Below are 55890 nucleotides of genomic sequence, written 5' to 3'. Positions count from 1 at the left end.
AAACACGCGGCTGAGTAACGCCAAAGAGCTTCGCCGCCTCTGTCTGCGTGATTCCGGAGCGCTGGAGGTGGTTTTTGAGCGCCGTCAACAGCGTCGAACGCAGCTTCATGTTTTCAGCTTCTTCCGCGGTGTTTTCGATAGCGTCCCATACGCTGTCGAATCTGTGCCGGGACCTGTCAGTTGCTTCGGCGCTGGCATTTGTCAGTCCGACCTCTCGGCCAAGTGCAAACAAGGCGTCGCCCATGCGCAGGCGGCCTTCCGGCTTTACAGCCTTCGCAAGGATATCGCAAACCTCGGCTTCCGTGCGGCGGTTATTCCTGGCGGCCATGACGCGCAAGGCGCGATAAACGTCATCGTCCAGATTGCGCACTGTGAGTGTTGCCATGCTGTCGCCACCCCGCTAAAAGAAATACGGCTTACAGAGGAAAGCCGTGATGCCGACCATCCGGCAGCTCGATCTCGAGCCTCGCCTTACAGCCGGCCGCTTCCACATAACGCTTGAGCGTTATCAGCTTCAGGTTCTGTCCAGCCTTTTCCATACCGGCTATGCTCGGCTGCTTCACGCCCAGCGCCTGTGCAAGATCAGCCTGCGTCTTATTCACAAGCGATCGGAGCTCGGCAAGATGGATGCCCATTACAATCGCATGAGCTTTCGCTCGAGCGCTCTCTACAATGCTGCCGTCTTCTGCCGCCAGCATTTGATCAAGTGTTCGGGTCATCCTGTCTGCCTGCCAAAGAATCCTTTAGCGTATATAGGCTTCAGCCTATAGTCAACCCGCTCGCTGCACCTGACGATCAGGTACCGTCCTTGTTGTTTTTCTTGTCCTCAAAGTCGCTGGCGGTCTTCCTGTGTCCGCTCGCCGCTGAGCGGAGTTTGGCGTTTGCTGGAATAGGATTGTAGAGCGCTGCCATGATGCGGTCAGCACCCTGCATTGAGACCCTGATGGGCTCCATTGGTCCTTGCTCGAACAGGGCGTGTTCTTCGTCAGTCAGGGGGCCGGCCTCACGGGCGATTGAGGCCAGAAGGGTGCCAAGTTTTTGGCGATTTTCACGCATGACCGCCATTTCGAGTATGGCGTGAATTTCGGCCTCTGTGCTTCGGCCGTGCTGGCTAGCCTGAAGTTGAATGGCTCGATACACCTCGTCGGGCAGGTTCCTTATGTGGACATTTGCCATCTGCGCAGTTCCTCCAAGCGGTATCAATGCGCCCATTGTAAACCAATGATCTCAGAGCCGCTGCGCTGGTTGAATGTGATACCCGTAGCCATCGGCTCACTGCGTCAATGTACAACACCTGTGAGAGATACCATCAATCACGGTGTCCAGGTGTTGTTCTAGACACTAACATGAAGTGTAAAAAGTGATAAAGTGAGTGAGTAAGCGGTTTCCAGGCTGATGGATCTTTGTATCGCCACTAGTTCTGTAGACACTCCGCAGCGAATATTTCGCGTAATTTGCTCGCTTAACAGGATGTCCACCAGTAGGGGGCAGGATCACTCAAGCTCGGATAGCCGGACCATCAGGGGAGGAGTGACGCAGCAGAGCAGTTAAGACCAGCTGCTATTTCATACAGTTTCTCAATCGTGATGTTTACTTCGCCCCTTTCGATTCGCCCCAGGTAGCTTCTATCAAGACCGCATTCAAGCGCCAAGGCGTCCTGAGAGACGCCCGCTTCTTTTCTTCTTGCTCTGATATTCGCCCCCAAGGATTTTGCCAAGTCTTTCATTACTACTCCTATAAAGAGCAGTAATATTTAATTTTGCGGCTTTTAAAGCCACGGACTATAATCCTCATTTTTAGGGGGCGAAGAATGGAATCCTCATCTGTAATCCCCTTTCCGGTTCTTCATCTCATTCTCACCGAAGAGGAAGTTGGCTGCTGCAACATTGAGAGTTGCTCCACAACCGGAAAGCGTCTGAGCCTAACGAGGGCGATGGCCGGGCCCTTTTCCACTTATTGCAATCAATGGGTTGCAAATAGAAGGTGATTACAATGAAAAAAAATGAATTAATTCATAGGTTTAAGGCAGAGGTATTAGATATCGGTCCAGAAAGCTCGCTTCCCAGCAATTTGAGTGATGAATGGCTGGAAGTTCTGTTAACACAGTCAGAGGCATATGCAGAGATGGATGAAGACGTGCGACCAACCGTACTGGTTGCAGCAGTCTTACACATTCTCTTCGCGAAAAATGGGATTAACGAAGTCTCAATTGAGGGATCGGAGATTATTTATCGTATGCAGGAATACAGTGTAGAGCTAGCTATTGAAGAGATTGGTAGGAAGACCGAATTTAAGGGTAATCCCGCGACATTAGAAACCATATTTACCAGTCGTATCGTCGAGTTTAGCCAGTAAGCTATCAAGGTTAAGCAGAGGAATGGTGATTTTTCCCCTGATTTTATGCCGCACTATCTTGCCATAGGACGCGATCGCGAGAGCTCAAGTTTCACGACAGATGCCGTTTTGTGAGCAAAAGCTTACATCTTCTTCCGCAATTGCTCACATATTAGTCTGATCAAATTGTGCACAATGCGTTCGTGCGAAAGACATTGATGTCAACCGCACGGTTACACGCATCGGATGCATAGTAGCTGCGACACCTGCCAAGTGGTGTGACCGACGAGAGAGATCGTTACCCCACCATTCCATTTACTTCGTATTAGTCACTATTCATTACAGTTCCTCTTCGACTCAAGGAACTGCTCGTCTTCAAATACGCCAAACCATTCGGAGGAGTGGCCTACTGCCGAAACTGAGACGACGTGATCGCTCCCGTATCCTGTGCGGAAAGAAAAACCCTTAGCCAGCACAAATCGTGCGTAATCAGCCGACTTGTCTTTCACGTGGCCAACCGCCGTAATCTGAGAAGCAACAACGGTCATTGACGTAAGAGTCTCAGATTGTGCGCCAATACCCACTGAAACAAGCACCTCTCCAAAATCGAGAAGTCCCGCCTCACTATCACCAGCTCGATACTCACACCTGATTTACCTCGTCTTTATTCCAGCGCAGATCGCCAGATTCGTTGTCATTACACAATGGAAAAAGAAACGCCGCCACCACGAAACTTGACCAGGAAGATGGACTTCGCAGCAGGCTGGGCGCTGAAAAGTGCGGTTGACCAGCTGTTGTCAAACTGCAGGGTGATGACAACAAAGGACCAGCATTAACGCCTTGGTTGGCTGAGTGGTCGCCTCCCCAAGCCCATGGCACAGCGTGCTCGGAAAGCGCTACCAGGCTGACGTGTACCTTTTTTAATAAAAAGAGAACTAGTTGATGCTCAGAATTGATACAGGATGTTACACTCGCGGCCTTCGACTCTCGCCTTCCATTCATGCAGTAAGGGCTCACCATGACTTCATTCTCTTTCACTAAAACGCTCGCCGTGTCAGCACTGGTTGCCGTCGCTTCGTTCAATGCCTCAGCAGGGTTGATCGGCGCAGACGTCACGCTGCAGGCGTTTGATCAGCCTCGCGCTGGCGATCCCTTGCGAGTCACCTCGTTCGACAGCCGAACGACTGTGAGTGATGCCGTAGAATACGCTACCGTTGCCGACATTACAGACGCACCGTATTCGGGTATTTTCCTGCCAGAAGTGAATATTGGCGACTCGTTCATCGACTTCACTTTTGTCGATGCAGGTGCTCGCCGATTCGCCTCGCTGTTCAGAGCCGGCTACGTCTTTGAGTTCTTCGGCCTGAACGATTCAGGGCTTGTCAGTGCATCGGTTGATCGGGCTAACAGCAACATCGCCCTGCAGGACTTTGCGCCGAGAATTGACGGCAACAACCTGTATGTAAATTTCGCTGGCCTCAGTGTGAACACTGGCTCATTTGCCCGCATTAACCTGACTGGTGATGCTGTGGCCGAAACTGTTGACCCCACCGATCCTGTTGACGGCGGTAGTGCTGCCGTTCCAGTGCCCGCCTCAGCCCTGCTGTTGCTGACAGGCCTGTGCGGCATTGGCATCGCCCGTCGCGCCAAGCGTTCAGCTTAAGCGCCTTCAGAACGTGCAGCCTGGTGGCTGCACGTTTTAGTAATACTATCCAGTTAGCTCCGTTACTCGCACTCGCTTTGGGGTGCATTTCAAATCTTTTTTGAGACGTTTGGTTAAGTGAGATTTAATTGAATGGAATATTTAACGAAGCAACAGAAGATAGGTTTTTATCAGTTTTATTTGAAACCATATGGGTTGTGGATCCTAGGTATGGCTGTGGCAGGTGTTGCTGTAAGTCGTCACTTCCAACTCCCGCCCTGGATGGGTTGGTCAGTATTTATTTTTGGCTCAGTTGTTCCATACTTTTTCATGATAGATTTTTTAATGAAACAAGCTGAGAAAAGACTAAAATCAAATAAGTCTAAGCTATTTAGTAAGATAAATAATGTCGATTATTACTATCTATCACACTATGGCGGTATCGCTATCAGTGTATCTGACAATATGCTGGCCTCTCTGTATGAGGAAGGCAGTAAGAAATCCGTAGTAAAAGTGTTTTCAGCAAGCAAGATACGCGGATACTTTACTCATATGAAGGATCTGGTAGAGCTTGTCGATGAAAAGGGCAGAGTCAGCCAGAACAGTAACACTGTGATGCAGAATATTCGTGCGCGTAAAGGATCAGGTTTGTATATAGAGCTGGATGATGTTGTGCTTCCGGAAGTCTTTGTGCAAATGACTGATAATGCAGCTCGGAAGTGGGGGCTCATAATCGAAAAATTGAAAGATGAAACCCTGGAAGGACGATCCGTTCCAATGGCCTACCCACCGGTAGAGTAAGATTTAACGTTCAGCCCAAGCGCGTTTAAAATGCGTGGCTTTCGCTCGTTTAGACAGGTCTTCTACAGTCGCACTGGCTCGCTATTTCTCACTTCTTAATTTGGAAAACACCTATGGTACCGTCCATCAAACCTACTCCTGCGAGCACTAAGCTGCTAGGAGCCTTTTTTATTCTGGTGATATCGTTGCTGAACGCAGGATGTGGCTCGTCCAATCCGGAGACGCCTGAAGACATCTCTGCAGCCTTTATTGAGGCGATTTTCCAGAATGACGGTGCCTTTGTGGATCGCTATAGCACGCCAGGCATGAAAAGGGGTACAAATGATAAACTTAAATGGCTGTTCACCGTTGCCCCTCATCGCGTGCCAAAATCTTATGACATTACTGTCGATAATTTTGTTGAAAGCCAGCCCGATATGGGCAGGGTGCATTATCAAATAGATTTAATTACGCAAAATGGCGCGCCAAAATCTTTCAAAGGTAGCCTTGCTCTTCAAAAGCATGAAGGCCAATGGCTAGTCCATGGTCCCGGTAATGTAATTAGCAGTCTTTAGTAGTAGGAGCCCGTTGCGCATCGTCAGCTTGCAAAATAGAAGGGACATGTTCACCATGCCGACGGGATGTGAGATTGGCTCTAGTCAATATGCTTCCATCTAAACTTCTAGTGGTAGATACATAATAATAAAGTCCACAGCATAATCTGTTTAGTAATCGGTAAATAAGGGCTAGGCATGAACATTGAAGAGTTGTACTCCGTCAAAATATACGACGTGTTGTCCGACGATACACAAAGATATGCTACGACGAGCATTCAAGGCTCGGGTGATCGCTACCGTTCAGAAGTCTCCTCCACGACAGAGCATCATACGCTTCAGGCCGTATGGGTGAAGGACTCGGACACTGGAAAGGAACAAAAACTGAACTTCGATAATTATGAGATTGACGTGCGCCCAGGTCATCGTATCCTGATTGCGACTAATAAATCCGAGAAAAGAATTGAAAGAGTTATAAATTTATCAACCGATGATGTCAGATACTATCGCGGAGTTTACAACCGGCCGAGCCTAGCCGAATATGATAGTTTACCGTTCAAAGTATTGGTGGGTATCGCTGTGGCGGCCGGATTTTTCCCGATATTTGGTGCCTTTGGCGCTATTGTAGTGTGGCTGTTTCATGTATCTCTTCCAATTAAGGGGCTAAAGAAGTATATACTAGTGCTGCCAATACTATATATATTTAGCTCTTATCTTGTTATAACGCTAACTAAAACTAAAGGATTTGACTGGGATAATATTTACGTGACGTATGTATTTTTTGCTTGGCTTGCATCTATGGCATATTTAAATTGGATTAAAAACCGCATTATTAAAGTTGTCACACACCATAGCAACTTGCTAGATGCTTATCTCTCAAAATACCTCTCTACCAAACTTAAAAACCCTGCCTAGGATAACGTTCGGTTTGTGCCGCCAGCTCTTTCGTTTCCTTTATGCAGCTGACACGTTCAGTTGGAAGTGCGTGATAGCTGATTGACGTACTACCGAAGCTTTGCTCACGAAGCGTCAGAGACTAGACGCTGAGCGAGCCAGCGAATTGCTGCACTGCTCCAGCAATGCTTCGTCGCCAAGGTTGTATTCCCCCCAGTCTAATTCCTCGACATTCGCTATCCCTACTATTCAATATCTCTACCGAAATAAAACCACCGTTTTCTTTACGGTAACCATCGGGACCGATTTTACCTGGTAAAGGATTGAATCGGTGTAAATAAACCCGTAAATTTATCTACGTAAACAAAAGGTGCGTTTTCTTTATGAAATTTGGCTACGCCAGAGTCTCCACCGGAAATCAGGATACTGCCCTGCAAATGGATGCGCTTGAGGCGGCCGGCTGCGAGCGGATCTATCAGGAAACCTATTCAGGCAAGTCTCGTCAACGTGTCGAACTGACTCGTGTGCTGGATATCTTGCGAGCAGGTGACACGCTCATTGTGTGGCGGCTGGATCGGCTTGGACGAAGCCTCAAGGATCTCGTTGGAATCATCACAGAGCTCGAACAGCGTCAGGTAGGATTCAAGTCCCTGACCGAATCTGTCGATACCACGACAGCAGGCGGCAAGTTGGTTTTCCATCTATTTGGTGCCCTGGCTGAGTTTGAACGCAGCCTGATCCAGGAGCGAACAAAAGCTGGTCTTGAAGCGGCCAGGGCTCGAGGGCGCAAAGGTGGGCGGCCGCGCAAGCTGACTACTGCCCAGATCCGGATGGCTCGAGCCATGCTCATGGATGACGAAATGACAAAGGCCCAGGTCGCCAGCCATTTCGGTGTCAGCAGACCCACCCTGAATAAAGCGCTAGCTGCCTAACAGCCAGCGTTCTCTCCCGGCAAGATTAGTCCTGCAGCCATAGATAGCTGCACAGCTTGGCGCTTCTTGCACCTTTTAAAGGTAAGACGCCAAGCGTCCGGGTCGTTTTTGCCATCTCTTCTTTTTCAGTACCTACCCTCGGAACTCCTCTCTGTTCAGTCGCCGTGAAGCCGACACGCCTGTATCCAGCCATGCGCCGCTATCGTTGTGCGGTAATCAAGGCGTCTTCGTTTCAGTACGGTACTTAACGCGTTTGCTCTAACTGATATAGAGTGATCTAATATTGATACGGGCCCCTGAGCTCGATGGGTATTACCCTCGGCATTAAGCACTTTATCCGCGATCGTTATCTCTGTGTGTGTCGCCAGACCCTGACATCGCATCAGCCAGTTGCATAAGCAACGGGTGAGGTGCGTATGCTTAGAAAAAGCGAGACTCCTTCAAAAGATTTTATCTTATCACTCATTGTCATGCTGGGCTTGATGGCTGCGTCTTTTCTATACGTGATTTATAGTGAGGAAAAGACTGTAGCGACTGCTGAGGTATGGGAGCACTTTAAAGCGTTATCGATCTTTGTCGCTGGCTATATTTTTGAAAAAGTGAAGGTTTAACTTCCTGGAAGTAGGGCTCCGCGTTGCTGGTTTTGCCGCGCGGAGCGCCAACGCTGGCTATCTGAGAAAATAGAGGAGCTTGTTTTGCTCTCCGTAAGAAACTGATTGGTTGCTATAGGGCCATTTGTCGAACTTTACCCCTGACATCTGATACAGAGCAGCTCCCGCTATGTGATGGCTCCTATATTTGTTTCCTGCCAGTTGAATGAGCGAATAGTCCTGTCCGCCGTCACATCTTTATGTTTCTGCATGCATCAAATGCTGAGAGCCCGCGGTCTTGTCATGGTTCATCTCTAGCGACGCCACTTGAGAAAGATTTTTACAGCTGGCTTTCTGGAGTTTGGCTTTGCCGATCATAGAGACGTTATTGTGCTCGTCAACGAACATCATCCCGTCTTTCAAATTTTGCACCAGTGCTTGCCATTGTGCATCTGGCATGATGCCAAATTCATTGGCATCTGGAAGAATAAGCAGCTTTCTCACCGGGTTTATATTATCCCGGTGATGAGCGAAAAGGGTCCAGCCGCCACCTTCGCGGCTCATATCACAGTACACCTGGAACGGTGCCACCCCATAGTCCTTGCCATCAGGATCAATAGTGTAAATGCCGTTGCCGCGAGTTTTATCAAGTTGATTGCAACTGCGGGCGGTTGACGGGGGTGGTGGATCAATAACTGCAGGTAATATGATGGGATCCAAATCGCGTCCGCCGACAGAAGCAGTAGCTGTTATCACGACCTTCTTGTATCTGTCATCTCGTGTGCAAAGCGTGCGAAAGCTTGACGCACCTATCGTCGTTGGTACTTCGTCGTTGCATTTGCCAGAGTCGATATTCCAAGAGATGATGTCAGTCGTCGGGTCACCGTCACCCGAGCTGTAGTAGTCCATTACATAGAGAAATCTCGTGTCATCCACTACTTCAAAATAATGGCTGAGGCCAACCTTGTTGCGATCAATGCACTGGCCCCAGGCCTTTACAATACCGCTATTTATTGCTTTTACGAGGCTTCTAACTTGTTGGTTATGAAAGCTTGCTTGGAAAGTTTCATCACAGAGTTGATTGACTGTGGATTCTCTCGTCGAGGCAGCGCCTTGGTAGTCTCCATAAAGAAAGCTTGCTTGTGAGGCGTCGTTTTTAGCCTCTGATTCACAGTAAGTTCTTTGGGCAACGCTATGTTGGAGAGAGGAGTATTCGTGGGATTCGAAATCGCGTATGCCTTGTGACAGAATCGCGTCGCAAACGCTTTCTGCTGAAACCACTTCCGCTACCAGCCCTATGCCAGCAACAACCGCGGACCGCCAGACTTTACGAAGATTATTGTTGTGCATTTTCATTGCCCTCTTAGTTATACCGCTTATGCCGTAAACAACTTTGGCAACTCATGACACTGCTGTTTATCATTAAAATTTGTCAATGTCTATGGGGCCAGGAACTGGAGAGGCTGGTATGGCTATCCACTGGGAATATCCCGTACGACTTTCTATTATTCTGCTGGTTGAAGTAACTGAATCGACCTGATGAGCAGTCTAGTTCCGCCCTAGCGAGGGCAGGAAACGATTAACTAGGGCTCGGTCATACTTGCGTTCGGCGAAGGCCTGGTTGGTGGTATCAATACGGTCCCATTCAGCCTTGTTAGAGACTGGACGATAACTTGAACAGGTTGTGGCATCGTTCGAAGCGACATCCTGCTTCTTGAGTTTGCAGAACACTGCACTGTCGATGCCGCCGGCGCCATGATATCGGCACAGGTAGCAGTTTTTCAGTCTGATGCCCTTGAAATAGGCGTCGTGGACTTTTTCTTTATAGGTCGAGATCTGGCTGGATTGTGATCGAACCCAACCAGTCACTTCTTGATGGAGCACAGACTCTCGCGCAATGATGCGCTGGTACTCCTGAATTGAAGCCTCGAGCAGAATACTCTTGCCAGATCGGTAAACGACGAAGACATTGAGACGCCGATCGCAGGGCGCCTGGCATATATCCCCGTGCCGTGTTGCCTTCTCGAAATTATGACAGCGTACTCGATTCTCACGGAGATGAGCGGCCGCAATAGGTTCAATGTGATCCTCATGCTTAATGGTTAGCTCGATAATTTTCTCGCCAAGAGCGATCTTGTTCGGCTCACAAGTATGCGTCACCGCGATCTCAACGAATAAGACCCTGCCTGAATTCGAGGTCAGTAGAATATCAGGCACGAAGCCCTTGTATCCCTTCTCAACCTCAATTTTCTTGAAATATTGAGTCAGATCGACGTCGACGGTTTCCTCCCCGACGCAAGGCTCGCCGGTCAGTGCTTCATGACGAGTGCAGCTCCACGGCCTGGTTATGGTGAACATGAACGGCGTTTTTTCCGCCAGGCAGCGCTCATAAGTGAGCATGAAGGTCTGCTGTGCGAGCTTGTGCAAATAGGTTATCGGGGAGCAGTTCTCTACCGACCTATGGGCGAAATGCTTGGCGTTTCGCTCACCAATGCGCGCAACCATTTCCTGATCGCAACCGATGCAGTGATATTTGTTCGCGACAATACGCGAACTGCCGTCGATCGTGTTGATATCAGCGAGGATGCCACTCAGGGACCTGGCGAATCGATACTTAATCACCCGGCGAGCAATCCTAGGCCGGTCCTGAGAAAAAAACTGCTGTGAATATCCATATCAATATCGCCCCGTGAAAGCGTGATGAACTCCTGTGCGAATAAATAAAGCACAAGAATTTCTGGCCAACCCGAAAACGGAGTTGATCCAATCTATACTGTCTCTACTGAGACTTGGCTATAGATAAAGTTAAGTTGAGAATTGACTTCATTGCGACTCAGGTGGCACATAAATTAGAGGGCACTCATGCCGTTGTCATGGAACGAGATTAAAGATCGATCAGTTACATTTGTGCGAGAGTGGGAAGGCGAGTCATCGGAACATGCTGAAGCCAAGAGTTTCTGGGATGACTTCTTTAAGGTTTTTGGCGTCTCGCGACGCCGGATCGCTTCTTTCGAGAAGCACGTCAAAAAGGCAAATGGAAAAGATGGTTTCATAGATCTGTTTTGGCCTGGCGTGCTCTTGGCTGAGCACAAGTCCCTCGGGAAGAACCTTGATTCAGCCTATGACCAAGCTACAGATTACTTTCCTGGGCTAAGCGATAAGGAACTTCCTCGGTACATCATTGTCTCCGACTTTGCCAGGTTCAGGATCCGAAACCTCGATACGGACGAGGCCGTCGAATTTCCACTCACAGAGCTTTCAAAAAATCTGTCTCTCTTTGGCTTCATCGCGGGATATGAAACGCGGGAGTATAAAGAGCAAGATCCCGTCAATATTAAGGCTGCGCAGAAGTTAGCCGAGCTGCACGACGCGCTGAAAGATGTTGGCTACGAGGGGCACGAACTAGAGGTTTACCTTGTTCGTATCCTGTTCTGTCTATTTGCTGACGACACTGGAATATTCATGCCTCGAAGCGCATTCGAGGACTTCATTCGAGTGCGCACATCAGAAGATGGTTCTGACTTGGCTCCTCACCTCAACCAGATTTTTCAGACACTCAATACTAAGCCCGAAAAGCGCTTTCGGAATCTGGATGAGCAAATCGAAGCGTTTCCTTACGTTAACGGAAGGCTGTTTGAGGAATATTTGCCACAAGCTAGCTTTGACCGAAGTATGCGCGAGACGTTGTTAGCTTGCTGTGAACTAGACTGGGGTGGTATCAGCCCTGCCATCTTCGGATCGCTGTTCCAGGGAATCATGGACGCTAAGGTGCGGCGCAACCTAGGGGCTCACTATACCAGTGAAAAAAATATCCTGAAGGTCATCGGTCCACTTTTTATGGATGGTCTATGGAGCGAATTCGACCGCATTAAATCTCAACGCACCAAGCTGGCGGCATTCCATGCAAAACTTGGTCGACTTAATTTTTTCGATCCGGCCTGTGGGTGCGGAAACTTTCTGGTTATCAGCTATCGGGAGCTTCGGTTACTGGAGCTGGAGGTTATAAAGCGGCTACACGCTAGGGATCAACAACAACTTTCGATGGATGCGGTTGATCAATATGTGTTGGTAGATGTAGATCAGTTTCACGGGATAGAAATCGAGGAGTGGCCCGTCCAGATCGCTCGAGTAGCCATGTGGCTAATCGATCATCAGATGAACCTGTTGGTTGGGAAAGCTTTCGGTCAGACGCTCGTTCGCATCCCTCTTAAAAAGTCTGCAAATGTTGTCCACGGGAATGCTCTGCACTTAGATTGGAATTCTGTCCTCGCTGCGGATAAATGCAACTATGTCTTCGGCAATCCTCCTTTCATCGGCGCAAAGTTGATGACACGTGGTCAGCGCGAGGATATGGCAGTCGCGTGTAGCGACATCCCAGGGGCCGGCCTTTTAGACTTCGTTGCTGCTTGGTATGCAAAGGCGATCAGATACGCCACAACAGCAACGCGTTGCGCCTTCGTATCTACGAACTCTGTATGCCAAGGAGAGCAGGCACCTTTACTGTGGGGGTGGATGCTTTCTCAGAATGCGAACATCGACTTCGCTCACCGTACGTTCAAATGGCGTAATGAAGCTAAAGGTGTGGCAGCGGTACATTGCGTAATCGTTGGATTCAGTCAAACGTCTACACAACAAAAAACGATATTCGACTATCAAGATATTGATGGCGAACCGGTCTTAATATCTGCAAAAAACATCAACCCTTACCTTGTAGATGCTCCTAATATCTTGCTTACAAATCGAACGAGACCGATTTGTGATGTTCCGAAAGTTGGCATAGGCAATAAACCTATAGATGGTGGTTATTATTTGCTCACTCCCGAGGAGCGGAAAACGCTGATTAGAGCCGAGCCCAAGGCTAAAAAACTCATTAAGCGGTGGTATGGAGCGACAGAGTTTTTGAACAGTGTCGAGCGATACTGTTTGTGGCTGGCAGATGTTGAACCCAGTGAGCTTCGAGCTATGCCGGCAGTTACCGACATTGTTCAGAAGGTCCGGCGGTTCCGCCTAGGAGAAATCGATGCCAAGAGTGGCAGAAAATCAAAAGGTGGCCAAAGCTCTAAAGCCTTAGCAGCCACCCCGACCAAATTTCACGTCAATAACCTGCCGAGTTCAGACTATTTATTAATTCCACGGCATTCATCAGAATCTCGGGCTCTCATTCCAATGGGATTTATGAGTGTTGACGATCTTTCCGGCGATGCAAATCTCATCAGTGCGTCGGCAAGTAAATTTCATTTTGGCGTATTGCAGTCCGCAATGCATATGGCATGGGTACGAACGACGTGTGGCAGGTTGGAAAGCCGATACCGCTATTCTGCTGGTATCGTATACAACAACTTTCCTTGGCCGCTCCAGGCTAGGGACCAGCAGAAAGAAGCTATTTCCACAGCCGCACAACATGTCTTAGATGCGCGCTCACAATTTCCAGGCTCGACGTTAGCCGATCTATACGATCCCTTAAGTATGCCTCCGGCACTTGTGAGGGCACATCGGGCATTAGATCGAGCCGTGGATGCAGCCTATGTTAAAGATGGGGGAAAGCGCTCTTGGGCGACCGAAGCAGATCGAGTGGCATTCTTGTTTGATCAGCATCAAAAAATCTTATCTCTGATACCCGTAAAGGTTGCCGCTAGTAAGAGAGCGCAAACAAATTGAAGGTGACAGAATTAAATCTACTCGACTGAGGTCTCACATTGAAGAGGCGTGGTGTTGCAGCCTGCTGTGTCCGCTAATCACAATTAGATCCTCGAGCGTGCGCTGAGGAAAGATTCCATAAATGCATTTTGGAGATTAGCTATGTCAGCAAGTTACTGAAACACCTCGAGCGTCGAGAGCGGTTTCTCAAGAGTCGCCATCGGAGGTCTTTGAGCGTGTGAAATTGGCTACGCTCGAACTTTCTCCGGAGAAAGATTTTACAGTACTACGTATTCTCGACGATTTTCTGCGCCTAGCCTAGGAACGATCGTGATGAAACCACGTGAGTGAGCAGAAAGACCTTATCTTGCCCGCAACCTTCTTACTCATAAGGGCAATCAGGACTGCCCCACTCGTTGCCGACAGGACCGCCCACAGCGCCTTGCAGCCTTCGCTTCTTAATCCAGGCAATGGCGATTTGATCCATGACATCGGCCGGAATAGCCACCGTGGCACTGAGCTGCTGACTGGAGATGTCCTTTTCGAATGTTGAGCAGACTTGATCGTCTAGCTGCAGAAACACTTCGGTAAGCTGGTCACTGAAAGAAACTTCTTCATAGAAATGAAAGCGGTCATCCGAAGCAATAGTCGCTTTGGTACTCATACGCTTACTCCAAGATAATACACAGCCGGCGCGCCATCTGGTTCGGCTACGCAAGCAGTTGGCAGCACTGAAAAAGATTGCGGTCTCATCGTCAAATCACCAAGTGTCCTGAGGTGTCGGCGACGCTGATTTCTAAGGTCATTCCAGCGTTGAACTCCAGAAAATCCTCTTCGATACCGTCTGAAAATACTACACCATGCATAGGCATGTGCGACTCAAGCAGAAAGCGCTCAGCGGCCGTGATAGCACCGAAGACCAGCTGAGTGCCGGTTGTGCGACTGGGGAAAGGCTCGCGCACGGTGAACTGCAGACGCTGCTCGTCCCAGCCAAAGCCTTTGCGCAGTGCATGCTGCTGTTCCCCGGTTACACCCATTGCCCCTGAGAGAATGGATTGAAACCAGCCCGATGACCCAAGGCCCGTTGAAATAATGATGCCAGATGACGATTGCACCTCTGAGCGAGCGCCCCATCTCAATTCATAGCGCGCAGAAGTATGGGACTTCGGACCAATAAATAGGTCGTTGACCGCAAGCATCTGCTGGCCGTCGTTTGTTGTCGCTTGCGCAAAGGTGATGGACCTGGTCGAGCGTCGCTGCAGCAGCGTCTCCTTAAAGACTGCCGGTAGGTCTTCGGTTTCGAAGGGCAGCAACTTTCCGTCCCAGCGGGCGGGGTCGGGATTGATGCCGATGACTGGCTGCCCGGACAGGTATTTCAGGGTATTGGCGACTAAGCCATCCTGACCGATAACAACAACGATCTCGTCAGAACTGAACTGATAACTCGGCAGGTAACTGCGTTCGATCTTCTGAAGACGCCCAGCTGCACGGAGGCATTGTTCTGCCTCCAGTACTCTGGCCTTGTAGGTATCATGTTCCTGAAGATAGTCGCTCACGCTGATGCCATTATGCTCAAGATAGAATTTGGCTTGCGGCCACGTATTGAAACGTTCAATCAGTTCTTCCAGTCTCGTTTTGCGAGTGACCAGCACTGAGCGATATTCTGTTTTGTCAGACATGGCGTCTACCCCGCAACCTTTCGAGCAAGCTGTGAAAACATGTCAGGTCCAATATTCAGCTCATTTATCTTGCCAGCATTCTGGGCCAGTGTTTCAAGCGCTACCGCCATCAGTTGCTCAGGTGTCATCTGCGCAAGTGCCATGGCCTTCAGATTCTCGACTGGCAGTTCTGCAAACGCGTTCATTTTTGCCGATATTCCATAGGCTTCGGCATCCATTTCAGCTTTGTCGTTCTCTGCTGTGACAGTTACCAGCTTGGCCCGCTCCGTCTCGGCCTGAATACTGTTCTGCAGGCGTTCGCGCTCAGTTTCGGCCCGGTCTCGCTGCAAGGTCCGTTGGTTTTGCAGACGCGACATCTCGATTTCCTGCTCCTTCTCCTGAACAGAGAGATCAGTCTGCAGTTCAGCTTCCTTAATCATGCGTTCCTGTTCTACCGCTGACTTTCTTCGCAAGTACACAGCATCGTCGGCTTCCTTGAGGATACTTTCCCGGGCTTCGGCTTCGAGTGCCTTTGCAGTTTCTGGAGTTGGGACAATTCCACTGATCGAGACATCGAGGATCACCAGACCGAGTGCGCTCAACGCAGGGTCCTGTGGTAAATCGGCGCGCAACGCTACCACCAATGGTTTCGTCATTTTCAGTGCGTCACGCAGCGTCGAAGCTTCGATATTTTCCTGGAGCAGCGACTGTATTGAACGGACCACGCGATCATTCAATTTCAGTGGATCTTCCGAAACGTAGCCAGTACCGTCAGCCTTGAGGTTAAAGTTCAGCATTGTGGCAGCGCGCAGCGCGTCGGCTATTTGGTAGGTAACCTGTCCCTGCACCCGGATAGACTGATGATCTACTGTACGCAACGTGAAGATATAGGACGCTTCCTGAATGCTCTGGGGAACAGAGGATATGGAGGTGGTGGCTGAATTGTAGAAAAAGCTCAGGCCACGGCCCTGGGCTTTCACCTGCCCGTTGGCGGTTTTCACAATATACGATGATGAGTCTGCTTTGAAATAGCGGATGCCGAACATGGGTCATACCTCTTAGGTAGCCTTTAGACACTAACAAGTCAATAGTGGCTAACAGACACTAATAAGTCAACGCGGCTTTGCTTCTGAAGAGGGCATCACTTAGAATAAGTGGCAATAAGACACTATTGGTGATGTTCCATGGACGAATCCGCATATCTTGCTTCGTATGACCGCTCGCGGTATGTCGCCCCTCTACTTTCTGTCGATGCAGTGCTATTTACCTATCATGACGAACAGGTGAAAGTGTTGGTGGTCAGGCGGTCGCGGCATCCCGAGCAGGGAAAATGGGCTCTACCCGGCGGCTTCGTCGACGAAGATGCGGACGATAGCCTTGACGACACTGTTCATCGGAAAATCGTCGAGAAGACAGGGGTAAAAGCGCCGTATCTCGAACAACTCAGGACGTTTGGAAATTCGAGCCGAGATAAGCGTGGCTGGTCGGTCACCGTGGTGTATACCGCACTGATTGCTCATCAAAGCTGCGCTCCACTTATAGAGACCGTCAGTGATGCAAAGTGGATGGCAGTATCAGAGCTTGCCGACCATGAGCTGGCGTTTGATCATGGGATGATTCTTCAGGCCGCGATCGCGCGGCTGAGGCAGAAAGCGCTCTACTCGATTGTGCCCGCCTTCACGCTCCCGGACGAGTTCACACTGCCAGAGCTGCAACGGGTACATGAAGCGTTACTAGGAAAGCCGCTTGAGAAAAAGTCCTTTCGAAGAAGGATAGAGCAGGCCGATTTGTTAATTGAGACTGGCTTTAAGCAATCGGTGAGCGGTCGTCCGGCTACCCTGTATCGACTTAAGCCTGGCGCAGGTGAATACACGTTCCTTCGGAATCTCGAGCAATGAACAGCCTTGATCAACCCAAGATCGTCTACCTCGATATGGATCATGTGTTGTGCGACTACGACGCGGCGTATGCCCTGAGCCGAGAGTGTTACCCCGAGCTTCAATATCCGCAAAGTCGACGGGGGTATTTCAGTGAGCTTCAACCGATGCCAGGGGCTGTGCAGGCTTACCACAGGCTCAGGCAAACCGATGGATTGTCGGTCTTCATATTGACCGCTCCCTCCGTCCGTAATCCCCACTGCTACTCAGAGAAGCGGCTGTGGATAGAGAACCATCTTGGCCTCGAGGCTGCGTACCGCTTAATCATCAGTCCCGACAAGAGCCTGCTAAAAGGCGACTATCTGGTGGATGACAAGGTCAGGGGGCGGGGGCAAGAACACTTTGGCGGGTGCTTGCTGCAGTTCGGGTCACCACAGTTCCCTACCTGGAGCGCGATACTCGCCTTTTTCGAACAAGACCTGTTCCCTGAAATCAAATAGAAAGTCGACCTTATCCAAGCAGATCAAGAACTGCGCTGAGATTAGCGACCAAATCTGGAGGTTAGAATGGTGGTAGACTGCGACGCGTTCGTCCAAGTGAGAAGTATGGTGATGCCAGTGATCCTGACAACCAGTTCCAGTGATTGTGACCCCGCCACGCTGAAGGTTCTGATCCACCCATTCCAGTGATTGTGATCCACTGCACCGACGATTCTGACCCACCCTTAAAGCAGCCAGGCTGACTGCTGACTCTACAGACGCAGTGTCTATTTGGTGGTCACGATGGCCGCCGCGAAGTCGCATGTACTTGATCAGTGCACGCCCTGATTACCGCAGTCCGCAGAGAATGACCAAAAGCAGCCTTACTTGTGGGCCTGAAGTGCTGACGTACGCCGCGTCCCAAAGAGAGCACTGAACCCATATAATGACTGCTCTGCGCACCAAATCTACTTGGCAATTGAAGCCATTACAGTTCAAGCAATTTAAGAGGGAAAGATGCAGCAGACTGAGCATGAGCCAGCACTCTTGAATAACCTCCAAGAGCTAGGGCTTAAGAATTATGAAAAGCAAAAAATCCTATCTAGGCTTGCTCGCTATATTGCGTTTGATAAAGGCGAGGCAATTGTTAAAGCCGGGGATTTTCCCAAAGATTTTTTCGTCATTCTTTCGGGGCTTGCGCGCTACTACTATCTGTCGCCACAAGGAAAGGAATGGAACAAGGCTTTTTTTCGAGAAGGTCAACTAATAGGATCGCTTAGCTCTTTCCTTAGACGTCAGCCTTGTACATATACAATTTCAGCCATTGAGCCATGTACACTGGCCGCTATCCCGCTTAGCATTTTCAACAACGAACAGGATTCTCAGTTACAGACTCTCCTGAATAGGTATGTTCGAGAAATTATGCTCCGCAACGAGGAGCGAGAGGCTTTACTTCTGACTTGCAACAATGAAGAACGCTATCGCTGGCTTCTGCAACATCAAGTCTGGCTAGTCAGCCGCGTTCCACAGTACCAACTAGCCAGTTATCTAGGGATGGAGCCGGTGTCTCTTTCCCGCATCAAGAACAAATGACTTGATTACTTAACTTGCACATCTCCTAACTGAAGATTTAGTCGCTTAAGCAGATCGCGGCACCATCCAGCTTCGCTGGCCGGAACGTTCCAGAGTCTGATTTCCAGCTGACCTGTCTTCGTGTGATGACTTTTGACTCCCACTGTGCCCATTCGTTGAGCAAAAATCTCATCGAGCAAAGCATCGGTGATGTCCTCCCGTAGCTTCGGTTTGAATACCTTGCCAACGGCGGTAACGGGCAAGGCATCCAGAATGATGACTTTCTTTGGGCAGGCTGGCCGTTCCGCAATGTGGCTCATCGCGAACTCATGGAGCTCCTCGCTCGTCACTGTCGCCTCTGCCCGAAGCTGAACGTAGACGACTGGTAACTCTCCAGCATACTCGTCAGGCATACCCACAGCGGCGGCCATGCTTACATCCGGATGCTGCTCCAGGCAGCCTTCGATCAGTGCCGGGTCGATATTGTGCCCACTGCGAATAATGAGATCTTTCGCGCGACCGGTAATGAACAGGTTTCCCTCTTCATCCAGCCGCCCAAGGTCGCCAGTTCTGAGCCAGCCATCCTCTGTAACGGGCGAGGGGGCGGCAAGATACCCCGGAAACACCATGGGGCTTCGTACACAGATCTCACCTGCATCAATACGTATATCCACCGGCTGACCGATATGGCCGACGCTTCCCAATACAGCAGACTTGGCCAGATTTGGTAGTGCAATGACTCCGCTGCACTCTGTCATGCCGTAGGCCTGGTACAGCTGCCGCCCAACTCTCTCCAGGGCAAGCTCATGAAGCCTGATAGGCACTGGCGCCCCTCCCGAGAGGAGGAACCGAAGCGTACTGATGTTTTCATCCTGCAGCGGGACGTCAAGCATGGAGGCCATAGAGGTGGGTATTCCGCTGCTGATCGTCACGCCAAAATCTTGAATCAACCGCCAGTGCTGCCTGATCACCTCGGGGTTCCTGAAACCCGCCACAGTAGGAAGTATGAGCTGTCCGCCCGCACCGAGGGTCGCCAGGCTGTTAACGATGGCTCCAGCAACATGGAAGATCGGGAGACCGTTGATGACAATATCGCGCTCCGAGAGCTCCAGGCACCGGATGACGGCAAGAGCTGCAGCGGTCTGGTTCGCGTGCGTATGGCAAGCCAGTTTTGGCATCCCGGTTGTTCCACCAGTGTGGTAGTAGGCAGCTATATCCCCACGAGCTGGCGTGCGCTCCGGTGGCAGGGGGCTGTCGTCATAACGGTTGACCTCGGAGTCGTAGTGCATCTCTCCTGCGGAGCTGAGGACAGAGATACAGAGAGGCTTGTTGGGGAGCCGGCTCGCCACCCTGATGGCTTTGTCCCACAGCTCCTTGTTGTGCAGTGGCCCCAAGGCAAAGATGAGATCTGTTTGAGCCATCAGCATCAGTTGAAATAAGGCGTCCTCACTTAGTAAGGGGTTTAGCGGATTCGCGATACCTGCTGTTTCGGCGGCCCACAGTAGTGTCTGTGCCTGGGGAATATTTGGCAGCAGGAGCGAGACCACTGGACGGGATAGGCCCGATAGCGCCCTCATCATATCGACGGACTGATGCAGCTTGCTCCGCATCTGTTCATACGTCTGCAAACTGGAACGGTTTGCGTCCCCCAGCTCATTGATGAAATGCAGGGCAACAGATTGGGGGGCCTGGACGCAGGCGGACATGAGGAGGTCGTATACGGTTTGCGGAGCAGCATCTTTCATTGTTATGGCCTCAGTCGTGGGGGCAGCGGTTGATGATGCTCTGCCACATGAGCTGGGCTCATTAACAATTGTTAGCCTGCGCCGTGATCGCATGCCCCAGCGACACCCGTGCCGCCCTGCTCCAGCCGAGCTACTTGCCTGAGCTCAGCCTAGAGTCAGGCTTTATCTGCCTCGCAAGCCTTGCGTCACCACCCTCCCACACACGCCCCCAGGTCGTTCTCAAGCTCTCAACTATCATTTGACGAAACCAATATGACCGGTCATCTTATTTTCCGTTGAGGCGTGTAGCACCTGAGGAACTCAGAGCCTACAAGCCTCATTTCTCTGGCTCCGCTGTCACGTTTGAGCGCGACAGCCCTTATAAAGAGGCTCCTACCCATGACCTCATCTACGCTTTTCTCGCCCTTGAGCTTGGGACCCTACACATTGTCCCATCGCGTGGTTATGGCGCCTTTGACACGGATGCGCGCCGCCGCCGGTAATGTGCCTAACGACCTAGCTCCGGAGTACTACAGCCAGCGCGCGACCCCTGGAGGATTGATCATTGCTGAAGCAACCCAGGTCACCCCCTATGGTCAAGGTTACCCTTCTACGCCGGGCATTCACTCTGATGAGCAGGTCGCTGGCTGGAAGAAAGTCACCGAAGCGGTACACGCAAGAGGCGGCTTCATCTTCCTTCAGCTTTGGCATGTTGGGCGCGCCTCCCACACCAGTTTCCAGCCAAACGGCGTACTACCAGTTGCACCATCAGCGATAGCCATTACCGGGCAGCAATCTCTGACTCCTGGCTGGAAACCTGTTCCCTATGAAACTCCGCGTGCTCTGGGTTTGAATGAGATCCCTGACATCATCGAGGCCTATCGTCATGGGGCGCGCCTAGCCTTGGCGGCAGGCTTTGACGGTGTCGAAGTACATGGCGCTAACGGTTATCTGCTGGAGCAATTTCTGCATAGCCGCTCGAACCAACGCACTGACATCTACGGCGGGTCAGTTGAGAACCGTGCTCGTCTACTCCTGGAAGTGACAGAGGCCGTGAGTGAGGTCTGGGGGGCAAATCGCGTCGGTGTCCGACTATCACCATTTGGCACCTACAACGATGTCGGTGACGAGGATCCGATAGGCCTTTACAGCTACGTTCTATCCCGCCTGGACAGGCTCAATATCGCCTACATCAGCTTGATCGAAGCTCGCATCGGAAACTCAATGGAGATTAGTGCTCCGAGTGCTGTTGATGAGCTTCGGCCGCTTTGGCCCCGCCCCTTGATCCTTGCCGGTGGCTTCACTGGTGAGTTGGCGGAGGAAGCCATTCTTTCCCGTAGGGCCGACGCCATAGCATTCGGACGGCAGTTCATTGCCAATCCCGATCTTCCCGCCCGCATCAAGCTCGGCGCCCCACTAACCCCCTATGATCGCTCGACATTCTATGGCGGCGGTGCAGCCGGCTATGTCGATTATCCGAAGCTGCCAAGCGGGAAGCCATGACAGCTGGCTGTCGCAACGCTGCGGAGCAGGTTCCAACTTCACCTTCCCAGGAGACATCATGAAAATCGCGCTATTGGCTGCAACAGGCCGTGCCGGCCAAACCATTCTCAATGAACTCATCAGCCGCGGGCATCAGGTCACGGCCGTTGCACGCGACCTCGCTAAATTGCCTAAAGAGCGGCCCGAAACAGTGGTCCCCGTTCAGGACGATCTAAGCGATGCTAACCGCATCGCAGAAATCATCCACGGCAGCGATGCGGTAGTCAGCGCAGTTGGGGCGCCACGCAACGACCCGGACGCTGACACTGATGTGTTGCTGTGGATCTCGGAGCGGATAGTGACGGCTGTTCGCCAGTCCGGCACGCCTCGCCTGATCGTAGTAGGTGGGTGCGGATCGCTCTGGCTCTCACCCGGAATAAAGGTAATCGACTCCGAATACTGGCCGAAAAGCCTGGTGCCAATTGCCCGTTCGCACATGAAGGTTCTTGAGGCCCTGAAAACATCAGAGATCAATTGGACCTATGTGAGCCCGCCGATGCTGATCGACCTCGGCGAGCGTACTGGCCGGTATCGCCTCGGCGGTGACGAGCTCATCATTGACGATCAGGGGAAAAGCTGGATTTCCTTCGAGGACTACGCCATCGCGCTAGTTGACGAGCTGGAAAAACCAGCCCATGAGCGAGCTCGTTTTTCGGTCGGGCACTAAAGTTACTGGCAGTCCGTACGGAGCATGGACTGCCAGCCAAAGGCTGCAGCAGAAGAATGAGGCAGAGGAGAGCAGCTCGGAATGGAAAAAACTCCCAATGCCTCGGCATTGGGTCATGCCCATTTTTCAATGAGCGATGGCTCCCCGAAGACAGCAACATTCTGCCGGGCAGAAAGTGCTGGGCGCCCGTCCGGAGCCCATATCGTAATGTTCTGGGTGGAGAAGCCGTTGCACGCACTTTCCGCCGCAGACTTGACTAGCCACCAACCCTCCGCATTTACGGGAGCCTCATCGATGAAGTCGACAGACCAGGTGACGGTGCTGATTGGAACAGGCTCCTGAAACAGGACAAATACGGCCGGAGGCAATGCATCTGCAAGCGCCAGCAATGCCACAAGCCCACCGTCGACATTTTGATCACGATGACGCAACCAGACAGTCATTTCAGGTTGTGCCGCCGCTGTATTAGGGCGTGCGCCTGCCACAAGTTTCCCTTCGAAATGGCGCATGAAATTAGGCCTATTATCCCAGATAAAATATTCGGGGTAATTTTCAGGCTCTAACGCAGCAGGCATGGGCACACTGAGATAGCTGTACTCTGCTGCTCGCGACATGCCAAAGCAAAAGCTGGCGTGGGCGGCAACACCCATTTCGCCCACGATCTCTGCACGGGTGAAAACAGTTGATTTTCCCTGTCGCACTATATCGGCCTTGACGCGCAAAACGCCTACGGCAGGCCCCACGAACGAGAAGTGTGCCGATCTGAGAGGGGGCAGGCTCTGAAAAGATCGAGTGGTCGCCTCTAAACAAAGCGCAGCAGAAAGCCCACCATATGCAGTACGCCCTTGCAACCAATCGAGAGGTAGCTCAATCGTGAAGCTATCCCCATCATTTCTGAGCCCTTCAAGCAGTTGCCCAAACTCTGTCATTATTGAATCGTTGACCTCGGACATTATCTGACCCTTTGCACACACCTTGAAGAATCAAGAAATCCACCACCATAGACAAACGAAGTACCAAAGATTTATCTAGCACTATCGACTATTCGCTCGACCTGGCTGGACTCATGCTCACGTTTTGTTATTCGAAGTCCAGCTGCACCAGTCCTATGCTCAACGAACACAATGCAGCTGGAACCACTTTCAGATACCGCGCATGATTTCGCCAAAGCGAGTGCAGCTTTTCTGAATAAGATCCTGCGCAGCGGGCGACCAGCGCCCCATGTCGAAGAATCCATGAATCATTCCGGCGCCTCTAACTACCTCAGTGCTAACCCCAGCCGCCAAGAGCTTTTGGCCGTATACCTCCGCCTCATCACGCAGAGGGTCGAACTCGGCACTAATAATCAGGGCGGGAGGCAAGCCCTCTAAGCTGTGCGCATTGATAGGTGTCAGTTGAGGGGTCTTGTGATCCTTCAGATCTCCGGTGTATTGCGCGATGAACCAGGCGAGAGTTTCCTTCTCAAGAAAGAATCCATTGGCATTCTCTTCCCGGGAGGGATGGCTAGCATCGGATGTGTCTAGAGCCGGATAGATCAGGAATTGGGCTGCCAACGCGACACCCTGCTCCGAAAAGTGCTGAGCAACTACAGTTGCTAAGTTTCCTCCAGCACTATCACCAGCGACTGCAACGACGTCGCTACCGCCTAACTTGCTCGCGTGCTCTATCACCCAGGTGGTCGCTGCAATTGCATCTTTTACAGCTGCTGGAAACGGATGCTCAGGGGCGAGGCGATAATCTACCGACACCACCACACTGTTACTAGAACGGCAGATATCACGGCACATGTTGTCGTGGCTATCCAAATTCCCGATTACAAAACCACCTCCGTGGAAAAAGACCACGGTTGGACTCGGGCCGATGTCACTTGGGCGATAGATCCGAGCCCTCAATTGGCCGGAACCACCGGGAACCTCAGTGTCTTCTACGCTCCCGACAGGAACTACCTGCTGAGGTGTGCGGGAACCGTAGGTCAGTGCGAGATATTCTCCTCTGGCCTCCTCAATCGTACATTCATGAGTCGGTTTGCGGCCTGCGGCGGCCAGCGACTTAAGAACACCAGCGAGATGCGGATCGAGTGACATATAGATCTCCATTTATTTCTAGGCAGTTAGCCCAATGCAAATGCAGGGCATGGACATTGCTTGAGCCGGCCAGTAGCTGTGCTGGCTCAATTCGAAGAACTCAATCAATTCTTGCGTGAGAGAATCACCCCAATGTGACCGGTCATCTTGAGTGGGGTTAAATAATTCCTTCGCGCTCAGGGTCAGTTGAAAAGGCTGGCGAAGACAACCTGCTCAAAATGATCCAGCGGATCTCGCCGCTGCTCCACTTTTGCTCGGAGAACAGAGCCCTCCCAGGCATTCAGCAAGAAACTCGCAATAGACCCGGCCGCTAGGCCCGGCCGGACGCGCCCCTTGTCCGCAGCTTCTTGGATGCAGGATTCGACTGCACGACTCCAGGATGCGTAGATCGAGGCTAGGCGTTGGCGAATCTCATCGTTCTGAGCCATCTCTGAGCTGAAGTTGCCAATCAGACAGCCCTTTCGGAAATTCTGAATGGTCACAGCATCGGAAAGGGCTCTGAAATGACGCTGGAGGCGCTCTACAGGGTCAAACGAAACATCACTGAGCAGTGCTCGGCGCTCAGCACCGCTTTCCCAGAAACGCTCCAAGGCCTGTAACGCCAAGGCCTCTTTGCTTTCGAAATGGTTGTAGAACGACCCTTTGGGTACGCCGGCTGCCTGCGTTATGTCCTGAACGGCGCAGCCGTTGAAGCCATTCAACTGCAAGGTTTGAAGGCCGGCATCAATCAACTGCTCTCGTACGCTATGTCTTGCCATGGTCTGCTCCTAATACAGAATCGATAATATAACCAGTCATCTTAAAGTCAAGAGGCTTTCGCTAGACTGCACGCAGGGCGTGCACACCAAGTATCCGTCGCTGCGACGCTTCGCCCAAGGCAGCCGGAGAAGACCTCTATGGCAGCTCAACGACGAGCTGCAGGGGACGCCCTGCACGCGGGCGTTTTCCGCCCCATCCTCCCCCAACCTCAACACGGCAACGATGCCAGCCCTCGGCCCGTATGAGCATTGGCCAAATTAGCTCCGGATGCTTTTGCAGGTGGAGATTGATCAGTCGATAAGTTTGATAGGCCTTGGACGACAGGCCATCAGGGCTGTGCAGTAGATCAAGCAGCATGTTTACAGCATTAGCATCATTAAGATCCTGCTGCCGCTCATCAAGCAATTGCCACAACAGCGGGCGACGCTCAGTCAGCCAGGCCGCAATGCCCTGTTCGGGGAACAGCACCACGGGAGTGAAGAGCCCTTCATGGAACTCCGTCACTTCCTTGGTCAGGATGCGATTTACCGCCTTATCGAACCGCTCTCTTTGGCGAACGCCTGACTTGTAGCGTGCCGCCGCAGCTTGCGTTCCGACCTCATCCTGAAGCGGAACATTGGGAGAGTGGTGTGCACAGAGTTTTCTTCCTGGTAATGGCTGCCGCCAACACAACGTGCAAAAGCTAAACGGATCAACTCGCTGGCCATTTTCCAAGCGCAAATGACTCTGCACGGCGATCTTCAGTTGAGTACACATGCTGAGGAAGTAGGTGACCTCAATGACAGTCGGGAACGTGTACTCCCTTGGCGGCCAAGTTGTGTAGTGATGGATAAGCTCCACTGCCTTCATTACTTCAAACAGCTGGGGGTTATTGCTCTTACCAACACAGCACCCCAGATCGGCATAAATTCCCCAGATGCCATTCCAGGTCGCTATGCGCTGCCCATAAAGCACATGGCAATGCTCAGGCGGGATCAGGGGCTGTAGATACTGCCGGATCAGTCGCAGCGCGATTGCGGGCGTAACAGCTATGTCAGCAGCGTGCAGCCTGATTGCCCAGAGGGCAACCGCCACATCCTCGTATACGAAAGAGTCGAGAAATTCATCGTCTAGGTAGAGCGGCAAAATCAAGTGTCCAGTCTGGCTAGTAGTTGGGCATCCACCAACTGCCTAGCATGCGCTATCGGGATATTGCAGTGCAGGCAAGGGGATGACGGTGGAGACGATGACACTCATGGAGGTGAGCCAGATTCTCAGGATTTCTGAGCATACGGCGCGCAACCGATTGAGCATGGGCTTGCCGATGCCGCCCTCGTTTCGCGTCGGCCGCCGCCGATTGTTCCTCAAGCAGGAGGTCGAACGGTGGCTGGCCGCGCAGGCTGGTATATCCGGCAGCGACGACCACTAAGGCCCAGAACAACTACAGGACATCACGCTATCGATTAGGTCATGCGGGCAACAAAAACTGTGGACGCAAAAAAGGCCCGGAGCAGCAACTCCGAGCCTTTTTCTAGATGACATAAGCACCTTCAACGCTTGTGAATTCTCAGCGTCCTTCTATCGGCTGTCAAGGCCGAGGGGCAGGTACTGCCTGCCGTTCAGCGCCCCACCCACGGGGCACGAAGGAGTATGGATGAGAGTCAGGATTGAACCGCGCCTGCTGCGCGAGGCCGTGCGCCTGCACTATGGCACACGTCTATCGACACGCGAAATTGCTCATAGCACTGGGCTTTCGCGCAACAGTCTCAAGCGTTTGTGCCGCCACTTGGAAAGCATCGATCTCGATGTGGATCAATTAGCCGGGTGGAGCGACGAGCAACTTTATGAGCGCTTAGGTATCAAGCCGTTCAACGGATTCCGCTTGAAAGCCTGCCCCGACTGGAACTGGGTGCATGCGGAAATGCGTAACCCCAGCGTCACCCTGGAACTGCTCTGGCGTGAATGGCGGGCCACCGAGCCAGACGGCATCGCCTATTCGCAGTTTACGGCCAGCTATCGCAGCTTTGTGCAGCAGCAACCATTGGCCATGCGTCAGCTTCATCTGCCTGGCGACAAGCTGTTTTTGGACTTCTCCGGCAAGACCATGCCGATCTATCTGGACGGCCAATCGGAGCCGCGCTTGGCACAAATCTTTGTCGGCGTGCTGGGCTACTCCAGCTACACCTTCGCCTGCGCCGTGTGGAGTCAGCGGATTGAAGACTGGATGCACTGCCACGTGCAGGCCTTCAACTTCTTCGCAGGTGTGCCCCGCCTACTGGTTCCCGACAACCTCAAGGCGGCGGTGATCAAGCATGGCAAGGATGAAGTCCAACTCAACCTGATCTACCAGCAACTGGCTCACCATTACCAAGCCATCATCCTGCCGGCCCGCCCGCGCAAACCCAAAGACAAAGGCAAAGTGGAAGCCGGGGTGAAGCTGGTTCAACGCTGGCTGCTGGCAGCCCTGCGCCACCGCCGTTTCTTCAGCTTGGCAGAACTCAATCAGGCCATCCTCGAATTGCTGCCGGCATTCAATCAACGCCCGTTCAAACGCCAGCCTGGCAGCAGTCGGCACAGCCTATTCGTCGAGGTGGAGCAGTCTGCTCTCCAGCCGCTGCCTATCCACGCCTACGAGCATGCCGATTGGCGCTTCAAGGTACGAGTGCGCAGCGACTACCTGGTGGAGTACGACAATCATCACTATTCCGTGCCGAGCCGATTGGTACAGCAGCAAGTGGATGTGCGTGCTACGGGCGAGGTCGTGGAGGTCTTCCACAATCATCTACGCGTCAGCAGCCATGCCCGGCAGTATGTTTCCGGCATCAGCGTGCAGCCGGAGCACAGGCCGCCGAACCACCAGTATTACGCCGACAGTGAGCCCGCTGCATTGCTCGCCTGGGGTGAGCGGGTCGGGCCTGCACTACTGCGCCATCTGCATTATCACCTGACCGAGCGAACCGATGTGGCCAATGGACACAAGGCTGCCAGCGCCTTGCGCAAGGAAGCCCGTCTACATGGCGATGCCCGTTTGGAGGAGGCCTGCGCCTATGCGCTGACCATTAAGACCTTCGCCCTGAAAAGCCTGCAATCCATCTTGCGCGAGCAGCCCGACAAACGCCCTGGCCTGAAATCCCTACCCAGCTCGACACCCGCTCACGAAAACCTGCGTGGTGCTCATTACTTTGCCGATGAAAAGGAACGCTCGACATGTTGAACCAGCAGACCCAAAGCAAGCTCCAGCAACTACAACTGTCCGGTATGGCCAAGGCCTACCGCGACCAACTTGAGCAACCGCGCATGCAGGAACTGCCCTTTGATGACCGCTTGGGCCTGATGGTGGATCGTGAACTCAGCGAACGCGAGAACCGCAAGCTGTCTCGCCTACTGAAGCAGGCGAAGCTGCGCTATGCCGCGCACCTGGAAGATGTGGATTACCGCAGCAGTCGCGGCCTGGATAAACAAGTGATCGCCGGTCTGGCGGGATGCTCCTGGATTGGTCAGCAACAGAACCTGCTGCTGACTGGAGCCACCGGCACAGGCAAAAGTTGGCTCGCCTGCGCATTTGGCAGCCAGGCGTGCCGACAGGGCTACTCGGTGATCTATAAAAGCGCCTCGAAACTCTATGAAGAGCTGCAAATCGCCATTGGCGACGGCTCCCTGCCCAAGTACCGAACGGCCTTGAGCAAAGTCCACCTGCTGATCCTAGATGACTTCGGGCTGGCACCGGTAGAACCCACGGTGGGGTATACCTTGCTGGATATTGTCGATCAGCGCATGCAGACCGGCTCGCTGATCATCACCAGTCAGTTCCCTACTGAACACTGGCATAGCATGTTCAGCGACGCCACGTTAGCCGAGGCCATACTGGATCGCATCGTTCACCGCTCACACCGTATCGGGCTCAAGGGCGAGTCTCTGCGCAAACAGGCTGCCAAGGCATAACCGATAGACTACGAAGGGGCATTGCCCCTTCGTCATTTTCGCGCCCGCGAAAATTACCGAGTCAGTGACGCTGTATCTCCAGGTGATGTAAGCAAGCATGTAGTACGGTTTCGTCGGCATCTCGAAAATGCCCCTTTAGCCAGGACTCCAAACAGAATGCCTCGATGCCCATCAATGCCGACGCTTGGGCAAGCGCTAGTCCCTTGGCAGAAATAACATCAGTGATACGCACGATGAGCATGGCTTTGCGCTGCATTGCGTCGGCATCGACGCAAGCGAGATCGGCGTAGAAATTTTGGCTGCCTTCTTCAATCAATTGCGGCGACCTGCAAGGAAGGGATAGAGCGGGTAGTTTAACGCTTTAAGGGTGGGTCAGAATCATCGGCGCAGTGGATCACAATCACTGGAATGGGTGGCTCAGAACCTCCAGCGCGAGTGGGTCAGAACCACTGGAATAAAGTGTCAGAACCACCAGCGCCCACAAAGTAGCTGCTTCAGCAGTAATTGACGTGGGAAACGCGTCCTGATAGCCATGTGAAACTTAGATTTGCTACCGTCCATTTACCGCCTCATGATAGGACCAATTTGGTATAGTTTAGGCCATTCGATTAACAATTTTTTACTGTAAACTTTACTAATCATTTTTTTGAAGTGTACAATTCATAGTTAAGATGCTGAGTAATATAGAAAAAATATCTAGCGCGTAGATTTTCTGGAGTGTTCAGGTAAACATAACCGTTCTAGTCATCTGAATCAGTGATCTTCAAACCGAAAAGATGACCAGAAATGGTCATCTTTTTTTTGCCTGGCGAAAGTGCGGGAATCATGCGTTCCGAGTCCGATGCACGCGGCCGACAGGGCGCGCCTGGCGATAGCGCTTCTGTCCGATTGTTGCCAGTGGCCAGCTGTATTACAGTGCTCGTTCACAAGCTCTGGACCAACTCGTCTTATGAAAAAACTTGCTCAGGCGCTTCCTGCGGTCAGCTCTGCTGCCCGCCAATTTATTCGAAAGATGAAAAAGTCGAACAGAGGGTTTACTGGCTCCGGGGATTACTGGAAATCCCGGTATAGCACTGGTGGCAACTCAGGTGACGGCTCGTACAACGAACTGGCGCGGTTCAAGGCTGAACAGCTCAATGATTTCGTGCAGTCCAAAGGCATTCGCTCTGTCATCGAATATGGTTGCGGCGATGGCAATCAACTCAAGCTTGCTGGATATCCCGCTTACATCGGTTTCGATGTCAGTGAAACGGCAGTCGGCATCTGTCGGTCAGCATTTGCGGACGATCGCAGCAAATCCTTCAAAACTGTTGACCATTATGATGGAGAGACGGCAGAACTCACGCTTTCCCTCGACGTTGTATATCACTTGGTCGAAGACAGCGTTTTTGAAGGCTATATGCACCGGCTATTCGACTCTTCTACCGGATACGTAATTGTGTATTCTTCGAATACCGATGAAAATCCCGCGAAACGGCCAGATCACGTCCGGCACAGGCGGTTCACAGACTGGGTGCAGCGAGAGAAGCCTAACTGGGCGCTGCGCTCACATGTGCCCAATAAGTATCCGTACCGGGATGATACGAAAACCGGATCATCGGCTGACTTTTACTTTTTCGAAAAGTCCTGAAGAAGACTGGCTTTCAAAGGCGACGCAGTAGAGCGCCGCCTGGGCCTTTAGCTACAGCTTACTCTGCCCTTGTCCATTTGATCTGAAATTCAATTTCTTCTTCATCGTCGCTTCGCTCATGTTCAATGTTGAATTCGGCTCTGACGGGCACGTAAATCCGCTCACCGGCTATCTGGATTTCGATACGGTCACCGCTCTCGATGGCATCGGCGAGTCGTCTGAGCTTTGCCACGAAATCCGCCTTTGGATAGGCTTTTTCGACATCTCTTTCTGCTTTGGACATTGCACACTCCTTGTCATGGGGGACCCGATATGTTCACTCAGGGTTGATCGGATCTTTGGGTTGGCTCATTGCCGGCTTTGAGGGCATCTCGTATTTCTTCGAGCAAGCGCTCCTGATTGCTTTTTTCTACGGGCTTTTTCTCTGTCTCAACTTCCTTCTTTTTCATATTATTGAGTGCTTTTACCAGCATGAAAACCGCGAAAGCCACTATTAGAAAATTGATGATGGTCTGAACGAAAAGCCCGTAGCGTATTACGACGGCATCAGCGCCTTCCGAGGCCGCCAGAAGGGTAAATGCAAGATCACTGAAGTCTACGCCGCCGACAAGGATGCCAATAGGCGGCATGATGATGTCGGCCACAAACGAAGCGACAATTTTTCCAAAAGCTGCCCCGATTATGATACCTATAGCCAGGTCGACGACATTGCCACGCATGGCAAAGGCCTTGAATTCTTTCATCATGCTCATAAACGTTGTCCATGGTGGAATGCTTCGAAGAACGGCTTGGCTTTGCCGGCCGACTCTTGCGCCCGGACGCAAGAGTCATCGTCATTGAGCATCAAAAAATCTGCAAGATCAAGGCGCAATTCCTGATGCGTCTGCACGAAGGAGATCGCCTTGAGCGAGTTGCGTAACCACATCCGACAGGGCTTTGTCCTCTTGCTTCCGGTCGCTGTCATGGTGCTGCCATTCGGGCTCGCCTTCAGCATTGCTGCGCAACAGGCTGGACTCGAAGACCTGGCCATTGTGGCCATGAGCATGCTGGTATTCGCTGGCGCTTCTCAATTTGCGGCGCTTGAGCTTTGGCACTCTCCGGTGCCATGGATTCCGCTGGCGCTGGTAGTCTTCGCGGTGAATGCCCGCCACATTCTCATGGGCGCCTCACTCTATCCTGCTTTGAGGCAGCAGCCCATGGCAAAGCGGCTGCTCGCAATCTTTCTCATCAGCGACGCCAACTGGGCTTTTGCCATGCTGCAACGACACCCTGTGCAGCAGGTGGGTATCGTCATTGGTGGCGGCGCCGCGCTATGGGTCGCCTGGCAATTCGGGACTGTTGCCGGCCTCTGGATCAAGACTTCTCAGGACACCGCATACCGCTTCGGCCTGGACGCCGTCATGCCACTATTTTTTCTTATTCTGTTGTTCAAGCAGTGGGCTGGCCGCTCCGATATTTTGCCCTGGGTGGTTGCTGCAGCCGTGGCCGTGACCTGGCAACAGCTGATTGGTGGACACTGGTATGTGCTAGCCGGGGCACTGGCCGGTGGTGTGATTGCGCTTTTTGTTCCGGATCACAGCGAACAGCGGCTGTTGAGCACTGAAGCAGCTGGCACCGATACCACGCCGGAGAAGAATATTCATGACTCAGCTTGAGCTCGTCGGGTTTCTCGCCGTTATGACGCTCGCCACACTCAGCACGCGGGGCGGCGGTGTCATTCTAATGTCTGTCGTGCCCATGGGCCCGCGGGTGCAACGTTTCCTGAGGGCTTTGTCTGGCAGCGTCCTGGTAGCACTCGTGGCGCCAGCGATGCTGTCGGGTGACTGGGCCATCCGAGCGGGCGCAGCAGTGTGCCTGCTGGCCATGTTACTGCAGCGGGGGCAACTCGTTGCGCTGACCACTGGCGTCCTGACGGTGGGGCTGGTGCGGGCGTTCCTGTAACCACTCCAGAATCTCTGGCTGCTCACCGCGGAATAGCAGATTCCGATTCGAGCGGCTGGCCTGATGCTCATACATGGGGTCGTAGTAATCGAGCAGTAGTGGTTCGATCCAGCTGAAGTGCTCAGTGACATCGCTGTTGGATCGATAGCGTACGAAAGCTTCGGAAAGTCTTTGTGTCAGTAGGGCGTGACGCTCCCCCCCAAGTCTTCGCCTGATACTGCCAAGCTGTTCGAGCAGACGATCTTCGACCAACGCCAACACGTCTGTAGAGGCGTCGAACAGTTCCAACAGTTCCTGCTGTCTGCGTAAGACATAATCTTCAGCGATTGCCTGAGCCCGTTCCTCGAACGGCCTCACGAGCTCGACCATGTCTGAGTTCCTGATGACCGTTTGAACAGGCATCGGCACAAAAGCCCGGCCTATCAGGCGACCCTCATCTTCAATCAGGACCTGACTTGCAGATCCCTGGCCGAGACGCAGCAGTTCAATCGCCAATGCATTTTCAAAGTTGATCTGGCTCGGCTGCGGTGTGACTTCGCTACCAAAGGCCGATCCTCGATGGTTAGCCAGGTGCTCAAGGTCGACCACAGCAATGTCAGAAGCTGTCTCCACGGCAGCCTTCAGAAGCTCGGTTTTACCTGAGCCTGTCTTGCCAGCTACTACGAGCCACGGGTGCTGCCCTGCCGCCTCGATCGTCTCGATGAGAAAATGTCGCATGGCCTTGTAGCCACCTTCGACATAAGGGACCACCAGGCCGGCTTCTGCGAGCCATTCCAGGCTGATCTTCGTTCTGAGCCCGCCGCGAAAACAGTAGAGTACGGTCTCTGGATGCCGATGAAGCTGCTTGATCCACCGGTCTATACGGCTCTGCTTGACAGCGCCGTACACAAGGCCGTGCCCAAGATCGATTGCCGCGGCCTGACCCTTCTCCTTGTAGCAGGTCCCTACGAGCGCCCGCTCCTCGTTATTCATCAGGGGCAGGCTCAGAGCAGAGGGAAAAGCGCCCTTCTCGAACTCGCCGGGTGAGCGGGTGTCGATGAAAGGCACTTCCCGAAGAAACAGAGCCGCATCGACGGGAACTTTAGGTCCCCTATAGCCATTGTCAGTGATTGCGAAGCGCCTCTATCAGTTCGGATTTGGTCATGTCGGAGCGGCCGTCGATATCCACTTCCTGCGCCTTGTCGTAGAGCTCATCGTAAGTCCACTCCTCATACGGCGCATGGTTACCGCCTTTCTGGCTCGTTTTCTTCGTCGGAGAGTTCGAGATACGGGCCGCTTTTTCCTTGCTCATGCCATCGTCGCGCAGTGCTTCGTACTGCTCCGGATTCTTGATTGATGAGCCGGGATCACCCGATTTATTGCCTTGTGTAGCCATGATGTCACCTCAATATGATTTTTGGACATTGATTGGTTACTACGGTCAGTCCGGCGTGGCGAGCTTCTGCTTCGGCCGCGGCATTCTGAACGCCAAGTTGCCCCCACAGGATGCGTGCGCCGACGGCAATGGCCTCTTTGGCAATCTCGCCCAAGTGAGCTGGATCCCGGAACACCTCGACCATATCGACGGGCTTGTTCAGCGTTTTTTCAATATGATCCGCCGCTTCAGTAATGCTGGCGAATACTGGCTGGCCCAGCAAGTCACTACCAGCGAGACGCGGATTCACCGGAAAAACGGAATAGCCCCGCTCGAGTAGAAAAGCCATGATTCTATAACTGTCGCGGTGCTGCTTTTCACTGGCACCAACGAGAATAATGGTCTCGACACTGTCGAGCAGTCTTTTCAAGGAAGTATCACTCATAGCGTTTCTCCTGACCCCTGAAGCAGACAATGTCGCCCCTTCTGGATGTACTCCCAATCTACAGCGTTCGATGGCCTCGGATCAGCAAATCTTTCAAAAAAGTAATGCTTGGAAATATTGAATCTGATGCGGCTGCCACCATTTTTTTAAGTGTGAGGGACGAGTCTGATCAAGATCGCCCGCTCACGGGCAAAGTGGTTGCAGAAGGGCAGTCGCCCGCTTGGACCACGACTGAATCGTATTGCTTCAATGGAGAATATGCTATGAACACTATCGACTTTTCACCACTGTATCGCAGTAGTATTGGTTTCGACCGAATGGCTTCCATACTCGATGCGACTTTGCGGGGTGATCAAACCAGTGCGGGGTATCCACCTTATAATATCGAAGTGACCGATGAGAATCGTTACTCGATCACGCTGGCTATCGCGGGCTTTAGCGACGACGAGCTGGATATCCAGGTTGAAAAAGGTGTATTGACTGTCAAGGGTCGTAAGTCCGGAGATGAGGGATCGCGTAAATACCTCCATCAGGGCATCGCCAATCGTGCGTTCGAGCGCAAGTTCAATCTTGCCGATCATATCGAAGTGCGGGGGGCTGACCTGAAAAACGGCTTGCTGACTATCAGTCTTGTGAAGGAGGTGCCAGAGGCGGCCAAGCCGAGGACCATCCAGATCAATGGCGCAGCCAAACGATCCGACAAGGTGCTTGAACACGAGGCCTCAGCCAATGAGGACGACGCGGAAACCAGTGCCGCATAAACGAGCGATGAGCTCCTGCCAGATAAGCAGCGTCTTTGGCGCTGCTTTTCCTATTTAACTCCGGGATTTCCCGATGTCGCCAATGGCCGTGTTCAGAACGGCGCCTAGTAAAATGATGAAGTTGGTCAGGTACAGCCATATCATCAGGACGGCAATGGCTGATAGTGAGCCAAAGACCACATCGTACTGCCCAAATCGACTGACGTAGAACGAAAACAGACCGCTGCCTATGAGCCAGATCAGTGCAGCCGACACTGCACCTGGGCTGAGCCAGTGACTGAAGAGCGATGGCTTTTCGGAAATCGTTGTGCGGCTATACCGATATAACACGCCGAGTGCGACGCAGATCACTATGAACAGACCTGGCCAGACGATCAGCCGTACCTGGTTGATATCCTCCACCAATGCTGGCAAGAACTGGACGATGGCTGGAACGATAATGAGAATGCTCAGACATAGCACTATAAAGAGGACCGCGAAAATCGAGGCGACGATAGTGCGGCCGATACCGGCCTGTACTGCGCCGTCGAGATGCTGCGCATGAATCGCAGACAGTGTCGACAGCAATGTGGAGGTGCCACGAAAAATGACCGCGCAGGCGAAGAATATGCTCACGGCCAGGCCCCAGCCTAGATTTCCCCGGGGAGTAGATGCCAGAGAAGTGAGCCTGTCTTCAGCCAGATTGGATACTGTGGCGGGCAAAAATTTGCTGATTGCGGTAACTTGCTGCTCTACCGTGGATGAATCCGTAAACAGACCATAGAACGTCAATATGGCGAGCGTCGCAGGAAACAGGGCCAGGAAAGCATTGAAAGCGGCGCTGTAGGCGAAGTCGCTTATCCTGCATTGCCTGCACAGCTTGAGCGAACTACGGCCAACGGAGGCCCAGTCGCTTAGCGAAAAATGCAGATAGTGTCCTGATGAAGTCATAATACCGAGTACATACCTTGATGATGAAGAGTTCCGAGATTGTGCTGCGCGACATCGTGCTTGTCGGCGGCGGGCATAGCCATGCGGTGGTACTGAAGATGCTGGGAATGAAGCCCATTCCTGGCGTCAGGATCACCTTGATCTGCAGAGACACGCACACGCCGTATTCGGGCATGCTACCTGGCTATATCGCGGGGCACTACAGTTACGACGACACGCATATCGACCTTCGTCGCCTGGCCGAATTTGCTGGCGCCAGATTCTATCGAGATGAAGTCATTGGTATCGACAGATCACGTCAGACGGTTCAGTGTCGGCATCGACCTGAACTTGCCTATGATGTCCTGTCGATCAACACCGGCTCAAGTCCCAATGTCAGTGCAGTAGTTGGCGCGGCTCAACATGCCGTGCCGGTCAAACCGATAAATGGCTTCAACGATCGCTGGGCGCAATTGCTCGCGTCCATCACGGCCGGTCATTCCAGTTCCTCACCTTATCAGATTGCGGTGGTTGGAGCAGGGGCCGGTGGTGTCGAACTTGCGCTGGCCCTGCAGCATCGGCTGGGGTCGATGCGAGACTCGTCGGCGCAGCCTGTAGCTATCACCGTCTTTGGCAAGGAAAAGTCGCTATTACCACAGGCACCTTCCGCGCTCGGAAAACAGTTTGCCGAGGTGCTCGATACTCGCGGCATCAGGTATGTTCTCGGCACGGCAGTGAGCCAGGTGAGCGAGAGAACCCTCAGTACTGCCGGCGATGGTGCTACTTACGCTGCCGATACCACCTTGTGGGTGACGGAGGCTGGTGGGCCCGCCTGGCTGGGGGGTACAGGCCTCGATCTGGATGACAAAGGCTTCATAAGGGTCACCGAAACCCTGCAGTCGGTGAATGATCCACGTATTTTCGCCACCGGCGATGTCGCCACGATGATTGATCACCCGAGGCCAAAGGCGGGTGTGTTTGCAGTGCGACAGGGCAAGCCACTGGCCATCAATCTCAGGCGTTATGTCGAGAATCGTAGCCTGTTCAGATATCGGCCGCAGCGGAATTGGCTGGCACTCATCAGTACCGGGGACAAGTATGCCTTCGCCAGCAAAGGTCGATTCCTGGCTCGTGGTGCCTGGGTCTGGCGTTGGAAGGACTGGATCGATCGTCGCTTCATAGCCCGCTTCAGTGAGTTGCCGACCATGGATGAGCAGCCGGCCGCCGCCCAGCACAACATAGCATTGAGCAGCGAGGAAAATAGCCAGGCCATATCAGCGGTGGCCATGCGCTGTGGTGGCTGTGGCGCAAAGGTCGGCGCCAGTGTGCTCAGTCGCGCGATCAGTTCGTTGAAGCCGGTTGAACGTGAGGATGTTCTGGTGGGTCTGCACGCACCGGATGATGCGGCCGTCCTGTCCATTCCGCCGGGAATGGCCCTCGTCCATAGCATCGACTTTTTCCGGTCCTTTATCGACGATCCTTACATTTTTGGCAAGGTGGCCGCGAACCATAGTCTGGGCGACATCTTCGCCATGGGGGCAGAAGCGCAGAGTGCCACTGCAGTGGCGACCATTCCACAAGGCCTTGAAAGCAAGGTTGAAGCATTGCTATTTCAACTCATGTCGGGGGCAGTGGAGGTGCTGAATGCTGCGGGCTGTGCACTGGTAGGTGGCCATACCGGAGAGGGCCAGGAATTGGCGCTCGGCTTTGCCATCAATGGTCTGATCGACCCTGCAACAGTGCTGAAGAAAGGTGGCCTGCTGCCGGGTCAGAAACTGATTCTGACCAAGCCGATCGGCACCGGAACCCTGTTTGCTGCGCACGCCCGTCTGGCCGCAAAAGGTAGATGGATAGATGCGGCGCTTGAGTCGATGGTGCTCTCCAGCCAGGCTGCCGCCAGCTGTCTGCGCAGGCACGGCGCAACGGCCTGTACAGATGTGACGGGTTTTGGCCTGCTTGGCCATCTCGTCGAAATGACAAAGGCTTCCGGTGTTGACGCCCGGCTGGATCTCGCGAGCATTCCTGTGCTCGAAGGCGCATTGCAGACCTCGAAGTTGGGCATACTCAGCTCGCTTCAACCCGCCAACGTTCGTTTGCGCAGAGCGATTTCGAATCAGGCGGAGTCGCTCGATCATCCACTGTATCCGCTCCTGTTCGACCCACAGACCGCTGGTGGCCTGCTCGCAGGTGTGCCAGCCAACAGCGTCGACCAGTGTGTGGCTGAACTCAGAAGGCTTGGTTATGCTGCAACGGTCGTTATCGGCGACATCCAGGCCATGGGGGACCAGCTGGCTCCGATCTCACTTCGATACTGAACAGGCGCGGGCAATACTGTCGAGCAGGCCGGCCGATTCCAGTGCTGGTGAAAAGTGACTGCCTCGTCGCTGGCAGAGCTCACGAAGTCTGGTCAGATAGTCAGGGTCGGTCTCACAACGATGCAGCTGGGCTCTGAGGGCGTCTACATTCCCGACCTCGAAAAGCCCCGGATAATCGCTGCCCAGCAGTCCCATATTGCCATCGATATTCGAGGCCAGTATCGGCAGCCCAAGTACACAAGCCTCAGACACGATATTGGCGCCGCCTTCCATGACAGAACTGATCACCATGAGTCGCGCCTGCCGGAGCAGATGCTGTGTGTCGTGACGATTGAGTTCACCTAGCCAGTGGTAACGTACATTACGGGTCATTTCCGTCCTGGCCTGCGCTGCCCATTCCCTGGAATGGGCAGCACCAGCATGTAGAACCTGGATGCCGGACCCCACGGGCAACAAATGGGCGGCCCGGGCAGTGATAAAAGGGTCCTTCTCCGCTCGAAGATGACCAATGACAGCGATGGGGAAGACGGGCGAAGTCAGTAGCCTGCTGAGCAGGCTGTCGTCGGGAGGCTCAGGAGGCGCTGACGCGTCATCTGCGTTCGACGAACCTTCCTCCTTGAACGCAACCGCCTGCTTGATGACGACCAGTTTGGAGTGAAAGCGTTCCGGTATAGATCGATAGGCGAGATCGTGCAGACTAACAAGTACGTTGGCCGCTTCTAGCGAGGCAGCGAAGTCGGCTGCCTGGGTGAACTGGAATCGATAATAGTCAGTCCCTGTGAGCACAAGCACAATCGGGATCCCACGGCGCTTTGCCTCGGCAAGGGCATATCGACCTCGTACGGCATGTAGTACGATAACGCAGTCAACTTGCCACTCATTCGGGTCTGGGCAGGGCTCAAAGCCGGTCTCGACGCGACAGGCGTGTCCGGCGTCAAGCAGCCATTGTCTGTATCGGAGCGCCGTGGCTCGATTGCCTGCTCTTGAGCCTGAAGCGGCCGGTGTAATGACAAGGACATTCATGGATGATGCACTGGATCGTAAGAATGAAAGGCGGCCTCATCAGTCTGACGATAACCGAGCGAATACAATACGACAATATCACCAGGATACTACCTCATGCTTAAAGCAATGAATTCACGAACAAGACGACTCACCCTGTTCACGCTTCCTCTACTTTTCGCTGGAATGCTGTCTACCGGTAAGGCACTCGCTGAAACTTTGGTATTCACTGCCATTCCAGATCAGGATGAAACCCGCTTGCAGGAGCGCTTCTCGAAGGTGGCTGACTATCTCGAGAAGACGCTGGAAGTCGATGTTCGCTTCGTTCCTGTCAAGGATTACGCTGCCACCGTTTCTGCCTTTCGCAATAACCAGGTGCAACTCGCCTGGTTTGGTGGATTGTCTGGCGTGCAGGCCAGGCGACTGGTCGATGGGTCCGAAGCCATTGCCCAGGGTGTGGAAGATACCCAATTCAAGACTTACTTCATTGCGCACAAAAGCGCTGCCATCGAGCCAGGAGAAGATTTTCCGAAGGATATGGCCGGCAAGACCTTCACTTTTGGGTCCAAGGGCAGTACATCCGGTCGCTTGATGCCCGAGTTCTACATCAGGGAAGAGACAGGGCAGGCGCCTGACAAATTCTTCAGCCGAGTGGGCTTTTCGGATAATCATTCACGCACCATTGCGCTGGTCGAATCTGGGGCCTATCAACTCGGCGCCGTCAGTTTCGATGTATGGGAGACTGAGCTGGCTGCGGGTGATATCGACTTAGATGCCGTTAAAGTTGTATGGGAGACGCCGACCTATCCTGACTATCAGTGGACGATTCGAGGCGATGTCGACAAGACTTTCGGTGAGGGATTCAAGAAAAAGGTTCAGCAGGCGCTGCTGAGTATGGATGATCCCGATCTGCTTGCCAGCTTCCCGCGCAAGAAGTTCATCAAGGCCGAGAACAAGGATTATCAGCAGATACTGAATGTCGCCAAAGACATCGGCCTGATCGACTGAGCTTGAGTACGCCATTAGTTGTATTGGACGATCTTTCGGCCAAATATGGCATGCACGTTGTGCTGCAGGCTGTCTCGTTGCGGATCGAGCGCGGCGAGCATGTTGCGCTGGTAGGTAAAAGCGGCGTGGGCAAGAGCACCCTGTTGAAGCTTGCGTTTTCTGCGCTCACCCGGTCGGTAACGGCAGGTGCCGATCCGATGCCATCCATAGCCTTCCTCCCGCAGGAGCTTGGTCTGGTAACTCAGCTCCCGGTGTTTCATAACGTGTATATGGCGAGACTGGCGCGATATGGCCGGCTGCAGAATCTGCGTAATTTCGTTTGGCCTCAGGCCGCAAGGGCCGCTGAAATGGAATCCATTCTCGGGCAGCTGGATATGCCATCCAGTCTGCGTACGGCCGTAGCTTCATTGTCGGGCGGACAGAAGCAGCGCGTAGCAGTCGCGCGCGCCTTATATCAGGAAGCTGAGGTGCTGCTTGCCGATGAGCCGTGCTCTGCGCTGGATGGTCCTCAGGCTGATAACGTACTGCAGTTACTGACCTCGAGCTTCACCGCCAGTATCGTCGCCCTGCATGATGTGGATCTTGCCCTCAAGCATGCCACAAGGGTCATTGGGCTGCGGGATGGCAGGCTTGCGCTGGATGAACCGAGTGCCACCCTGAGGGCGGCGGATCTCGGGTTTCTCTATGAGTGACCCCGAGCGGGGGCAGGTGAAGCCACCCTTGCCGCTGGGGCTTGGCTCGGCCACCGTTCGTGTCAGTCTCATCTTCCTGGGCGTCGCATTCGTGAGTCTGCTACTGGGTGATATTGAAATCACCACGTCGGACCCGTGGGGGGAGATGCTCCGTTTCGCAGGCGGATTCCTCACACCCTCGCTCGACTCCATCGATACCTTGGCCACTGCCTTATTGAGAACTGTCGGATTTGCCTTTGTCGGTGTTGCGCTTGGCAGTATTGCCGGCTATCTGCTGATGCTGTTCTTCGACAAGGCGCTGGTGCGGGCTTTCTGTGCCTTCATCCGTGCCATCCACGAGCTGTTCTGGGCCCTGATTTTCCTGCAGTTCTTCGGACTGCACCCACTGACTGGTGTCCTTGCCATAGCCATTCCCTACGCCGGGGTTTTTGCCAAGGTCTATGCGGAAATCAATGATGAAACGGATCCGCTTCCTGGCCTTGTCCTTCCACCCATTCGCTCGCGCTTCATTCAGGCCCTGTTTCTGAAGCTGCCGCAGGCCTTTGCGCATGTGAAAAGCTATACCGCGTACCGCCTGGAGTGTGGTTTTCGTTCGAGCGCCATCCTTGGCTTCGTCGGCCTGCCCACATTGGGTTTCTATCTCGAATCCGCCTTCGTTCAGGGTCACTATTCCGAGGTGGCTGCCATGTTGATGATCTTCTACCTCATTATCGCAACGATGCGTTGGTGGTTGAGGCCCAGGCTGCTCCCGCTGTACGTATTGGCATCCCCCTTTTTTCTCGGTGAAGGCTTGCCTATCGTATGGAGCAACGTTGGCCGCTTCTTCACAGAAGACATCGTGCCCGCCCCGCTGAAAAATGGTGTGAGCTGGTCCAGCCCCTCGGAGCTCTGGGAGTGGTTTTCGCCGATAGCACAGGAACAGATTGTGCCGGGCTTGTGGAATACAGTGATCCTCACTCAGATTGCGCTGGTGGCCACTGCAATACTGACCCTGATTGCGTTTGTATTGGTATCGAAGCATTTTGGAGGGGCCAAGCGTCGCTCTGTGGGGCATCTGTTTCTCGTGGTTGGGCGTTCCACACCGGAGTACATTCTGGCCTATATGCTGCTTCAGCTATGGGGGCCGTCGATGCTGCCCGCAGTGGTGGCACTTGCCCTGCACAACGGCTGCATCATAGGTCACCTGATTGGTCGCCAAAGCAATGAATTGGTGCTCAGGCCCGGCACTGGCACCGGAACGGACCTTTATTTCTTCGAACTGCTGCCTCGGCTGTACCGTCCATTTCTGGCTTTTCTATTCTACCGCTGGGAAATCATCATGAGGGAGACAGCAATTCTCGGCGTGCTCGGCATCTATACGCTAGGCTTCTACATAGATAGCGCGATCGAAAATATCCGCTTTGACGTAGCACTTCTTCTGATTCTGGTGACGGCCATGCTCAATATCGCCATCGACATGCTGTCCCGAAAGCTCAGAGCTGGCCTTCGCCTGACAACGATGCCGACGCCGGATGTTCCTTAGCTGCAGTGATCAATCGACACTATGAAGAAGCATGAGAAACCCGCCTCTCAGGGCGTGGCCGACAAGGTTCAGGAGGAAGAGCATCGGCGCCGAACACGGTTCCTGCTGCTCTTTAGTGCCTCCACGAGCGTCATTCTTTCAGGTATCGGGATAAAGGTGCTGCTGAACGGGATGCTGGGTTACGGCCTGGCGCTGCTCACGGCCAGTGCAGTCACCTTATTCGCGTTGGTGCAATATCATTTGCTGAAGCGGCGCGTACTTTTTGAGAATATCACCGTCTTCGCGATGTCGGCGCTCATACTTCTACTGGTGGCGACCGGCGGTGAAAAGGGAACAGCGGCCTTGTGGAGTTATATTTATCCACTGCTCATCACCTATGTCATTGGCCTTCGCAGAGGCATCATCTACTGCACGCTCATGTACATTGCGCTCTTCACTATTGTGCTGGTGCCGGAAGTCCTTGGCCTGCAGTCCCCCTACTCAGACGAGTTCAAGCTACGTTACCTCTTGAGCTACCTGTTCACGACGCTGTTTTCCTTTGTCATTGAAAGTTCGCGCCAGGCATCTTCGGATGAATTACTGAGGCTCGGTAAGGACATCGAAACGGCTTCGAGGATGGATGTGCTGACTGGCCTCGCCAATCGGCGGCACATGCAGAGTCTGCTCGATGAAGCGGAGTATGACTATGGCCGAAGTGAGACTGATTACGCGGTGCTGATGGTAGACGTCGACCACTTCAAAAAGGTGAATGATCGCTACGGTCACAGTGCTGGTGATGTTGCCCTCCAATCTCTGGCTTCGATTTTTGCCAATGGATTGCGCCAGACTGATACAGCGAGTCGTTGGGGCGGGGAGGAGTTCCTGGTTCTCCTGCGCAGTTCGTCGGCTTCGGATGCCCTTCAGATTGCAGAACGAATTCGTGCCGAGACCGAGCAGCTCGAGATCCCCTGTGATACTGACGTAGCCGCTGATGAAGACGACACCACGGCCACTGACAACGTCATCCGTTTGACCGTCAGCGTCGGAGTGGCACTCAGACACCAAGGCAAGTCACTCGATGCAACCCTCCTGACGGCCGACAACTGTCTGTATCAGGCCAAGCATGCTGGTCGCAATCGGGTGTGCCCGCAGGCCTTCGAATAGACGCGTTTTCCGAGCTTTCAGTATACGAAACATCCGAAGCTGTTAAGCTCGCGCTCTCACAGCTACAGTAGCGTCAGGTCCACTATCGCCTCTGTCAAAACAGGGCTTGACCCGAATCGTCCCAACAACAACTCAGGCACCGGATAGGCTGCCCCCTCAAGGAGAAAAACCTCGTGAAATCAGAATATTTGCATCGATCGCTTGCAGCAGGTTCAGTCGCTGTAGCAGGCCTGTTCGTCAGCTCAGCTGTGCTGGCGGCAGAACCCCCACGCTATCATGAGCCTACTCGACATTTTACTGTCGAACGAGGCACTGTGGCGGAAAACAGAGACTTCATGGTGGATCTCGCTACTGGAGGCGAGCTGGATGTAGGTGGCGGTGTGCGCCTGGGCCTTCCGGTAGGCGAGTTGCTGCTGAACAGCGCGATCAGCGGCAGGAACGACAATCAGCTACAAGCCAATGAAGCGACCTTCAAATTCGGTCTTCCGCGAATAGGTACTGGCAACCGTGATGTGAGAATCAATGCCGCTGCCTACGCGGGCCTGGCGCATCTCGATGTAGACGAAGGCCCTGATTTTACCAACGTGGTGATCGGTGCTGCAGCTACTGCCCTCGTTCAGGGGGTCATGCTGACAGTCAGTCCGGAAATCGAGTTCGCCGACGACCAGCGGGACGACACTATATTCAATCTTGGCCTGGCCGCTGCCTATACCTTTGATGAGACCGGCTTTGGTCGATTTCAGCCAAACATCGAGTACGTGCTCATCGAAGGTGGAGATGATGATTTTGATAAGGACGTCGACGATGATCTGATCAATCTCGGTGTTCGCTGGCTGTTCAAGGACAACATTACGCTAGATTTCATCATGCTCGCGAATGGGCCTGACGATATTACGAGTGTGCCTGGCATCATTCGCTTGAACGTGTCTCTCTAGTACTTCCCCTGGCGGGCGTGACGCTGTCACCCCGCCGCCTTTCGCACCAGGCCCTGTCGCAGCGTTTACAAAGCGAGACAGACGGCACACAGATTTCCAGCAAAGCGCTACGCTATCGCCACGGTCATTTCTTAAGCACTCCGTATACTGAACCATAGCGGACAAGTGTCTTACGAATTGGTAATACCAGTGAGCGGGTAACATATGAAACAGGCAAAGAGCGGCTTCACGCTGGTTGAACTTGCAATGCTTATCGTCATCGTGGGCATCCTGTCGGCTATAGTATTTCCCAGATTCGCCGGCCTGAATGGAGAGGCTCGCTCAATTTTGCTCAGCGGCGTGGAAAGCGCGTTGAAGTCTGCCGCAGCGATGTCGTACGCCGCCTACCTGAAAGAAGGCAAGCAGGCGGAGCATGTGATGCTTCAAAAAGCCCAGGTCCGGCTCGAATTCGGCTATCCGGCGGCTAGTGATGCCGGCATTCTGGCGGCTGCAAAGCTGCCGGCCGCTGATTTCAACATTTCTTCGGAAACGGTTTTACTGACGGAGCAGAGCGACGCAGATGCCGCGCCGGCCGAAGCAGGCCCCGTCTCCGTTCAGGTCGTCACTATCAGAGCGCTCAATGCCGTGGACCCCTCGGCTTGCCACGTGACCTATCAGGCGGCCATGGAGCCGAATTCGCGGCCACTCATATCGAGGTCCACAAACGGCTGCTAGAACGGCCTCATCCTCGATGAGCGAGGCGATAGTGAACACATTCCGCTGCTTATGGCGCTGAACAGGCTATCGACTATAATTGAAGGCATCGGTTGAACAGAACTGTTCAACGCTGGTGCATCGGGTATTCCATTGTCTTATTACTCATCTGACCTCAAGGCTCCCTGCGGACTTGGCTCGCAAAAGACTGGTCGATTTTTTCAGGTACTGTTGACGGCGTCTCTAGTGTCCAGCAGCATCGCCGCGGCAGAACTCGAGCTGCGTGTTCTCGATCTGAAGGGCCGCGCCATTCCCAGCGTGGCGGCGATTCTCTACGATGCTCCGCCCCCCGTATCGTCCTCTGGTGAGCGGTCGGCCGGGAATGACCGCATCGAGATAGATCAGGTCGACGAACGCTTCACGCCATCGACGAGTATCGTTGCCCAAGACAGCCGCGTCTGGTTTCCGAACAGCGATAACGTTCGCCATCATGTGTATTCCTTTTCCAGAGCCAAACCTTTCGAACTGACCCTGTACCATGCCAACGATGCCCCGCCAGTGGTGTTCGACAAAACCGGTGTGGTTCTGCTGGGCTGTAACATCCATGACAGTATGCGCGCTGCCGTAGTCGTGACTGACCAGGCGGTCTATGGGGTCACTGATGAGGCAGGGCAGCTCAGTCTGCAACACGGGGCAACAGCCGCTGCACAACTCACCATTGGTCTATGGCACGAGCAGCTGGGCTCAGAAGAGCCTCTAAAATTTGAGCTTGACCTCTCTGGCTCCGGCGATGATCCCCTGACCTTGACGCTCCCCATTAACTGGAAGCCCTCGGCGCCCGAATCGATATCCGATCTGAAGAGCCGCTTGCAGGGCTTCAGGAAAGGCAGCCCGCAACAGTGATTGCCCGTCGATGAACAGCTTCAAGACCCAGCTGCTGCTGGTTTTTTCAGTGCTGATCGCTGCAGCGCTCGGCGCCACGATCTATTCCGTCTTCACAGCCACCGAACAGTCCATCGTGCGTGAAACACGCGAAGAGCTGCAGACGGCGCAACGCGTATTCAGTGCAATTCTCGAAGATCGATCTCTGCAACTGCTGGATCGAACCAGCATTCTCGCCGCCGATTTTGGTTTAAAGCGGGCCATTGCCACAAACGAGCTCGATACCGCCATGAGTGCGCTCGGCAATCACGGAGACAGGGCAGGTGCCGCACTCGTGGCGTTGCTGAACCCTGAGGGCGAGGTGCTTGCCGCGTCACATACCTTGCAGGGCTCGCTGGCCGGGAATATCGCAACAGGCAATGGTGACGCTTTCGTGCGATTCATCGTGGCTGAAGGCGAGCTTTTTCAACTGGCTTTCGTACCTGTGCGGGCGCCTGGACTACTGGCGTGGGTGGGGCTCGGCTTCAAACTGGACGTCGCACTCATGGATTCCTTCAAGTCAATTACCAGGGCCGATATTACGTTTCTGTTCCGTCGCACGTCGGTGACGGCCGGGGGTGGCCTTCTCGATTCACCCTTGAGCATGATTTCTACGCTGCCGGACATGCTCCTTCAAGAGGGCCTCGACGACTCGATGACGCTTGGCCTGGCCAGGGAGGCCTTGCAGGCGAGACTGCAGGATAAAACCTGGTTCAGTCAGTCGCTGACTTTCCAGGCCAGCAATGCTGATGTCACGGGGCTGGTGTCAAAGTCTCTCGACGCCCGCCTCGCTGATTTTTCCCAATTAAGGCAACAGATCGGCACGATCGCGGTAGTGGCCCTGATTCTTTCACTGTTGCTGGCACTATTTTTCGCAAGAAGCCTCAGCAAACCGATTGAAAGCCTCGTCGCCCGGGCCCGTCGAATTGCCAGCGGCGACTACACGAAGGATCTCAAGCTTCAGGCCGCAGCTGAGTTCATGCAGCTGGAATCTGCCCTGCAGACAATGGGCGAGGCGATCGGTGAACGTGAACGCCGCATTCAGTTTCAGGCCGAGCATGACCTCCTCACCTCACTCCCGAATCGGGATTACATCAGCAAGGTCATCGAAAATCGGAAATTCGAAGCAGGGGGTGTCCCCCGTTTTGGTCTGGCTTTAATCAGATTGACCAATCTGACGCCGCTCACTGATGTCTACGGTCAGCGTTTCGCCGATGACCTGCTGCAACAGTTTGCCGATCGTGCACGGCGCTTGCTCCGCCGGGGTGACATGATCGCCCGAATAGATGCTGATCGCTTTCTGGGATATTGCGACCAGTTGGACCATTCGGGAGTCCCCGCGCTCACTGAGAAGATTCTTTCCATCGTGGCTAGACCCTTTGAAGCTGAAGGCATAGAAGTCCGTGTGGAGCTTCATGTAGGCATCGTGCTTTCACCAGATCATGGGGCGTCGTATGACGACTTGCTCCGGCGTGCTCATATCGCCCTTAAAAGCGCTGAGCAGGCGCGGGCGACCGCATCGGTGTACCAGATCGGCATGGATGAGCTGCATTTACGTCAGATCAGGATCACCAGCCGCCTGCAGCTGGCTTTGCACAAAGGGGGCTTTGAGCTGAATTATCAGCCGAAGGTCGATTCCAGCGCTGGTGACTGCAAGCAGGTGGAAGCGCTGCTACGCTGGCGGGATGCGGAAATGGGGCAGATGTTCCCGGATGAGTTCATTCCTCTTGCCGAACATTCCGGTGATATTCTGCTGATCACCGACTGGGTCATTCAGGAGGTCATTCGCCAGCAACTGATCTGGCTTGGCAAGGGCAGATATATCACGGTGAGCATCAATCTCAGCGCACACGATCTTCTGAGCAAGACCTTGGTAGATCGCTTGCTGGGTCAGCTCGCACATGCTGGCCTCGAGAGTCACTGTCTGCATTTCGAGATTACCGAAAGCGCCACCATCAGTGACCCTGTTGCCGCCATTGCACAGCTGGAACGCCTGCGTGACGCAGGCTTCCGCCTGTCTATGGATGATTTCGGCACCGGCTATTCGTCACTCTCTCAGCTGAAGTTGATTCCAGTGCAGGAAGTGAAGATCGACAAGTCCTTCATTCTTAAGCTGGACGAGCAGGAAACCGACCAGCGCCTGGTGCGCTCAATCATCGACATGGGGCACAATCTCGGGCTGAGCATTGTCGCTGAAGGTGTCGAAAACGAGGCGTCTTCGCGACTGCTGACTGCCTGGGGCTGCGAGTATCTGCAGGGGTACTGGTATAGCAAGCCCTTGCCGCCGGAAGCTCTGGAGATCTGGCTGGATGATTTTGAAAACAAACGTAGTGGCGTATTGTCATGAGCCCGGGACGGTTTATGCAGGCGCTGTCGCTCGGTCTGCTAGTCGTGTCGGGAGGGCGTGCCCTGGCGTTGGATGAAGGGCTGCAAGGCAGCAAACTTCTGGGGACTGCTGGCGCGGTCAATATCGAGGGCTCTGGCGGTGGTGGTCTTGTCCCCTGGGCCTTCATTGGCGGATACGGCAGCGACGATGAAGTGGCGGCAACGGTCTCCGCCAGCATGACGAGCGTCGATGATTTCGGGCTCAGAACGACAGGTCTGCTGGTCGGGTTTCATAACCGCCTGGAGCTGTCGCTGGCAAAGCAATGGCTTCGGGTCGATCCTTTGGCGCTGACCATCACGCAGCATGTGGTAGGTGCCAAGCTCAGGCTCTCTGGTGATGTCGTCTACGGTACGATGCCGCAGTTTTCAGCTGGCCTTCAGTACAAGCGAAACACTGAAGCGACTATTCCCTATGCACTGGGGGCTGATGACAACGCTGGCGTGGACGTCTATCTCGCTGCGAGCAAGGTCTGGCTCAACGCCTTGCTCGGCCGTAACCTGGCGCTCAGCGCTACTGCAAGGTATACCGAGGCGAACCAGGGCGGCTTGCTTGGCTTCGGTGCCGTTGGTGAGCGCCCGCAGCTGGTAGGCGAAGCGAGCCTCGCCATTTTTCTCAACCGCTATTGGGCCATGGGCGTCGAATATCGGCAAAAGCCAGATAACCTGGCAGGGGTTCGAGAGCATGACTGGCGCGATGTATTCATTGGCTGGTTTCCATCAAAGTCAGTGTCGATAGTGACCGCTTATACTGATCTTGGATCGGTAGCCGGTCAGAAGCAGCAAGAGGGGCTTTATCTATCGGTCCATCTGAATACCGGGAATCTCAAGTGAAACCAGTCTGGTCACAGCGCTTACGCAGGCTTCGAATGGCGCTACTGATCAGCCTGTCTGGCGGTTTTGGACTACTTGGCGGCTGCGCAACTCAGACACCAATCATGCACTCAGGCACTAGCGCGTCGCAGCCTGTTGAGGACGAGCTCTTTCAGGCACTAGGGGGTCTGGAGGGAATAGAAAACATTGCCGACCAGTTTCTCTATCGTCTGGCAGACAACGATAAGGTCGTTCACTTCTGGCGCAACAGTAATATTGAACGTTTCAGGACACAGTTCGTATCGCATCTCTGCGACCTGAGTGGCGGACCGTGCGTCTACGAAGGCGATACCATGGAGGCGGTTCACCGGGGCATGGACATCAGGCAAAGCCACTTCAATAGCGTTGCCGAAACGCTGGTCCTCGCCATGGAGGATCTGCACGTTCCAACGGCCGCGATCAACGGGCTCATCGCGCGACTGGCGCCTTTACACGACGCCGTTCGCTCTCAGCTTGAGAACTAGAAGGCCCGTCTAGAGCATATCCGCCGCGTCGACACTCGCTTCGTCTTCATCGGGGCTGCGAGCCGCTTTCTTGCGCTCGATCAGATTAAGCAGGAGGGAATTTGTGGAATACGTCAGGCCAACCAATACGGCAAACGATGCAAGCAATATCTCAGGATTAAGGGTCAACAGCATGAATAACTCCGGAGTCTAAAACAGATTTGATGAAGACACTCCGGGGAGTCCTGCCGGGAGCGGATTCATCAAAGTTGTCCTTCGACGCTCGGCCCGCATGATAGACAGTGTCACCAAAAGACACAAGTTAAGCTTCGCACAAGGTATGTCACCAAACGTATCACATGCCGCGATTGGTGAAAAAAATGTCAGGCGAAGCGTCTGTGGCGGACTACTCGAGCTCGAAGGTATAGCAGGGCTCGTAAGTGCTGCCGGGCAGTTTCATGCGTTGCTGTTCGACGAATCCTTCCAGGAGGGAGCCGAGCGCAGACACGAGGTCCCGGTCGCCTTTCAGTCTGAAGGGGCCATGCAGCATGATCTGACGGATGCCGTCGGCCTTCACGTTACCGGCCACGATGCCAGAAAACGCACGTCGCAGGTTCGCCGCCAGCAGGTGGAGTGGCTGGTTTCGGTGCAGGTCAAGGGCAGCCATCGATTCGTGGGTGGGAATGAACGGAATCTGGAAGGCTTCGTCGATGCTGAGCAGCCAGTTGTAGTAAAACGCATCGCCGTGAGATTTACGGTAATAGGTGACGTCCTGGATGCCCAGGCGAACTTCCCGGGCGGTCTGCTCCGGGTCGTCGATGATGATCTTGTAATGTCGACTGGCTTCGGGCCCGAGCGTTCGTTGTATGAATTCGTCGATGGTTCTGAAATAGGTTTCCGACGCTTTGTTTCCCGAAAATATCAGCGGGAAGGGAAGCTTGGCATTGCGTGGATTCAGCAGGACGCCCAGCAGGTACAGGATCTCTTCAGCAGTCCCGGCGCCACCAGGGAATACGACAATACTATGAGCAATACGAACGAAAGCCTCGAGACGTTTTTCGATATCAGGAAGGATGACGAGCTCGTTCACGATAGGGTTTGGCGACTCTGCGGCGATGATGCCGGGCTCAGTGACGCCGAGATACCGGCCGTTGCGAATCCGCTGTTTGGCATGGGCAATGGTGGCGCCTTTCATTGGACCCTTCATGGCGCCAGGTCCACAGCCAGTGCAGATATCAAAGCCACGAATACCAAGTGAGTGGCCAACCTCCTTTGTGAAATCGTATTCTTCACGGCTGATTGAGTGGCCGCCCCAGCAGACAACGAGATTGGGTGTGCGGCGCGGCACCAGAACACCGGCATTGCGTAGAAGATCGAACACGCCATTGGTAATGGCCGAGCCCTGCACTGCAGCTGCGGCATCAGACGCTTTGGCCATTTCCGGAGGCGCAAGTGTTTCGGGGTCGAAAATCTGGCGGCCAGAGTGTGCATACACGACGTCTCTCAGCACCGCATAGAGCTGTTCCTTGATACCGAGTACGAGCTTGCCGTCAACGAAAGCAGACGCTGGGGCGTTGATCAATTCGAGCTTGATACCACGGGGCTGCTGAATGACCTGGATGTCAAAGTCGTGGAAGAGGCGCTCGATTTCATGCGGGTTATCACTCAACTCCCCACTGTTCAGAACGGCAAGCGCGCAATTTCGGAAAAGCTGGTGAAGCCCGCCCTGACTGGTGTCTCTGAGTTGTTCGACCTCGGCCTGGGACAGCAGGTCCATGCTGCCCTCGGGGGTAATTCTGGCGGTTACTTTCTGCATCAGTGAGTCAAGCCGGGCATGTCGTTCAGATTTCCTCGTACGGTGAGTCGAAGACCAGTTTGTAGGCCGGAATGCGAAGCGATTCAAGCGATTCCTTCACATGATAGACGCCGGCGTAGGTTCTTGGCGACCCATTGTCGTTCAAGAGTAGTTCCGTATGGTCGGCAAACGCGGCTTCTACGAGATAGATATCACCTTCGTTGGTAATGATATTGATGTGACGCAGGTCGTCCTGCCGGGCTCTGAGCTGATTGAGGTTCATGATCGTGGTTCCGCTATGATTCGCATGTTGAAGGTACGACATCTGAAAACGGCTACAGGAAACAACAGCAATGGCCGTTTATTTGTAGACGACGCTGAGATCTCATTAGATCAACGTCTCATCACCCCGCTGGGGCCAGAATGAGATGGCCGTGGCCATGACTCTTGAGGTGTTCGGGATATAGTTCGTAAGCTGGCTTGAGTATCGGCAGTAGCTTGACGGCTTTGGGAACATTGCCTTTTGACGTGACCTGGCGCCTCGTGAGCGCGGTCAGGAAATTGGCCTTGCCCTGCCAGAAAGCATGGGCGAAATCAGCTTTCATGCTCATCGTCACTTCAGGTACACCGTCGAAGACATCGCCGAGAAAGAGAACAACCTCACTGCCTGACGCATCCAGTGTGATCACGGCTTTAGGATCGCTGTAGCGAAACTGTACGACCAGGTTGGAGTTCAGCAGGCGGGGCCCGAGCTCCTCATTCTCGATGAGTGACTTGTAGAAATTACCCAGCACGTCGTAGATCATGGCCGAATCCGTAAACACGCGGGCCTTCTCCGGCGCTTTGCCGTCAGCTGCGGCTACCGAAGCGGTGACTGGAGGCAGATAACTGACTGGTGAGGGCTTGCGGGCGTGTAGTGTCTTGAGTACGGCTGCCACGCTGTCCGCCGTTACCTCCTTCGGGTTGTATAGCATCGAGCCATCCATCATGGCGGCTTCGACGACGAGGTCGAACTTCGCGAAATCTGTATCCACCCCCGCATTGACAAGGTTCAGGGGCAAAGCGGCCACCGTCGCCAGCTGGCCGAGCAATTCACGTATACGGGCCACTGCTGCGTGGGCTTCGGCCTTTCTGACGATATCATCGACGAAGCGACCCTTGTCGACAATGGCCCCCATCTTTCGGAGGCCTGCCAGATTCAGCAAGTTTCTCGCCGTGGCGACCGGTTTCGGTAGCTCGATTCTCATCGCTTCGGCAACATCGGCGTAGCGGCTACTGCAAGTCGACATGTTGTAAGTCATGACTTCGGGCAGTACGAGCGCGTTAGCAAGGCCGTGTGGAATGTGATAAACGCCACCCAGGGCATGTGAGATGCCATGAACCATACCGACCATTGACTGCGTGAAGGCCATGCCAGCCAGGCACGAGGCCACCAGCATACGGCCTCTGAACTCGAGGTTCGCTGGCTCGCGGCAGGCATCCAGCAGGCTGTCGTTGACCAGCCTGATGACGTAGAGGGCCAGCGCGTCAGAAGCGGGCTGGGCCTCGCGGCTGACATAGGCTTCTATCGCGTGGGTCAGCGCGTCCATACCGGTCGCAGCAGTGAGCCCTGGCGGCATGCTTGTGGTCAGGGTCGGATCGAGGATGGCGAGTTGGGGGAAGAACTGGGTTTCCGCGAACGGTAGTTTGATGTTCTTTTCAGGGTCGGCAATGATGGCGACCTTGGTGACCTCAGAGCCGGTGCCCGCGGTAGTGGGAATGAGTATCAAGGGCAGAAGTTCGGCGTCTCCGAGCAGGTAGGCGCCCATGTGGTCTTCCGCGCGACCGCCCTTGACGGCCAGTATGTTGGCCACTTTGGCGGTATCCATCACGCTGCCGCCGCCGAGACCGATGATCATATTGCAGCGACTGCTTCTGATGCGTTCAGCGCAGCGCTCGACTGTGGCAATCGTGGAATTGGCGGGCACATCGGAGAAGACTTCACCAATGACCACATTCTTGCCGGCCAAACTGGCCTTGAGGCGATCGGCCAAGCCGAGATCCACAATGACGCCATCGGTGACGAGCATGGCCTTTCTCAGGCCGAAACCGGCTATCGCCTCATCCAGATCATCTACGATATTCGCGCCGTAGATCACCCGGGAAGGCATCGAAAACTCGAAAAATTCTGGGAGCTTGGCTGGCATTTCGAAACCCTATTGTTGTTGTATTTGGTATCTCGTCCGAAGCGCCTCCGGGTTATGGCGAAGAGAGTAAAACGCGCAGTGGACCTACGCAGTATAGCAGCGCGCAGTATGTGCGCCGTAGAGCCCGATGACGACGACCAGTCGAACAGCCAATCGAATGGTCGCGATGCGCCTACTCGTCGAAGTCGAAGGCGTAATCGTCGGTGCTGGAGTGAAGCCGCTTTAGCTCCATGTAATCCTCGATAGCCCGACGGGTCTCAAGCTTGCGAGTGGCGCTGGGCCGGTCCTTGCGTCCACCTTCGTCTGCTGAAGGATCGTCGCTGTTCATTTTGGAGGAAGACTTCTGGAAGTCCATGAAGAGGTTCGAAGCAAAGTCTGTAGTTTGTGTCATAGGAGTGCGATGCTGCCTTTTATTGTAATTGGTCAAAATCGTATGTGTCGTACAGAACTCAGGACACTTGCTCAATGCCCGGTGTAACTTTACAACATAAACTGTGAAACGGCAGCTAAAAAAGTAGAAGAGTCAAACCCATTTACAAGCACCGCTGTATTTTTGTACAGTGTGCCTTTTGCCGATTGGACGGGCCGAACATTTTGAACATGGATATCAGTCAGATCGTTGACGGCCTGAATGGCCCGCAGCGGGAAGCCGTCACCTCGGACAGTCAGCATCTCCTCGTATTGGCCGGAGCCGGGAGTGGCAAGACCCGGGTGCTCGTCCACCGCATCGTCTATGTTATGAGGGCGCAGGGGCTTCAACCGCAGGAAGTGCTTGCCGTGACCTTTACTAACAAGGCTGCGCGGGAAATGCGTCACCGGCTCGAACCCATGCTGTCGGGCCCGGTACGGAACCTATGGGTCGGCACTTTCCATGGCATCGCCCACCGCCTGCTGCGGTACCACTGGAAAGAAGCCGGACTACCAGAAAACTTCCAGGTCATCGATTCGGATGACCAGCTCCGGCTGGTAAAGCGGGTGATCAAGGAGCTGCAGATTGATGAAGCCAGTTTCGCGCCCCGCGAAGCTGCGGGGTTCATCAACCGGCAAAAGGATGAGGGCTTGCGGGCGGGCAGCGTGCCTGAGGGCGATCGCATCTGGCAGGCCACCATGAAGCGCATTTATCTCGCCTACGAAAAAGCTTGCATGAAAGCCGGCATTGTCGACTTCGGTGAGCTGCTGCTGCGAAGTCATGAGTTGTGGTTGCATCAGCCAACTATTCTCGCTCGCTACCAGCAGCGTTTCCGTCACCTGCTCGTGGACGAGTTTCAGGACACCAATACGATTCAATACGCGTGGCTCAGGGTGCTCGCCGGCCGGCAGGCGGCTGTGACAGTCGTAGGCGACGATGACCAGTCCATTTATGGCTGGCGTGGGGCGAAAATCGAGAACATTCTGTCGTTCCAGACTGACATGGGCTCGACCGAAGTCGTGAGGCTTGAGCAGAACTACCGCTCTACCGGGAATATTCTCAAGGCGGCCAATGCTGTCATCAACAACAACCCCTCGCGGCTAGGGAAGTCGCTATGGACCGACGCCGGTGATGGCGATCCCATAGACGTCTATGCCGCCTTCAATGAGCAGGATGAAGCCAACTATATAGTCGAGACGATCCAGACGGCTTTGACTGAAGAGCGTGCGCTGCAGGACATCGCCATTCTGTATCGGTCGAATGCCCAGTCCCGGGTCATCGAGGAAGCCCTGGTCAGGCATGGCGTGGCTTATCGCGTCTACGGTGGCCTCAGGTTTTATGATCGTCTGGAGATCCGCAATGCCTTGGCCTATCTGCGGCTGCTCC

Annotated in this window: 59 protein-coding genes (2 of these 59 running past the window's edge); 32 read left to right on the top strand and 27 right to left on the bottom strand. The window is 53.7% G+C overall.

From position 1 onward, the window contains the following. The 4 genes from ABD735_RS15855 to ABD735_RS15840 form a co-directional block, all read right to left on the bottom strand. Positions 1 to 370: the 5' portion of an XRE family transcriptional regulator gene (locus tag ABD735_RS15855; RefSeq protein WP_344808205.1), read on the bottom strand. The gene continues 191 nt to the left of window position 1, outside the view; only the first 370 of its 561 coding nucleotides appear in the window; the start codon lies at positions 368 to 370; its stop codon lies off the left edge, out of view. A 46-nt stretch (positions 371 to 416) separates the two neighbouring features. Further along, positions 417 to 719, bottom strand: a complete 303-nt coding sequence (locus ABD735_RS15850) for a helix-turn-helix domain-containing protein (protein ID WP_344808203.1) — start codon at positions 717 to 719, stop codon at positions 417 to 419. Positions 720 to 795: 76 nt separating this feature from the next. After that, on the bottom strand, positions 796 to 1176 hold the full coding sequence (locus tag ABD735_RS15845; protein WP_344808201.1) for a FitA-like ribbon-helix-helix domain-containing protein: 381 nt from the start codon (positions 1174 to 1176) through the stop codon (positions 796 to 798). Between the two features lie 343 nt (positions 1177 to 1519). Further along, entirely contained in the window at positions 1520 to 1726 is a 207-nt protein-coding gene (locus ABD735_RS15840; protein WP_344808199.1) for a helix-turn-helix domain-containing protein, read from the bottom strand. Between the two features lie 266 nt (positions 1727 to 1992). On the opposite strand from ABD735_RS15840, the gene ABD735_RS15835 reads away from it, so the two are divergent. The 7 genes from ABD735_RS15835 (at position 1993) to ABD735_RS15805 (ending at position 7747) form a co-directional block, all read left to right on the top strand. Further along, entirely contained in the window at positions 1993 to 2355 is a 363-nt protein-coding gene (locus ABD735_RS15835) for a hypothetical protein (protein ID WP_344808197.1), read from the top strand. A 997-nt stretch (positions 2356 to 3352) separates the two neighbouring features. Beyond that, positions 3353 to 3997, top strand: a complete 645-nt coding sequence (locus ABD735_RS15830) for a VPLPA-CTERM sorting domain-containing protein (RefSeq protein ID WP_344808195.1) — start codon at positions 3353 to 3355, stop codon at positions 3995 to 3997. Between the two features lie 132 nt (positions 3998 to 4129). Further along, a complete protein-coding gene (locus ABD735_RS15825) occupies positions 4130 to 4777 on the top strand; it encodes a hypothetical protein (protein WP_344808193.1) in 648 nt (215 codons plus the stop codon). 113 nt (positions 4778 to 4890) lie between these two features. Further along, entirely contained in the window at positions 4891 to 5331 is a 441-nt protein-coding gene (locus ABD735_RS15820; protein WP_344808191.1) for a hypothetical protein, read from the top strand. A gap of 177 nt (positions 5332 to 5508) precedes the next feature. Next, positions 5509 to 6225, top strand: a complete 717-nt coding sequence (locus ABD735_RS15815; protein ID WP_344808189.1) for a hypothetical protein — start codon at positions 5509 to 5511, stop codon at positions 6223 to 6225. 362 nt (positions 6226 to 6587) lie between these two features. Further along, positions 6588 to 7136 (top strand): recombinase family protein, encoded by a 549-nt coding sequence (locus tag ABD735_RS15810; RefSeq protein WP_344808187.1) that lies wholly within the window; start codon positions 6588 to 6590, stop codon positions 7134 to 7136. Positions 7137 to 7552: 416 nt separating this feature from the next. Continuing rightward, the gene (locus ABD735_RS15805; protein WP_344808185.1) at positions 7553 to 7747 is read left to right on the top strand and encodes a hypothetical protein; all 195 of its coding nucleotides are present in this window, start codon (positions 7553 to 7555) and stop codon (positions 7745 to 7747) included. A gap of 237 nt (positions 7748 to 7984) precedes the next feature. Here the strand turns inward: ABD735_RS15805 and ABD735_RS15800 are convergent, their stop codons facing one another. Both ABD735_RS15800 and ABD735_RS15795 read right to left on the bottom strand, forming a co-directional pair. Further along, a complete protein-coding gene (locus ABD735_RS15800) occupies positions 7985 to 9082 on the bottom strand; it encodes a fibrinogen-like YCDxxxxGGGW domain-containing protein (protein WP_344808183.1) in 1098 nt (365 codons plus the stop codon). Between the two features lie 192 nt (positions 9083 to 9274). After that, positions 9275 to 10348 carry a competence protein CoiA family protein gene (locus ABD735_RS15795; protein WP_344808181.1) on the bottom strand — a complete coding sequence of 358 codons (1074 nt, stop codon included), beginning with the start codon at positions 10346 to 10348 and terminating at the stop codon, positions 9275 to 9277. A gap of 240 nt (positions 10349 to 10588) precedes the next feature. Between ABD735_RS15795 and ABD735_RS15790 the strand changes: the two genes are divergently transcribed. Further along, positions 10589 to 13384: a DNA methyltransferase gene (locus ABD735_RS15790; protein WP_344808179.1), complete on the top strand. Its 2796-nt coding sequence runs from the start codon at positions 10589 to 10591 to the stop codon at positions 13382 to 13384. Positions 13385 to 13745: 361 nt separating this feature from the next. On the opposite strand, the gene ABD735_RS15785 is transcribed toward ABD735_RS15790, so the two are convergent. The 3 genes from ABD735_RS15785 to ABD735_RS15775 all read right to left on the bottom strand — a co-directional run bounded on the left by ABD735_RS15785 (position 13746) and on the right by ABD735_RS15775 (position 16067). After that, a complete protein-coding gene (locus tag ABD735_RS15785) occupies positions 13746 to 14027 on the bottom strand; it encodes a hypothetical protein (RefSeq protein ID WP_344808177.1) in 282 nt (93 codons plus the stop codon). Between the two features lie 91 nt (positions 14028 to 14118). Beyond that, complete coding sequence (locus tag ABD735_RS15780) at positions 14119 to 15042, bottom strand: diacylglycerol kinase catalytic domain-containing protein (protein WP_344808175.1); 924 nt, start codon at positions 15040 to 15042, stop codon at positions 14119 to 14121. A 5-nt stretch (positions 15043 to 15047) separates the two neighbouring features. Further along, entirely contained in the window at positions 15048 to 16067 is a 1020-nt protein-coding gene (locus ABD735_RS15775) for an SPFH domain-containing protein (RefSeq protein WP_344808173.1), read from the bottom strand. 138 nt (positions 16068 to 16205) lie between these two features. Between ABD735_RS15775 and ABD735_RS15770 the strand changes: the two genes are divergently transcribed. The 3 genes from ABD735_RS15770 to ABD735_RS15760 all read left to right on the top strand — a co-directional run bounded on the left by ABD735_RS15770 (position 16206) and on the right by ABD735_RS15760 (position 18469). Next, positions 16206 to 16919 carry an NUDIX hydrolase gene (locus tag ABD735_RS15770; RefSeq protein ID WP_344808171.1) on the top strand — a complete coding sequence of 238 codons (714 nt, stop codon included), beginning with the start codon at positions 16206 to 16208 and terminating at the stop codon, positions 16917 to 16919. After that, entirely contained in the window at positions 16916 to 17398 is a 483-nt protein-coding gene (locus ABD735_RS15765) for a 5' nucleotidase, NT5C type (RefSeq protein WP_344808170.1), read from the top strand. The genes ABD735_RS15770 and ABD735_RS15765 overlap by 4 nt, the downstream gene beginning before the upstream one ends. A 495-nt stretch (positions 17399 to 17893) precedes the next feature. Then, positions 17894 to 18469 carry a Crp/Fnr family transcriptional regulator gene (locus ABD735_RS15760; protein ID WP_344808168.1) on the top strand — a complete coding sequence of 192 codons (576 nt, stop codon included), beginning with the start codon at positions 17894 to 17896 and terminating at the stop codon, positions 18467 to 18469. Between the two features lie 5 nt (positions 18470 to 18474). On the opposite strand, the gene ABD735_RS15755 is transcribed toward ABD735_RS15760, so the two are convergent. Further along, positions 18475 to 20193, bottom strand: a complete 1719-nt coding sequence (locus ABD735_RS15755) for an AMP-binding protein (protein WP_344808165.1) — start codon at positions 20191 to 20193, stop codon at positions 18475 to 18477. A 378-nt stretch (positions 20194 to 20571) separates the two neighbouring features. Between ABD735_RS15755 and ABD735_RS15750 the strand changes: the two genes are divergently transcribed. Together ABD735_RS15750 and ABD735_RS15745 are read left to right on the top strand one after the other, a co-directional pair. Then, positions 20572 to 21675: an alkene reductase gene (locus ABD735_RS15750; protein ID WP_344808163.1), complete on the top strand. Its 1104-nt coding sequence runs from the start codon at positions 20572 to 20574 to the stop codon at positions 21673 to 21675. Positions 21676 to 21733: 58 nt separating this feature from the next. Further along, on the top strand, positions 21734 to 22381 hold the full coding sequence (locus ABD735_RS15745) for an NAD(P)-dependent oxidoreductase (protein WP_344808161.1): 648 nt from the start codon (positions 21734 to 21736) through the stop codon (positions 22379 to 22381). Between the two features lie 113 nt (positions 22382 to 22494). Here the strand turns inward: ABD735_RS15745 and ABD735_RS15740 are convergent, their stop codons facing one another. The 4 genes from ABD735_RS15740 to ABD735_RS15725 all read right to left on the bottom strand — a co-directional run bounded on the left by ABD735_RS15740 (position 22495) and on the right by ABD735_RS15725 (position 26355). Further along, complete coding sequence (locus tag ABD735_RS15740; protein ID WP_344808159.1) at positions 22495 to 23334, bottom strand: acyl-CoA thioesterase; 840 nt, start codon at positions 23332 to 23334, stop codon at positions 22495 to 22497. Positions 23335 to 23523: 189 nt separating this feature from the next. After that, positions 23524 to 24465, bottom strand: coding sequence for an alpha/beta hydrolase (locus ABD735_RS15735; protein WP_344808157.1), 942 nt, complete (start codon positions 24463 to 24465; stop codon positions 23524 to 23526). Between the two features lie 182 nt (positions 24466 to 24647). Further along, positions 24648 to 25223 (bottom strand): TetR family transcriptional regulator C-terminal domain-containing protein, encoded by a 576-nt coding sequence (locus tag ABD735_RS15730; protein WP_344808155.1) that lies wholly within the window; start codon positions 25221 to 25223, stop codon positions 24648 to 24650. Between the two features lie 136 nt (positions 25224 to 25359). After that, positions 25360 to 26355, bottom strand: coding sequence for a hypothetical protein (locus ABD735_RS15725; RefSeq protein WP_344808153.1), 996 nt, complete (start codon positions 26353 to 26355; stop codon positions 25360 to 25362). A 94-nt stretch (positions 26356 to 26449) separates the two neighbouring features. Between ABD735_RS15725 and ABD735_RS15720 the strand changes: the two genes are divergently transcribed. The 3 genes from ABD735_RS15720 (at position 26450) to istB (ending at position 29145) form a co-directional block, all read left to right on the top strand. Continuing rightward, on the top strand, positions 26450 to 26632 hold the full coding sequence (locus ABD735_RS15720) for a helix-turn-helix domain-containing protein (RefSeq protein ID WP_344808151.1): 183 nt from the start codon (positions 26450 to 26452) through the stop codon (positions 26630 to 26632). Between the two features lie 225 nt (positions 26633 to 26857). After that, positions 26858 to 28417 carry an IS21 family transposase gene (istA, locus tag ABD735_RS15715; RefSeq protein ID WP_344808148.1) on the top strand — a complete coding sequence of 520 codons (1560 nt, stop codon included), beginning with the start codon at positions 26858 to 26860 and terminating at the stop codon, positions 28415 to 28417. Then, positions 28411 to 29145 carry an IS21-like element helper ATPase IstB gene (gene istB / locus ABD735_RS15710; protein ID WP_344808146.1) on the top strand — a complete coding sequence of 245 codons (735 nt, stop codon included), beginning with the start codon at positions 28411 to 28413 and terminating at the stop codon, positions 29143 to 29145. The genes istA and istB overlap by 7 nt, the downstream gene beginning before the upstream one ends. A gap of 61 nt (positions 29146 to 29206) precedes the next feature. Here the strand turns inward: istB and ABD735_RS15705 are convergent, their stop codons facing one another. After that, complete coding sequence (locus tag ABD735_RS15705) at positions 29207 to 29461, bottom strand: XRE family transcriptional regulator (protein WP_344808144.1); 255 nt, start codon at positions 29459 to 29461, stop codon at positions 29207 to 29209. A 633-nt stretch (positions 29462 to 30094) separates the two neighbouring features. On the opposite strand from ABD735_RS15705, the gene ABD735_RS15700 reads away from it, so the two are divergent. Beyond that, positions 30095 to 30775, top strand: coding sequence for a class I SAM-dependent methyltransferase (locus ABD735_RS15700; RefSeq protein ID WP_344808142.1), 681 nt, complete (start codon positions 30095 to 30097; stop codon positions 30773 to 30775). A gap of 58 nt (positions 30776 to 30833) precedes the next feature. Here ABD735_RS15700 and ABD735_RS15695 read toward each other — a convergent pair whose 3' ends face one another. Both ABD735_RS15695 and mscL read right to left on the bottom strand, forming a co-directional pair. Next, a complete protein-coding gene (locus ABD735_RS15695) occupies positions 30834 to 31058 on the bottom strand; it encodes an amphi-Trp domain-containing protein (RefSeq protein ID WP_344808140.1) in 225 nt (74 codons plus the stop codon). A 37-nt stretch (positions 31059 to 31095) separates the two neighbouring features. Then, positions 31096 to 31521: a large-conductance mechanosensitive channel protein MscL gene (mscL, locus tag ABD735_RS15690; RefSeq protein WP_344808138.1), complete on the bottom strand. Its 426-nt coding sequence runs from the start codon at positions 31519 to 31521 to the stop codon at positions 31096 to 31098. A gap of 156 nt (positions 31522 to 31677) precedes the next feature. Between mscL and ABD735_RS15685 the strand changes: the two genes are divergently transcribed. Then, on the top strand, positions 31678 to 32430 hold the full coding sequence (locus tag ABD735_RS15685) for an AzlC family ABC transporter permease (protein WP_344808136.1): 753 nt from the start codon (positions 31678 to 31680) through the stop codon (positions 32428 to 32430). Further along, positions 32417 to 32716, top strand: a complete 300-nt coding sequence (locus ABD735_RS15680) for an AzlD family protein (RefSeq protein WP_344808133.1) — start codon at positions 32417 to 32419, stop codon at positions 32714 to 32716. The genes ABD735_RS15685 and ABD735_RS15680 overlap by 14 nt, the downstream gene beginning before the upstream one ends. On the opposite strand, the gene mnmH is transcribed toward ABD735_RS15680, so the two are convergent. Genes mnmH through ABD735_RS15665 form a run of 3 tightly spaced genes read right to left on the bottom strand, consistent with a single transcriptional unit; the run spans position 32642 to position 34515 of the window. Further along, positions 32642 to 33763, bottom strand: a complete 1122-nt coding sequence (gene mnmH, locus ABD735_RS15675) for a tRNA 2-selenouridine(34) synthase MnmH (protein WP_344808131.1) — start codon at positions 33761 to 33763, stop codon at positions 32642 to 32644. The two genes, ABD735_RS15680 and mnmH, sit on opposite strands and share 75 nt — an antisense overlap. Positions 33764 to 33818: 55 nt before the next feature. Continuing rightward, positions 33819 to 34091, bottom strand: a complete 273-nt coding sequence (locus ABD735_RS15670; RefSeq protein WP_344808129.1) for a DUF7218 family protein — start codon at positions 34089 to 34091, stop codon at positions 33819 to 33821. A 4-nt stretch (positions 34092 to 34095) separates the two neighbouring features. Beyond that, positions 34096 to 34515 (bottom strand): CoA-binding protein, encoded by a 420-nt coding sequence (locus tag ABD735_RS15665; protein ID WP_344808127.1) that lies wholly within the window; start codon positions 34513 to 34515, stop codon positions 34096 to 34098. A gap of 263 nt (positions 34516 to 34778) precedes the next feature. Between ABD735_RS15665 and ABD735_RS15660 the strand changes: the two genes are divergently transcribed. After that, entirely contained in the window at positions 34779 to 35276 is a 498-nt protein-coding gene (locus tag ABD735_RS15660) for an Hsp20 family protein (RefSeq protein WP_344808125.1), read from the top strand. A 54-nt stretch (positions 35277 to 35330) separates the two neighbouring features. On the opposite strand, the gene ABD735_RS15655 is transcribed toward ABD735_RS15660, so the two are convergent. Further along, positions 35331 to 36206 (bottom strand): YihY/virulence factor BrkB family protein, encoded by an 876-nt coding sequence (locus ABD735_RS15655; protein WP_344808124.1) that lies wholly within the window; start codon positions 36204 to 36206, stop codon positions 35331 to 35333. 20 nt (positions 36207 to 36226) lie between these two features. Between ABD735_RS15655 and selD the strand changes: the two genes are divergently transcribed. Then, positions 36227 to 38500, top strand: coding sequence for a selenide, water dikinase SelD (gene selD, locus ABD735_RS15650; RefSeq protein ID WP_344808122.1), 2274 nt, complete (start codon positions 36227 to 36229; stop codon positions 38498 to 38500). Here the strand turns inward: selD and ABD735_RS15645 are convergent. After that, positions 38486 to 39523, bottom strand: a complete 1038-nt coding sequence (locus ABD735_RS15645; RefSeq protein WP_344808120.1) for a glycosyltransferase — start codon at positions 39521 to 39523, stop codon at positions 38486 to 38488. The genes selD and ABD735_RS15645 overlap by 15 nt on opposite strands. Before the next feature lie 165 nt (positions 39524 to 39688). Between ABD735_RS15645 and ABD735_RS15640 the strand changes: the two genes are divergently transcribed. The 10 genes from ABD735_RS15640 to ABD735_RS15595 all read left to right on the top strand — a co-directional run bounded on the left by ABD735_RS15640 (position 39689) and on the right by ABD735_RS15595 (position 50135). Continuing rightward, the gene (locus ABD735_RS15640; RefSeq protein WP_344808296.1) at positions 39689 to 40510 is read left to right on the top strand and encodes a putative selenate ABC transporter substrate-binding protein; all 822 of its coding nucleotides are present in this window, start codon (positions 39689 to 39691) and stop codon (positions 40508 to 40510) included. Between the two features lie 2 nt (positions 40511 to 40512). Beyond that, positions 40513 to 41202, top strand: a complete 690-nt coding sequence (locus ABD735_RS15635) for an ATP-binding cassette domain-containing protein (protein ID WP_344808118.1) — start codon at positions 40513 to 40515, stop codon at positions 41200 to 41202. Beyond that, a complete protein-coding gene (locus ABD735_RS15630; RefSeq protein WP_344808116.1) occupies positions 41195 to 42724 on the top strand; it encodes a PhnE/PtxC family ABC transporter permease in 1530 nt (509 codons plus the stop codon). Before ABD735_RS15635 ends, ABD735_RS15630 begins: the two co-directional genes overlap by 8 nt. Positions 42725 to 42745: 21 nt before the next feature. Beyond that, positions 42746 to 43867, top strand: coding sequence for a GGDEF domain-containing protein (locus tag ABD735_RS15625; RefSeq protein WP_344808114.1), 1122 nt, complete (start codon positions 42746 to 42748; stop codon positions 43865 to 43867). 173 nt (positions 43868 to 44040) lie between these two features. Beyond that, the gene (locus tag ABD735_RS15620; RefSeq protein ID WP_344808112.1) at positions 44041 to 44802 is read left to right on the top strand and encodes a hypothetical protein; all 762 of its coding nucleotides are present in this window, start codon (positions 44041 to 44043) and stop codon (positions 44800 to 44802) included. Positions 44803 to 45006: 204 nt separating this feature from the next. Then, the gene (locus ABD735_RS15615) at positions 45007 to 45516 is read left to right on the top strand and encodes a type II secretion system protein (RefSeq protein WP_344808110.1); all 510 of its coding nucleotides are present in this window, start codon (positions 45007 to 45009) and stop codon (positions 45514 to 45516) included. 225 nt (positions 45517 to 45741) lie between these two features. Next, the gene (locus tag ABD735_RS15610; protein ID WP_344808108.1) at positions 45742 to 46398 is read left to right on the top strand and encodes a methylamine utilization protein; all 657 of its coding nucleotides are present in this window, start codon (positions 45742 to 45744) and stop codon (positions 46396 to 46398) included. A gap of 10 nt (positions 46399 to 46408) precedes the next feature. Continuing rightward, positions 46409 to 48763: a putative bifunctional diguanylate cyclase/phosphodiesterase gene (locus ABD735_RS15605; protein WP_344808106.1), complete on the top strand. Its 2355-nt coding sequence runs from the start codon at positions 46409 to 46411 to the stop codon at positions 48761 to 48763. Beyond that, positions 48760 to 49632, top strand: a complete 873-nt coding sequence (locus tag ABD735_RS15600; RefSeq protein ID WP_344808104.1) for a DUF3034 family protein — start codon at positions 48760 to 48762, stop codon at positions 49630 to 49632. The genes ABD735_RS15605 and ABD735_RS15600 overlap by 4 nt, the downstream gene beginning before the upstream one ends. Beyond that, positions 49629 to 50135 carry a group I truncated hemoglobin gene (locus tag ABD735_RS15595; RefSeq protein ID WP_344808102.1) on the top strand — a complete coding sequence of 169 codons (507 nt, stop codon included), beginning with the start codon at positions 49629 to 49631 and terminating at the stop codon, positions 50133 to 50135. Before ABD735_RS15600 ends, ABD735_RS15595 begins: the two co-directional genes overlap by 4 nt. A 9-nt stretch (positions 50136 to 50144) precedes the next feature. Here the strand turns inward: ABD735_RS15595 and ABD735_RS15590 are convergent, their stop codons facing one another. From ABD735_RS15590 to ABD735_RS15570, 5 genes are all read right to left on the bottom strand, one after another. After that, positions 50145 to 50309 carry a hypothetical protein gene (locus ABD735_RS15590; RefSeq protein ID WP_344808100.1) on the bottom strand — a complete coding sequence of 55 codons (165 nt, stop codon included), beginning with the start codon at positions 50307 to 50309 and terminating at the stop codon, positions 50145 to 50147. Positions 50310 to 50520: 211 nt separating this feature from the next. Further along, positions 50521 to 51930 carry a nucleotide 5'-monophosphate nucleosidase PpnN gene (ppnN, locus tag ABD735_RS15585; protein WP_344808098.1) on the bottom strand — a complete coding sequence of 470 codons (1410 nt, stop codon included), beginning with the start codon at positions 51928 to 51930 and terminating at the stop codon, positions 50521 to 50523. Positions 51931 to 51955: 25 nt separating this feature from the next. Further along, positions 51956 to 52192, bottom strand: a complete 237-nt coding sequence (locus ABD735_RS15580) for a DUF6482 family protein (RefSeq protein WP_344808096.1) — start codon at positions 52190 to 52192, stop codon at positions 51956 to 51958. 121 nt (positions 52193 to 52313) lie between these two features. Further along, complete coding sequence (locus ABD735_RS15575; protein WP_344808094.1) at positions 52314 to 54095, bottom strand: iron-containing alcohol dehydrogenase; 1782 nt, start codon at positions 54093 to 54095, stop codon at positions 52314 to 52316. Between the two features lie 172 nt (positions 54096 to 54267). Next, entirely contained in the window at positions 54268 to 54486 is a 219-nt protein-coding gene (locus tag ABD735_RS15570; RefSeq protein ID WP_344808092.1) for a PA3496 family putative envelope integrity protein, read from the bottom strand. A gap of 209 nt (positions 54487 to 54695) precedes the next feature. On the opposite strand from ABD735_RS15570, the gene uvrD reads away from it, so the two are divergent. Continuing rightward, on the top strand, positions 54696 to 55890 hold the 5' portion of the coding sequence (uvrD, locus tag ABD735_RS15565) for a DNA helicase II (protein WP_344808090.1). Its footprint extends 1016 nt past the window's final position; only the first 1195 of its 2211 coding nucleotides appear in the window; its start codon is at positions 54696 to 54698; the stop codon falls past the right edge of the window.

It is taken from the genome of Allohahella marinimesophila, from assembly GCF_039538005.1.
GTDB classification, from domain to species: domain Bacteria; phylum Pseudomonadota; class Gammaproteobacteria; order Pseudomonadales; family Oleiphilaceae; genus Allohahella; species Allohahella marinimesophila.
This window is presented reverse-complemented; position numbering and strand designations above follow the sequence as displayed.

Bases quoted from the DNA above. Each gene is read 5' to 3' on its own strand.
- ABD735_RS15810 (WP_344808187.1), top strand. From the start codon at position 6,588: ATGAAATTTGGCTACGCCAGAGTCTCCACCGGAAATCAGGATACTGCC.
- ABD735_RS15575 (WP_344808094.1), bottom strand. From the start codon at position 54,095: ATGCCAGCCAAGCTCCCAGAATTTTTCGAGTTTTCGATGCCTTCCCGG.
- ABD735_RS15820 (WP_344808191.1), top strand. From the start codon at position 4,891: ATGGTACCGTCCATCAAACCTACTCCTGCGAGCACTAAGCTGCTAGGA.
- ABD735_RS15730 (WP_344808155.1), bottom strand. From the start codon at position 25,223: ATGGCAAGACATAGCGTACGAGAGCAGTTGATTGATGCCGGCCTTCAA.
- ABD735_RS15840 (WP_344808199.1), bottom strand. From the start codon at position 1,726: ATGAAAGACTTGGCAAAATCCTTGGGGGCGAATATCAGAGCAAGAAGA.
- ABD735_RS15740 (WP_344808159.1), bottom strand. From the start codon at position 23,334: ATGTCCGAGGTCAACGATTCAATAATGACAGAGTTTGGGCAACTGCTT.
- ABD735_RS15640 (WP_344808296.1), top strand. From the start codon at position 39,689: ATGCTGTCTACCGGTAAGGCACTCGCTGAAACTTTGGTATTCACTGCC.
- istA (WP_344808148.1), top strand. From the start codon at position 26,858: ATGAGAGTCAGGATTGAACCGCGCCTGCTGCGCGAGGCCGTGCGCCTG.
- ABD735_RS15800 (WP_344808183.1), bottom strand. From the start codon at position 9,082: ATGAAAATGCACAACAATAATCTTCGTAAAGTCTGGCGGTCCGCGGTT.
- ABD735_RS15700 (WP_344808142.1), top strand. From the start codon at position 30,095: ATGAAAAAACTTGCTCAGGCGCTTCCTGCGGTCAGCTCTGCTGCCCGC.
- ppnN (WP_344808098.1), bottom strand. From the start codon at position 51,930: ATGCAGAAAGTAACCGCCAGAATTACCCCCGAGGGCAGCATGGACCTG.
- ABD735_RS15780 (WP_344808175.1), bottom strand. From the start codon at position 15,042: ATGTCTGACAAAACAGAATATCGCTCAGTGCTGGTCACTCGCAAAACG.
- ABD735_RS15625 (WP_344808114.1), top strand. From the start codon at position 42,746: ATGAAGAAGCATGAGAAACCCGCCTCTCAGGGCGTGGCCGACAAGGTT.
- ABD735_RS15750 (WP_344808163.1), top strand. From the start codon at position 20,572: ATGACCTCATCTACGCTTTTCTCGCCCTTGAGCTTGGGACCCTACACA.
- ABD735_RS15680 (WP_344808133.1), top strand. From the start codon at position 32,417: ATGACTCAGCTTGAGCTCGTCGGGTTTCTCGCCGTTATGACGCTCGCC.
- ABD735_RS15645 (WP_344808120.1), bottom strand. From the start codon at position 39,523: ATGAATGTCCTTGTCATTACACCGGCCGCTTCAGGCTCAAGAGCAGGC.
- ABD735_RS15600 (WP_344808104.1), top strand. From the start codon at position 48,760: ATGAGCCCGGGACGGTTTATGCAGGCGCTGTCGCTCGGTCTGCTAGTC.
- ABD735_RS15830 (WP_344808195.1), top strand. From the start codon at position 3,353: ATGACTTCATTCTCTTTCACTAAAACGCTCGCCGTGTCAGCACTGGTT.
- ABD735_RS15590 (WP_344808100.1), bottom strand. From the start codon at position 50,309: ATGCTGTTGACCCTTAATCCTGAGATATTGCTTGCATCGTTTGCCGTA.
- ABD735_RS15665 (WP_344808127.1), bottom strand. From the start codon at position 34,515: ATGAGTGATACTTCCTTGAAAAGACTGCTCGACAGTGTCGAGACCATT.
- ABD735_RS15695 (WP_344808140.1), bottom strand. From the start codon at position 31,058: ATGTCCAAAGCAGAAAGAGATGTCGAAAAAGCCTATCCAAAGGCGGAT.
- ABD735_RS15580 (WP_344808096.1), bottom strand. From the start codon at position 52,192: ATGAACCTCAATCAGCTCAGAGCCCGGCAGGACGACCTGCGTCACATC.
- ABD735_RS15850 (WP_344808203.1), bottom strand. From the start codon at position 719: ATGACCCGAACACTTGATCAAATGCTGGCGGCAGAAGACGGCAGCATT.
- ABD735_RS15845 (WP_344808201.1), bottom strand. From the start codon at position 1,176: ATGGCAAATGTCCACATAAGGAACCTGCCCGACGAGGTGTATCGAGCC.
- ABD735_RS15805 (WP_344808185.1), top strand. From the start codon at position 7,553: ATGCTTAGAAAAAGCGAGACTCCTTCAAAAGATTTTATCTTATCACTC.
- ABD735_RS15755 (WP_344808165.1), bottom strand. From the start codon at position 20,193: ATGAAAGATGCTGCTCCGCAAACCGTATACGACCTCCTCATGTCCGCC.
- ABD735_RS15660 (WP_344808125.1), top strand. From the start codon at position 34,779: ATGAACACTATCGACTTTTCACCACTGTATCGCAGTAGTATTGGTTTC.
- ABD735_RS15745 (WP_344808161.1), top strand. From the start codon at position 21,734: ATGAAAATCGCGCTATTGGCTGCAACAGGCCGTGCCGGCCAAACCATT.
- ABD735_RS15825 (WP_344808193.1), top strand. From the start codon at position 4,130: ATGGAATATTTAACGAAGCAACAGAAGATAGGTTTTTATCAGTTTTAT.
- ABD735_RS15735 (WP_344808157.1), bottom strand. From the start codon at position 24,465: ATGTCACTCGATCCGCATCTCGCTGGTGTTCTTAAGTCGCTGGCCGCC.
- ABD735_RS15835 (WP_344808197.1), top strand. From the start codon at position 1,993: ATGAAAAAAAATGAATTAATTCATAGGTTTAAGGCAGAGGTATTAGAT.
- ABD735_RS15720 (WP_344808151.1), top strand. From the start codon at position 26,450: ATGACACTCATGGAGGTGAGCCAGATTCTCAGGATTTCTGAGCATACG.
- ABD735_RS15815 (WP_344808189.1), top strand. From the start codon at position 5,509: ATGAACATTGAAGAGTTGTACTCCGTCAAAATATACGACGTGTTGTCC.
- ABD735_RS15790 (WP_344808179.1), top strand. From the start codon at position 10,589: ATGCCGTTGTCATGGAACGAGATTAAAGATCGATCAGTTACATTTGTG.
- istB (WP_344808146.1), top strand. From the start codon at position 28,411: ATGTTGAACCAGCAGACCCAAAGCAAGCTCCAGCAACTACAACTGTCC.
- ABD735_RS15775 (WP_344808173.1), bottom strand. From the start codon at position 16,067: ATGTTCGGCATCCGCTATTTCAAAGCAGACTCATCATCGTATATTGTG.
- ABD735_RS15670 (WP_344808129.1), bottom strand. From the start codon at position 34,091: ATGGCTACACAAGGCAATAAATCGGGTGATCCCGGCTCATCAATCAAG.
- ABD735_RS15760 (WP_344808168.1), top strand. From the start codon at position 17,894: ATGCAGCAGACTGAGCATGAGCCAGCACTCTTGAATAACCTCCAAGAG.
- ABD735_RS15605 (WP_344808106.1), top strand. From the start codon at position 46,409: ATGAACAGCTTCAAGACCCAGCTGCTGCTGGTTTTTTCAGTGCTGATC.
- ABD735_RS15630 (WP_344808116.1), top strand. From the start codon at position 41,195: ATGAGTGACCCCGAGCGGGGGCAGGTGAAGCCACCCTTGCCGCTGGGG.
- selD (WP_344808122.1), top strand. From the start codon at position 36,227: ATGATGAAGAGTTCCGAGATTGTGCTGCGCGACATCGTGCTTGTCGGC.
- ABD735_RS15655 (WP_344808124.1), bottom strand. From the start codon at position 36,206: ATGACTTCATCAGGACACTATCTGCATTTTTCGCTAAGCGACTGGGCC.
- ABD735_RS15615 (WP_344808110.1), top strand. From the start codon at position 45,007: ATGAAACAGGCAAAGAGCGGCTTCACGCTGGTTGAACTTGCAATGCTT.
- ABD735_RS15770 (WP_344808171.1), top strand. From the start codon at position 16,206: ATGGACGAATCCGCATATCTTGCTTCGTATGACCGCTCGCGGTATGTC.
- ABD735_RS15570 (WP_344808092.1), bottom strand. From the start codon at position 54,486: ATGACACAAACTACAGACTTTGCTTCGAACCTCTTCATGGACTTCCAG.
- ABD735_RS15765 (WP_344808170.1), top strand. From the start codon at position 16,916: ATGAACAGCCTTGATCAACCCAAGATCGTCTACCTCGATATGGATCAT.
- mscL (WP_344808138.1), bottom strand. From the start codon at position 31,521: ATGATGAAAGAATTCAAGGCCTTTGCCATGCGTGGCAATGTCGTCGAC.
- ABD735_RS15785 (WP_344808177.1), bottom strand. From the start codon at position 14,027: ATGAGTACCAAAGCGACTATTGCTTCGGATGACCGCTTTCATTTCTAT.